The 57671-nt window shown below is 71.7% G+C and carries 50 protein-coding genes (2 of these 50 running past the window's edge); 35 read left to right on the plus strand and 15 right to left on the minus strand.

Translation table 11 applies throughout. The features are described 5' to 3' along the window. Positions 1-379, minus strand: the beginning of a protein-coding gene (gene coaA / locus AAW14_RS24425) for a type I pantothenate kinase (RefSeq protein ID WP_265566074.1). Its footprint begins 590 nt before the window's first position; the window shows 379 of its 969 coding nt (coding positions 1-379); the start codon lies at positions 377-379; the stop codon falls past the left edge of the window. Positions 380-559: 180 nt separating this feature from the next. On the opposite strand from coaA, the gene glmS reads away from it, so the two are divergent. From glmS to AAW14_RS24460, 7 genes are all read left to right on the plus strand, one after another. Further along, positions 560-2407 carry a glutamine--fructose-6-phosphate transaminase (isomerizing) gene (gene glmS / locus AAW14_RS24430; protein WP_265566075.1) on the plus strand — a complete coding sequence of 616 codons (1848 nt, stop codon included), beginning with the start codon at positions 560-562 and terminating at the stop codon, positions 2405-2407. Positions 2408-2546: 139 nt separating this feature from the next. Continuing rightward, positions 2547-2918, plus strand: a complete 372-nt coding sequence (locus AAW14_RS24435; RefSeq protein ID WP_055493195.1) for a holo-ACP synthase — start codon at positions 2547-2549, stop codon at positions 2916-2918. A 40-nt stretch (positions 2919-2958) separates the two neighbouring features. Further along, positions 2959-4389, plus strand: a complete 1431-nt coding sequence (locus AAW14_RS24440) for an NAD(P)H-hydrate dehydratase (protein WP_265566076.1) — start codon at positions 2959-2961, stop codon at positions 4387-4389. Positions 4390-4589: 200 nt separating this feature from the next. Beyond that, positions 4590-5741, plus strand: a complete 1152-nt coding sequence (gene alr / locus AAW14_RS24445) for an alanine racemase (protein ID WP_265566077.1) — start codon at positions 4590-4592, stop codon at positions 5739-5741. Between the two features lie 80 nt (positions 5742-5821). Then, a complete protein-coding gene (locus tag AAW14_RS24450; protein WP_265566078.1) occupies positions 5822-7054 on the plus strand; it encodes an alpha/beta fold hydrolase in 1233 nt (410 codons plus the stop codon). Beyond that, complete coding sequence (tsaE, locus tag AAW14_RS24455; protein WP_265566079.1) at positions 7023-7553, plus strand: tRNA (adenosine(37)-N6)-threonylcarbamoyltransferase complex ATPase subunit type 1 TsaE; 531 nt, start codon at positions 7023-7025, stop codon at positions 7551-7553. The genes AAW14_RS24450 and tsaE overlap by 32 nt, the downstream gene beginning before the upstream one ends. Positions 7554-7779: 226 nt before the next feature. After that, entirely contained in the window at positions 7780-7962 is a 183-nt protein-coding gene (locus tag AAW14_RS24460) for a hypothetical protein (RefSeq protein ID WP_265566080.1), read from the plus strand. Between the two features lie 26 nt (positions 7963-7988). Here the strand turns inward: AAW14_RS24460 and AAW14_RS24465 are convergent, their stop codons facing one another. Next, a complete protein-coding gene (locus tag AAW14_RS24465; RefSeq protein ID WP_265566081.1) occupies positions 7989-8543 on the minus strand; it encodes a hypothetical protein in 555 nt (184 codons plus the stop codon). A gap of 194 nt (positions 8544-8737) precedes the next feature. Between AAW14_RS24465 and tsaB the strand changes: the two genes are divergently transcribed. From tsaB to AAW14_RS24485, 4 genes are read left to right on the plus strand one after another with little or no spacing between them, the layout of a single operon-like run. Further along, positions 8738-9391, plus strand: a complete 654-nt coding sequence (gene tsaB / locus AAW14_RS24470) for a tRNA (adenosine(37)-N6)-threonylcarbamoyltransferase complex dimerization subunit type 1 TsaB (RefSeq protein WP_265566082.1) — start codon at positions 8738-8740, stop codon at positions 9389-9391. 38 nt (positions 9392-9429) lie between these two features. After that, a complete protein-coding gene (gene rimI, locus AAW14_RS24475) occupies positions 9430-9927 on the plus strand; it encodes a ribosomal protein S18-alanine N-acetyltransferase (RefSeq protein ID WP_265566118.1) in 498 nt (165 codons plus the stop codon). Continuing rightward, a complete protein-coding gene (gene tsaD / locus AAW14_RS24480; protein WP_265566083.1) occupies positions 9920-11017 on the plus strand; it encodes a tRNA (adenosine(37)-N6)-threonylcarbamoyltransferase complex transferase subunit TsaD in 1098 nt (365 codons plus the stop codon). Before rimI ends, tsaD begins: the two co-directional genes overlap by 8 nt. Beyond that, on the plus strand, positions 11014-11268 hold the full coding sequence (locus tag AAW14_RS24485) for a hypothetical protein (RefSeq protein ID WP_265566084.1): 255 nt from the start codon (positions 11014-11016) through the stop codon (positions 11266-11268). Before tsaD ends, AAW14_RS24485 begins: the two co-directional genes overlap by 4 nt. A gap of 95 nt (positions 11269-11363) precedes the next feature. Here AAW14_RS24485 and AAW14_RS24490 read toward each other — a convergent pair whose 3' ends face one another. Next, a complete protein-coding gene (locus tag AAW14_RS24490) occupies positions 11364-11711 on the minus strand; it encodes a VOC family protein (RefSeq protein ID WP_265566085.1) in 348 nt (115 codons plus the stop codon). A 116-nt stretch (positions 11712-11827) separates the two neighbouring features. Between AAW14_RS24490 and AAW14_RS24495 the strand changes: the two genes are divergently transcribed. Together AAW14_RS24495 and AAW14_RS24500 are read left to right on the plus strand one after the other, a co-directional pair. Then, a complete protein-coding gene (locus AAW14_RS24495; protein WP_265566086.1) occupies positions 11828-12184 on the plus strand; it encodes a YciI family protein in 357 nt (118 codons plus the stop codon). Between the two features lie 44 nt (positions 12185-12228). Continuing rightward, positions 12229-13563, plus strand: a complete 1335-nt coding sequence (locus AAW14_RS24500) for an RNA polymerase sigma factor (RefSeq protein WP_265566087.1) — start codon at positions 12229-12231, stop codon at positions 13561-13563. On the opposite strand, the gene AAW14_RS24505 is transcribed toward AAW14_RS24500, so the two are convergent. Further along, on the minus strand, positions 13560-14759 hold the full coding sequence (locus AAW14_RS24505) for a class I SAM-dependent methyltransferase (protein WP_265566088.1): 1200 nt from the start codon (positions 14757-14759) through the stop codon (positions 13560-13562). The two genes, AAW14_RS24500 and AAW14_RS24505, sit on opposite strands and share 4 nt — an antisense overlap. A 213-nt stretch (positions 14760-14972) precedes the next feature. Here AAW14_RS24505 and AAW14_RS24510 point away from each other — a divergent pair, with 213 nt between their 5' ends. The 4 genes from AAW14_RS24510 to groL all read left to right on the plus strand — a co-directional run bounded on the left by AAW14_RS24510 (position 14973) and on the right by groL (position 19107). After that, positions 14973-15839, plus strand: coding sequence for a polysaccharide deacetylase family protein (locus tag AAW14_RS24510; protein ID WP_416223361.1), 867 nt, complete (start codon positions 14973-14975; stop codon positions 15837-15839). Continuing rightward, positions 15836-16693, plus strand: coding sequence for a polysaccharide deacetylase family protein (locus AAW14_RS24515; protein WP_265566090.1), 858 nt, complete (start codon positions 15836-15838; stop codon positions 16691-16693). The genes AAW14_RS24510 and AAW14_RS24515 overlap by 4 nt, the downstream gene beginning before the upstream one ends. A gap of 331 nt (positions 16694-17024) precedes the next feature. Next, positions 17025-17333 (plus strand): co-chaperone GroES, encoded by a 309-nt coding sequence (groES, locus tag AAW14_RS24520; protein ID WP_003998759.1) that lies wholly within the window; start codon positions 17025-17027, stop codon positions 17331-17333. Between the two features lie 148 nt (positions 17334-17481). After that, positions 17482-19107, plus strand: a complete 1626-nt coding sequence (gene groL / locus AAW14_RS24525; protein ID WP_265566091.1) for a chaperonin GroEL — start codon at positions 17482-17484, stop codon at positions 19105-19107. A 114-nt stretch (positions 19108-19221) separates the two neighbouring features. Here groL and AAW14_RS24530 read toward each other — a convergent pair whose 3' ends face one another. The 3 genes from AAW14_RS24530 to AAW14_RS24540 all read right to left on the minus strand — a co-directional run bounded on the left by AAW14_RS24530 (position 19222) and on the right by AAW14_RS24540 (position 21582). Beyond that, positions 19222-19929, minus strand: a complete 708-nt coding sequence (locus AAW14_RS24530) for an ester cyclase (RefSeq protein WP_265566092.1) — start codon at positions 19927-19929, stop codon at positions 19222-19224. Between the two features lie 116 nt (positions 19930-20045). Then, a complete protein-coding gene (locus tag AAW14_RS24535; RefSeq protein WP_265566093.1) occupies positions 20046-20819 on the minus strand; it encodes an SDR family NAD(P)-dependent oxidoreductase in 774 nt (257 codons plus the stop codon). 88 nt (positions 20820-20907) lie between these two features. After that, positions 20908-21582, minus strand: coding sequence for an MOSC domain-containing protein (locus tag AAW14_RS24540; RefSeq protein WP_265566094.1), 675 nt, complete (start codon positions 21580-21582; stop codon positions 20908-20910). A gap of 80 nt (positions 21583-21662) precedes the next feature. Here AAW14_RS24540 and AAW14_RS24545 point away from each other — a divergent pair, with 80 nt between their 5' ends. Further along, a complete protein-coding gene (locus tag AAW14_RS24545) occupies positions 21663-22559 on the plus strand; it encodes a LysR family transcriptional regulator (protein ID WP_265566095.1) in 897 nt (298 codons plus the stop codon). A gap of 333 nt (positions 22560-22892) precedes the next feature. Here the strand turns inward: AAW14_RS24545 and AAW14_RS24550 are convergent, their stop codons facing one another. Continuing rightward, on the minus strand, positions 22893-23225 hold the full coding sequence (locus tag AAW14_RS24550; protein ID WP_265566096.1) for a WhiB family transcriptional regulator: 333 nt from the start codon (positions 23223-23225) through the stop codon (positions 22893-22895). Between the two features lie 379 nt (positions 23226-23604). Between AAW14_RS24550 and AAW14_RS24555 the strand changes: the two genes are divergently transcribed. The 4 genes from AAW14_RS24555 to AAW14_RS24570 all read left to right on the plus strand — a co-directional run bounded on the left by AAW14_RS24555 (position 23605) and on the right by AAW14_RS24570 (position 28045). Continuing rightward, entirely contained in the window at positions 23605-24216 is a 612-nt protein-coding gene (locus AAW14_RS24555; RefSeq protein WP_003948568.1) for a response regulator transcription factor, read from the plus strand. 256 nt (positions 24217-24472) lie between these two features. Then, on the plus strand, positions 24473-25048 hold the full coding sequence (locus tag AAW14_RS24560) for a sigma-70 family RNA polymerase sigma factor (protein ID WP_030571403.1): 576 nt from the start codon (positions 24473-24475) through the stop codon (positions 25046-25048). Positions 25049-25237: 189 nt separating this feature from the next. Then, the gene (guaB, locus tag AAW14_RS24565) at positions 25238-26743 is read left to right on the plus strand and encodes an IMP dehydrogenase (protein ID WP_265566097.1); all 1506 of its coding nucleotides are present in this window, start codon (positions 25238-25240) and stop codon (positions 26741-26743) included. A gap of 177 nt (positions 26744-26920) precedes the next feature. Then, on the plus strand, positions 26921-28045 hold the full coding sequence (locus AAW14_RS24570; protein WP_265566098.1) for a GuaB3 family IMP dehydrogenase-related protein: 1125 nt from the start codon (positions 26921-26923) through the stop codon (positions 28043-28045). 596 nt (positions 28046-28641) lie between these two features. Here the strand turns inward: AAW14_RS24570 and AAW14_RS24575 are convergent. Further along, positions 28642-29850: a nucleotide sugar dehydrogenase gene (locus tag AAW14_RS24575; RefSeq protein WP_265566099.1), complete on the minus strand. Its 1209-nt coding sequence runs from the start codon at positions 29848-29850 to the stop codon at positions 28642-28644. A gap of 260 nt (positions 29851-30110) precedes the next feature. On the opposite strand from AAW14_RS24575, the gene AAW14_RS24580 reads away from it, so the two are divergent. After that, positions 30111-31817: a glycerol-3-phosphate dehydrogenase/oxidase gene (locus AAW14_RS24580; protein WP_265566100.1), complete on the plus strand. Its 1707-nt coding sequence runs from the start codon at positions 30111-30113 to the stop codon at positions 31815-31817. A gap of 193 nt (positions 31818-32010) precedes the next feature. Here AAW14_RS24580 and AAW14_RS24585 read toward each other — a convergent pair whose 3' ends face one another. Next, positions 32011-33063 carry a serine hydrolase domain-containing protein gene (locus AAW14_RS24585; protein ID WP_265566101.1) on the minus strand — a complete coding sequence of 351 codons (1053 nt, stop codon included), beginning with the start codon at positions 33061-33063 and terminating at the stop codon, positions 32011-32013. A gap of 156 nt (positions 33064-33219) precedes the next feature. Between AAW14_RS24585 and AAW14_RS24590 the strand changes: the two genes are divergently transcribed. The 7 genes from AAW14_RS24590 (at position 33220) to AAW14_RS24620 (ending at position 47300) form a co-directional block, all read left to right on the plus strand. Beyond that, positions 33220-35352 (plus strand): serine/threonine-protein kinase, encoded by a 2133-nt coding sequence (locus AAW14_RS24590; RefSeq protein ID WP_265566102.1) that lies wholly within the window; start codon positions 33220-33222, stop codon positions 35350-35352. A 170-nt stretch (positions 35353-35522) separates the two neighbouring features. Continuing rightward, complete coding sequence (locus AAW14_RS24595; RefSeq protein WP_265566103.1) at positions 35523-38183, plus strand: protein kinase; 2661 nt, start codon at positions 35523-35525, stop codon at positions 38181-38183. 183 nt (positions 38184-38366) lie between these two features. Continuing rightward, positions 38367-39983 (plus strand): serine/threonine-protein kinase, encoded by a 1617-nt coding sequence (locus AAW14_RS24600; RefSeq protein ID WP_265566119.1) that lies wholly within the window; start codon positions 38367-38369, stop codon positions 39981-39983. A 157-nt stretch (positions 39984-40140) separates the two neighbouring features. After that, positions 40141-41769, plus strand: coding sequence for a serine/threonine-protein kinase (locus AAW14_RS24605; protein ID WP_265566104.1), 1629 nt, complete (start codon positions 40141-40143; stop codon positions 41767-41769). Between the two features lie 92 nt (positions 41770-41861). After that, entirely contained in the window at positions 41862-43580 is a 1719-nt protein-coding gene (locus AAW14_RS24610; protein ID WP_265566105.1) for a serine/threonine-protein kinase, read from the plus strand. A 195-nt stretch (positions 43581-43775) separates the two neighbouring features. Continuing rightward, a complete protein-coding gene (locus tag AAW14_RS24615) occupies positions 43776-45416 on the plus strand; it encodes a succinic semialdehyde dehydrogenase (RefSeq protein ID WP_265566106.1) in 1641 nt (546 codons plus the stop codon). A gap of 105 nt (positions 45417-45521) precedes the next feature. Next, positions 45522-47300, plus strand: coding sequence for a GMC family oxidoreductase N-terminal domain-containing protein (locus tag AAW14_RS24620; protein ID WP_265566107.1), 1779 nt, complete (start codon positions 45522-45524; stop codon positions 47298-47300). A 167-nt stretch (positions 47301-47467) separates the two neighbouring features. Here the strand turns inward: AAW14_RS24620 and AAW14_RS24625 are convergent, their stop codons facing one another. Beyond that, positions 47468-48472 (minus strand): LPXTG cell wall anchor domain-containing protein, encoded by a 1005-nt coding sequence (locus tag AAW14_RS24625; RefSeq protein WP_265566108.1) that lies wholly within the window; start codon positions 48470-48472, stop codon positions 47468-47470. A 213-nt stretch (positions 48473-48685) separates the two neighbouring features. Here AAW14_RS24625 and AAW14_RS24630 point away from each other — a divergent pair, with 213 nt between their 5' ends. Then, entirely contained in the window at positions 48686-49804 is a 1119-nt protein-coding gene (locus tag AAW14_RS24630; RefSeq protein ID WP_265566109.1) for a hypothetical protein, read from the plus strand. Between the two features lie 710 nt (positions 49805-50514). Here the strand turns inward: AAW14_RS24630 and AAW14_RS24635 are convergent. After that, positions 50515-50877, minus strand: a complete 363-nt coding sequence (locus AAW14_RS24635) for a chorismate mutase (protein ID WP_265566110.1) — start codon at positions 50875-50877, stop codon at positions 50515-50517. 403 nt (positions 50878-51280) lie between these two features. On the opposite strand from AAW14_RS24635, the gene guaA reads away from it, so the two are divergent. Further along, positions 51281-52870, plus strand: a complete 1590-nt coding sequence (gene guaA, locus AAW14_RS24640; RefSeq protein ID WP_265566111.1) for a glutamine-hydrolyzing GMP synthase — start codon at positions 51281-51283, stop codon at positions 52868-52870. 223 nt (positions 52871-53093) lie between these two features. Beyond that, on the plus strand, positions 53094-53888 hold the full coding sequence (locus tag AAW14_RS24645) for a class II aldolase/adducin family protein (RefSeq protein WP_265566112.1): 795 nt from the start codon (positions 53094-53096) through the stop codon (positions 53886-53888). 89 nt (positions 53889-53977) lie between these two features. Here AAW14_RS24645 and AAW14_RS24650 read toward each other — a convergent pair whose 3' ends face one another. Further along, a complete protein-coding gene (locus AAW14_RS24650) occupies positions 53978-54859 on the minus strand; it encodes a DUF4429 domain-containing protein (RefSeq protein ID WP_265566113.1) in 882 nt (293 codons plus the stop codon). A gap of 269 nt (positions 54860-55128) precedes the next feature. Here AAW14_RS24650 and AAW14_RS24655 point away from each other — a divergent pair, with 269 nt between their 5' ends. Both AAW14_RS24655 and AAW14_RS24660 read left to right on the plus strand, forming a co-directional pair. After that, entirely contained in the window at positions 55129-56418 is a 1290-nt protein-coding gene (locus AAW14_RS24655; RefSeq protein WP_265566114.1) for a hypothetical protein, read from the plus strand. Positions 56419-56567: 149 nt separating this feature from the next. Beyond that, positions 56568-57086: a DoxX family protein gene (locus AAW14_RS24660; RefSeq protein ID WP_416223360.1), complete on the plus strand. Its 519-nt coding sequence runs from the start codon at positions 56568-56570 to the stop codon at positions 57084-57086. Between the two features lie 15 nt (positions 57087-57101). Here the strand turns inward: AAW14_RS24660 and AAW14_RS24665 are convergent, their stop codons facing one another. Continuing rightward, positions 57102-57344: a hypothetical protein gene (locus AAW14_RS24665; RefSeq protein WP_265566116.1), complete on the minus strand. Its 243-nt coding sequence runs from the start codon at positions 57342-57344 to the stop codon at positions 57102-57104. Next, on the minus strand, positions 57331-57671 hold the final stretch of the coding sequence (locus AAW14_RS24670; RefSeq protein WP_265566120.1) for a PspC domain-containing protein. Its footprint extends 1120 nt past the window's final position; only the last 341 of its 1461 coding nucleotides appear in the window; its start codon lies beyond the right edge, outside the window; its stop codon occupies positions 57331-57333. Before AAW14_RS24670 ends, AAW14_RS24665 begins: the two co-directional genes overlap by 14 nt.

A 57671-nucleotide genomic window follows, 5' to 3' on the forward strand; every position in this document is an offset into this window, starting at 1 on the left:
CCACCCGCGGGTGCTCGGGCCAGCGGGACAGGAGCGCCTGGAGGAGGCGGGCGACCGTGGACTTGCCGACCGCCACGGACCCCGCCACGCCTATGACGAACGGGGTACCGGACTGGGAGCCCTGTTCCCCGAGGAAGGTGTTGAGAGCCCCTCTGAGACCGTCCGTGGCCCCCACGTACAGGTTCAGCAGCCGGGACAGCGGCAGATAGATGTCCCGCACCTCGTCGAGGTCGATGACGTCGCCGAGGCCACGCAGCTTCTCGACCTCCTCGGCGGTCAGCGGCAGCGGCGTCTTGTCGCGCAGCGCGCTCCACTCGGCACGGGTGAGGTCGACGTAGGGAGTCGCCTCCGGCCGGGACCGGTGGGCGCTCCGGGGCATCGAGGAGACCGGAGAGATCACAGTCCATTGTTAACGGAGTTTGAACGGGGGTGGGGGTGGGGTCCGTCACGCCGCGCCCCGAGGACGGGCCGCGTCGGGCCTTCGTACCCCGGTGGGAATTTCCGATTTCGGGCACGCAGGACGGGGTTCGGGTGGTGATCGGCACGTAGGCTGCCCCGCATGTGCGGAATCGTGGGATACGTGGGACCGCAGTCGGCTCTCGACGTGGTCGTGGCGGGACTGAAGCGGCTGGAGTACCGGGGTTACGACTCCGCGGGCGTCGCAGTGCTCGCGGACGGCGGTCTGGCCGCCGCAAAGAAGGCCGGGAAGCTGGTCAATCTGGAGAAGGAGCTGGTCGACCGGCCGCTGCCGACGGGCACGACCGGGATCGGGCACACCCGGTGGGCCACCCACGGAGGCCCGACGGACGCCAACGCGCACCCGCATCTCGACAACGCGGGGCGGGTCGCCGTCGTCCACAACGGGATCATCGAGAACTTCGCAGCGCTGCGGGCCGAATTGGAGGAGCGCGGTCACACCCTCGCCTCCGAGACGGACACCGAGGCGGTGGCGCATCTGCTCGCCGAGGAGTTCTCCGTGACGGCGGACCTCGCGGAGGCGATGCGGCTGGTGTGCCGGCGGCTGGAGGGCGCGTTCACGCTGGTCGCGGTGCACGCCGACGAGCCGGACGTGGTCGTGGGCGCCCGGCGCAACTCGCCGCTCGTGGTGGGTGTCGGCGAGGGCGAGGCCTTCCTCGCCTCGGACGTGGCGGCGTTCATCGCGCACACCCGCTCCGCGATCGAGCTGGGTCAGGACCAGGTGGTGGAGCTGCGCCGGGACGGGGTGACGGTCACCGGCTTCGACGGCCGTCCCGCCGAGGTCCGCTCCTACCACGTCGACTGGGACGCCTCGGCCGCCGAGAAGGGCGGCTACGACTACTTCATGCTCAAGGAGATCGCCGAGCAGCCCAAGGCGGTCGCCGACACGCTCCTCGGCCGGATCGACGCGGCCGGTTCACTGAGGCTGGACGAACTGCGGATCTCGGCCGCCGAACTGCGCGAGGTCGACAAGGTGGTGATCGTGGCGTGCGGGACGGCCTTCCACGCCGGGCTGATCGCCAAGTACGCCATCGAGCACTGGACGCGGATCCCGTGCGAGGTGGAGCTGGCCAGCGAGTTCCGCTACCGGGACCCGATCCTCGACCCTCGCACGCTGGTCATCGCCATCTCGCAGTCCGGCGAGACCATGGACACGCTGATGGCGCTGCGGCACGCCCGTGAGCAGGGCTCCAAGGTGCTGGCGATCTGCAACACCAACGGTTCGACGATCCCGCGCGAGTCGGACGCCGTGCTGTACACGCACGCGGGCCCGGAGGTCGCGGTCGCCTCGACGAAGGCGTTCCTGACGCAGCTCGTCGCCTGCTATCTGGTGGCCCTGTACCTGGGGCAGGTCCGCGGGACCAAGTGGGGCGACGAGATCCACGCCGTCATCCGCGACCTGTCGCAGATCTCTCGCGAGGTCGAGCAGGTGCTGGAGACCATGGAGCCGGTACGGGAGCTGGCGCGCTCGCTCGCCGGGAAGAACACGGTGCTGTTCCTGGGGCGGCACGTGGGCTATCCCGTGGCCCTGGAGGGCGCCCTCAAGCTCAAGGAACTGGCGTACATGCACGCCGAGGGCTTTGCGGCGGGCGAGCTGAAGCACGGGCCGATCGCACTGATCGAGGAGGACCTGCCGGTCGTCGTTGTGGTGCCGTCGCCGCGCGGGCGGTCGGTCCTGCACGACAAGATCGTCTCCAACATCCAGGAGATCCGGGCCCGGGGGGCGCGCACCATCGTGATCTCGGAGGAGGGCGACGACGCCGTGGTGCCGTACGCCGACCACCTGATCCGTATCCCGGCGACGCCGACGTTGTTGCAGCCGCTGGTGGCGACCGTGCCGTTGCAGGTGTTCGCGTGCGAGCTGGCGACGGCGCGCGGGAACGAGGTGGATCAGCCGCGGAACCTGGCGAAGTCCGTGACGGTGGAGTGAGCTTTTGGGCGTCCGCCTGTGCCCCGACGTGGATGTGCTCGCCCGCTTCCCGGATCGTGCCGTCATCGCCACGCACCAGGCCGGTCCGGTCACCGGGGAGCCGAACCCGCGGTCGCCGGACGGATCGTAGAGTGCCCGCATGAGCATCATCGGGGTCGGAATCGACGTGGCCGAGATCGACCGGTTCGCGGCGTCGTTGCGGCGTACGCCCGGACTGGTCGAACGACTGTTCCTGGAGAGTGAGTTGCTGCTGCCCAGCGGCGAGCGGCGCGGTATCGCCTCGCTGGCCGTGCGGTTCGCGGCCAAGGAGGCGGTGGCCAAGGCCCTGGGTGCGCCGGGCGGGCTGCACTGGACCGACGCCGAGGTCTACGTCGAGGACAGCGGGCAGCCGCGGCTGCGCGTCACCGGCACGGTCGCGGCGCGTGCCGCCGAACTCGGCGTACGGTCCTGGCACGTGTCGCTCAGCCATGATGCGGGCGTGGCCTCGGCGGTGGTCGTGGCGGAGGGGTAGGTCCGCCCGCGCGCGGCGCTCGTGGGGGAGACTCGACGGTATGCGTACTGCGTACAGCGTGGAGACGGTGAGGGCGGCCGAGCGTTCGCTCATGGCGCGGCTTCCGGAGGGGGCGCTGATGCAGCGTGCCGCCGCCGGACTGGCCGCGGCCTGCGCCCAGTTGCTGGGGCGGGTGTACGGCAGCCGGGTGGTGCTGCTGGTCGGGAGCGGCGACAACGGCGGGGACGCTCTGTACGCCGGGGCCCGGCTCGCCCGGCGGGGCGCCGGCGTCATCGCCCTGCTGCTCGCTCAGGACCGCACGCACCCGGGCGGGCTCGCCGCGTTGCGCCGGGCGGGCGGGTCCGTGGCACGGCCCGGGGCGGCCGAGGAGTTGATGCGGCGGGCCGATCTCGTCGTCGACGGGATCGTGGGCATCGGCGGCAGGGGAGGCCTGCGGCCGGACGCCGCAGCACTCGCCGAGCTCGCCGAGAGGTCGCGGGCGGCCGTCGTCGCCGTCGACCTGCCGAGCGGCGTCGAGGCCGACAGCGGCGAGGTGCGGGGCCCGGCCGTACGGGCCGACCTGACCGTGACCTTCGGTACGCACAAGCCGGCGCTGCTCATCGATCCGGCGCGCGAGTACGCCGGTTCCGTACGCCTCGTCGACATCGGGCTCGAGCTGCCCGAGGAGCCCGAACTGGAGGCCCTGCAGCACGCGGACGTTGCGGCACGGCTGCCGCTGCCGCAGGCCGAGAGCGACAAGTACCGGCGTGGGGTTGTCGGGATCGCCGCCGGGTCCGTGCGCTACCCGGGGGCCGCGGTACTCGCGGTGGCGGGGGCACTGCGGGGCGGGGCCGGGGCGGTGCGGTACGTGGGGCCCGCCGGGGACGCCGTGATCGCCCGGTTCCCCGAGACGCTGGTCTCCGACCGGGGGCCCGCGAAGGCCGGCCGGGTGCAGGCGTGGGTCGTGGGGCCCGGCGCCGGGGACGACGCGGCGACCGTGGCCGAGGTGCTGGAGGCGGACGTGCCGGTGCTCGTCGACGCGGACGGGCTGCGGCTTGCCGACCGGGACGCCGTACGCGGCCGCACGGCGCCGACACTGATGACGCCGCACGCGGGCGAGGCCGCCGCACTGCTCGGGGTGTCGCGCGAGGAGGTCGAGGGGGCCCGGCTCACGGCGGTGCGGGAGCTGGCGGCGCGGTACGGGGCGACCGTGCTGCTCAAGGGCTCGACCACGCTGGTGGCGGATCCTGGGGGCGGAGCGGTGCGGGTGAACGCCACGGGCACGTCCTGGCTTGCGACCGCCGGCAGCGGGGACGTGCTGTCGGGCCTGTCCGGCTCACTGCTCGCGGCCGGCCTCGACGCACGGGACGCCGGCAGCGTGGCGGCCTACCTGCACGGCCTTGCGGGCCGCTACGCGGCGGACGGCGCCCCGGTAGGCGCCCACGACGTGGCGAACGCGATCCCGGAGGCATGGCGGGACGTGGGGGGTTGAGGGGGCACACGGGTTTCGCGCGGGGGCGTGCGCCCGCGCCAGCCGGTCGAGGGGCGCACTGATGGTGGGCGACCGGGCGCATGCGGAGGGGCGTGTGCACGACGCCCGAACGGCACGAAACGGCACGCGACAGTGCGCAACGGCACTTGCGGCACCGGCGTCGAAGCGCCGTCGGAGGCCTCTGAGAGACTGGGGGCGCGATGACAAGTTCTGAGACAGCCCCGCTTCGCGCCCGTGCCGAGATCGACCTCGAGGCCCTGCGGGCGAACGTACGTGCCCTGCGTGCCCGCGCGCGCGGCGCGGCCTTGATGGCCGTGGTGAAGTCGGACGGATACGGCCACGGGGCGGTGCCGTGCGCCCGCGCCGCCCTCGAAGCCGGCGCCGAATGGCTCGGCACCGCCACCCCCGAGGAGGCCTTCGCCCTGCGCGAAGCCGGCCTGCCGGGGCGCGTCCTGTGCTGGCTCTGGACCCCCGGCGGCCCCTGGCGCAGGGCGATCGAGGCCGATGTCGACGTGTCCGTGAGCGGCATGTGGGCCCTCGCGGAGATCCGCGAGGCGGCGGCCGCCGCAGGTGCCCCCGCCCGCGTCCACCTCAAGGCCGACACCGGCCTCGGGCGCAACGGCTGCCAGCCGGCCGACTGGCCGGAACTCGTCACCGAGGCCCTGCGCGCCCAGGCGGACGGTCTGGTGACCGTCGTCGGCCTGTGGTCGCACTTCGCCTGCGCCGACGAGCCCGGCCACCCCTCCATCCAGGCCCAGATCCGCCGTTTCCGCGAGATGGTGGCGTACGCGGAGGAGCAGGGCGTACGGCCGGAGGTGCGCCACATCGCCAACTCGCCCGCCACGCTGACCCTGCCCGAGGCCCACTTCGACCTCGTCCGGACGGGTATCGCGATCTACGGTGTCTCGCCCAGCCCCGAACTCGGCGCCGCGGCCGACCTCGGACTGCGCCCGGTGATGACGCTGAAGGCCTCGCTCGCCCTGGTGAAGCAGGTTCCCGGCGGCCACGGCGTCAGCTACGGCCACCGGTACACCACCCCCGGCACCACGACCCTCGGCCTCGTCCCGGTCGGCTACGCGGACGGCATCCCGCGCCATGCCTCCGGCGCCGGGCCCGTCCTGGTCGACGGCAAGCTGCGCACGGTCGCGGGGCGGATCGCCATGGACCAGTTCGTGGTGGACCTGGGTGGCGACGAACCCCCGCCGGGCACGGAGGCGATCCTCTTCGGCCCCGGCGATCACGGCGAGCCCACCGCCGAGGACTGGGCGCAGGCGGCCGGAACCATCGCTTACGAAATCGTGACCCGGATCGGAACGCGTGTGCCCCGCGTCTACGTGAAGGTGAATGCCTAACAAGATGGGTAACCCACACGGGTGAGTCCGGGCAGGGGCAGGGCAGAAACGGGCGGAGCCCCCGGGGGGAGGAGCGGGACGTGAGCGAGAGCAGCGCGGAGACGGCCGTGCAGGCCGTCAGGGGCGCGGCTGCCACCGCCGCCGGGAACTGGCGCATAGCCGGTATCGCCGGCGCCGCGATAGGCGTGGTCGCGGCGGGCGCCGCGGCCGGTGTCGCCATCGAGCGGATGACGGTGGGCCGGGGCATGCGCCGCAAGGCCCGGCTCGCCCTCGACTCGGCGGGGCCGTACGGCGCCCTGCGCGGCACCCCCGGCAAGGCGCGCGCGGACGACGGCACCGAGCTGTACTACGAGGTGGACGAGATCGAGCCGGAGGGCGGCTCGGCACCGCGCCGCCGTCGGCTCTTCGGGCGCAAGGCCCCGGCCCCGGTCACCGTGATTTTCAGCCATGGCTACTGCCTCAACCAGGACTCCTGGCACTTCCAGCGGGCCGCGCTGCGGGGCGTCGTCCGCACCGTGCACTGGGACCAGCGCAGCCACGGCCGCTCCGGGCGCGGGACCGCCCAGGCGGACGGCACGCCCGTCTCCATCGACCAGCTCGGTCGCGACCTGAGGGCCGTCATCGACGCGGCCGCTCCCCAGGGCCCGATCGTGCTCGTCGGCCACTCCATGGGCGGTATGACGGTCATGGCCCTCGCCGACCAGTACCCCGAGCTGATCCGTGACCGGGTCGTCGGCGTCGCCCTCGTCGGCACCTCGTCCGGGCGGCTCGGCGAAGTCAACTTCGGACTTCCGGTCGCGGGCGTCAACGCCGTGCGGCGCGTACTCCCCGGCGTACTGAAGGCGCTGGGGCAGCAGGCCGCGCTGGTGGAGAAGGGGCGCAGGGCCACCGCCGACCTGTTCGCGGGGATCATCAAGCGGTACTCGTTCGCCTCCCGGGACGTCGACCCGGCCGTCGCCCGGTTCGCCGAGCGGATGATCGAGGGCACCCCGATCGACGTGGTCGCCGAGTTCTATCCCGCGTTCACCGACCACGACAAGACCGAGGCGCTGGCCCGCTTCGCCGATCTGCCGGTGCTCGTGCTGGCGGGTGTTAAGGACCTGGTCACGCCGAGCGAGCACAGCGAGGCGATCGCCGATCTGCTGCCCGACGCCGAGCTGGTCCTCGTACCGGACGCGGGGCACCTGGTGATGCTGGAGCACCCCGAGGTGGTCGTGGACCGGCTCGCCGACCTCCTCGTGCGCGCGGGAGCGGTCCCCGCAGGGGCTACCGTGGGTGGCTATGGAAGCACCAGCACCGCACAGCCCGGCTGAGGTCCCGATGCCGGGCGTCACCACCGAGGTCACCGTCACCTCCCCCGAACAGATGCAGGAGCTGGGGCGCCGTCTCGCCAAGCTGCTGCGCGCCGGCGACCTCGTGATGCTGAACGGCGAGCTGGGTGCGGGCAAGACCACGCTCACCCGTGGCCTCGGTGAGGGGCTCGGCGTGCGGGGCGCGGTCACCTCGCCCACCTTCGTGATCGCCCGGGTGCACCCCTCCCTCGGAGACGGCCCGCCGCTGGTCCATGCGGACGCCTACCGCCTGGGCGGCGGGCTCGACGAGATGGAGGACCTCGACCTCGACGTCTCGCTGCCGGAGTCCGTGGTCGTCGTGGAGTGGGGCGAGGGCAAGGTCGAGGAGCTGACGGACGACCGGCTCCACGTCGTCATCCACCGCGCCGTCGGAGACACCACGGACGAGGTCCGGCATGTGACCGTCACGGGGCTCGGGGAGCGCTGGGCGACGGTGGACCTGGGCGTGCTGTCGGCCTGAGGACGCGGTCACCGGCTCCGCCCCGAACCCGCCGGGGGGATCACCCGGCTGGATGCTTCGGCCGGTCGCGTCCACGCCCCCGACAGGCGTGCGTATCTTCGGTCGAACGTGCCGACAAGTCGTCGGCAAAGTGTTGCGTCGCAGGTGCCGGGCGTGGTCACATGGATATCAGTCCGTGGTTAGGTCTGCCTAACCATGCCCGCCCCCGCGCCTTCAGGAGGCGTCCATGCCGGCTTCAGAACGCAACGAGGCGCTGCCGCGGGTGGTCGCCGGGACGACCGGGGTGTCGATGCGGGACCTGCTGGCCTCGTGCGCCGCGGCGAAGGTGATCTCGACACCGCCGAGGGACCCCGCACCCCGCACACCCCGCGCGCGGTCCACGGCCGAGGAGCACCGCAGGGCCGCGTAGGCTCCCCGCTGCGCCTACGCTCCCGGCTACTTGATGACGACGACCTTTGTGTTGAAGGTCGCGAACTCCCACATCGCCGTGCCGTCCGCACGCGATTCGCGGATCCCGCCCAGCTTCTTCGAGGCGTCGGGGGCGGCCGTCGAGCCGTTCACCGCCGCGCTGAAACCGAACACGACGCTGTCGCCGTTCGCGAACCGCACGACGTGCTCGACCGGCGTCCCGTCCGAGCCCGTGCCGGCCGCGGACCGGGAGTTCACCGGGTACGTGCCCGGCGCCGGGTCCACCGTCCCCGGCGTGACCCCGAACGTGCGCTGGACCTTGTTGTCCGCGCCGACCAGCCACACGCGCTTGCCGTCGAGCGAGTACACGACCCGTTCGCCGGTGCCGGAACCGCCCGGCAGCGCGGTCGGGTTCGTTCTGTTGCGGGGCGCCTTCGACACGGCGGCGGCCGGGGACTTCTTCACTTGCGGCCTGCCCAGCGTGCTGGGCACGTGCGCCGACGCCTGATAGGCGAGGAAACCGACCGCGGCGATGGCTGCCGTGGTGAGCCCGGCCACGATTCCCGAGCTGCTCCTAGCCACCTGTGCCCACCTCTCGACCCCGCACGCGGAAGTGCGCGCCGCCCGTGTCCCTCGTACGACGTACCGATGCGCTTGCCGCTGTGCTTCCCGATGGGCCGTACGCCTTGTCGTACATCTTTGCTGTGACGGTAGCAGCAGGCGCGGGCTCGACCGGGGCGGCCGTGTGTCGGGCGCGAGCGCCGTAGGCTGTTTGCGTGCTGTTGCTCGCTCTGGATACCGCCACCCCCGCCGTCACCGTCGCCCTGCACGACGGCACGTCCGTCGTCGCCTCGTCGAGCCAGGTGGACGCGCGCCGGCACGGGGAACTCCTGCTGCCCGCCGTCGACCGGGTCCTCGACGAGGCGGGCACGCGGCTCGACGCCGTCACCGGGATCGTCGTGGGCGTGGGCCCCGGCCCCTACACCGGGCTGCGCGTCGGCCTGATGACCGCCGACACGTTCGGGCTCGCGCTCGGCGTGCCCGTGCACGGCCTGTGCACGCTCGACGCCCTCGCCTACGCCTCCGACCTCACCGTGCCCTTCGTGGTGGCCACGGACGCGCGCCGCAAGGAGGTCTACTGGGCGCGGTACGACAACGCCCGGACGCGGGTCACCGCCCCCGCCGTGGACCGGCCCGCGGAGATCACCGAGCAGGTGGCGGGGCTGCCCGCCGTCGGCGCCGGTGCGCTGCTCTACCCCGGCACCTTCCCGCAGGTGCACGAGCCCGAGCACGTCTCGGCGGCCGCGCTTGCCTCCCTGGCCGTGGAGAAGCTCGCGGCGGGCGAGGAACTGCCCGCTCCCCGTCCGCTCTACCTGCGCCGCCCCGATGCGCAGGTGCCCAAGAACTACAAGGTGGTCACCCCCAAGTGACCGCGCCCGTGACGCCTGTGACGCCCGTGCTGCGCGAGATGCGCTGGTGGGACATCGACTCCGTGCTGGGCCTGGAGAAGGACCTCTTCCCCGAGGACGCCTGGTCGCGGGGCATGTTCTGGTCCGAGCTGGCGCACTCCCGCGGCCCGGAGGCGACCCGACGGTACGTCGTGGCCGTCGAGGGGGAGCGGGTCGTCGGGTACGCGGGGCTGGCGGCCCAGGGCGACCTGGGCGACATCCAGACCATCGCCGTCGCCCGCGAGCACTGGAGCACGGGTCTCGGCGGGCGGCTGCTGACCGAGCTGCTGCGCGCCGCGACCGCGTTCGAGTGCGCCGAGGTGATGCTCGAGTGCCGGGTCGACAACGTGCGCGCACAGCGGCTGTACGAGCGTTTCGGCTTCGAGCCCATCGGGTTCAGGCGCGGCTACTACCAGCCGGGGAACGTGGACGCCCTGGTGATGCGTCTGACCACCGCGCCCGGCAGCGGCCCCGCTGCGGGCTCCCCATCAGTACAAGGAACCGAGAGCAATGGCTGACGAACCCCTGGTCCTGGGGATCGAGACCTCCTGCGACGAGACCGGTGTCGGCATCGTCCGCGGCACCACCCTCCTCGCGGACGCGGTCGCGTCCAGCGTCGACGAGCACGCGCGCTTCGGCGGCGTGGTGCCGGAGGTCGCCTCCCGCGCGCATCTCGAGGCGATGGTGCCCACGATCGACCGCGCGCTGAAGGAAGCGGGGGTGAGCGCGAGGGACCTGGACGGCATCGCGGTCACCGCCGGGCCCGGTCTGGCCGGGGCGCTGCTGGTCGGGGTCTCGGCGGCGAAGGCCTACGCGTACGCGCTGGGCAAGCCGCTGTACGGCGTCAATCACCTCGCCTCCCACATCTGCGTGGACCAGCTCGAGCACGGCGCGCTGCCGGAGCCGACGATGGCACTGTTGGTGAGCGGCGGGCACTCCTCGCTGCTGCTGTCCACGGACATCACCTCCGACGTGCGGCCGATGGGCGCGACCATCGACGACGCGGCGGGCGAGGCCTTCGACAAGATCGCGCGAGTGCTGAACCTCGGCTTCCCCGGCGGCCCGGTCATCGACCGGTACGCGAAGGAGGGCGACCCGCAGGCGATCGCGTTCCCGCGCGGTCTGACCGGCCCCCGTGACCCCGTCTACGACTTCTCCTTCTCCGGGCTGAAGACGGCCGTGGCCCGCTGGATCGAGGCGAAGCGTGCGGCGGGGGAGGAGGTGCCGGTGCGCGATGTGGCGGCCTCCTTCCAGGAGGCGGTGGTGGACGTGCTGACCAGGAAGGCCGTACGGGCCTGCAAGGACGAGGGCGTCGACCATCTGATGATCGGCGGCGGCGTGGCCGCGAACTCGCGTCTGCGTGCGCTGGCCGAGGAGCGCTGCACGTCGGCCGGGATCCGGCTGCGGGTACCGCGCCCCAAGCTGTGCACCGACAACGGCGCGATGGTCGCGGCGCTGGGGGCCGAGATGGTCGCCCGAGGGCGGGCCGCGTCGGACTGGGACCTGTCGGCGGACTCGTCGCTGCCGGTCACGGACCCGCACGTGCCGGGCCAGTCCCACTCCCACGACCACGTCCACGAGATCAGCAAGGAGAACCTGTACTCGTGACGGTCGCCCTGATGTGGGAGGCCCGGGCGGCGGCCGGGCGGGGCGAGGATCTGCTGCTGTGGGCGCGGGAGCAGAGGCTGACGCCCCCGCCCCTGCGCCGCGAGACCTTCCGTGCGCCCCAGGACCGGGTCCTGGTCATCACGTGGTGGGAAGCGCCCTTCGACGCCGACCTGCCCGAACTCCCAGAGCCGGACGGGGAGTTGGTGACCCGGGCGGTGCACAGGTGGCGGTTCGAGTCGTTGGGCGGGTGAGTGGCCGGAGTCCTCGGCGCCCGGCGCTCCAGCTGGAGGTCGCGCCCGCCCACGTGACCGACGACGGACCCGGCATTCCGGATGCCGACCGGGCCTCAGCGGTGGCCCAGTACGTTGACCACCCGGCCGGCCGGGTCGCGCACGAAGAACCGGCGCACCCCCCACTCCTCGTCCCGCAAGGGGTACACGATCTCCGCCCCGCTCTCCCGCAGCACGGCGTAGGCCGCGTCCACGTCCTCCACCTCGATGCTCAGGTCGGGTGCGACCGGCGCGGTCCTGTCGTCGGTCATGAGGCTGATCTGGGCCGCCGGGCTGGAGGGTGAGGCGAGCGTCATGATCCAGCCGTGGTTCATGACCTCCTCGAAACCCAGCAGGCCGTAGAACTCCCGGCTCCCGTGCACGTCCTCGGACTGGATGTTGGGCACGACCCGGCGAACGGCCATGGGTGACTCCGCAATTCTTCGAGGAAATCCGGCGAGTGTGTCGATCCGGGTGTCTCCCGTTCGACGCACGGGTGAAAGGCCGGGAAGCGCCCGGCCCACGCACCCGAGGAGTCAGCATGCCGCGTTTCCTGTCGATCGTTCGCGTCGATGAGACAACCGCTCCGCCGGAGGGCCCTAGCCCCGAGCTGATGGAGCGGATGGGAGAGCTGATCGAGGAGATCACCAAGGCGGGGGTGATGCTCGACACCGCCGGGCTGCTGCCATCCGCGCAGGGCAAGCAGGTCCGTTGGGAGGCCGGGAAGGTCACCGTCACCGACGGGCCGTTCACCGAGTCCAAGGAGGTCGTCGGCGGCTACGCCATCACACAGTGCAAGGACTTGGACGAGGCCGTGGAGTGGACCAAGCGGTTCGTGAAGGTGCACGAGGAGTACTGGACGATCACCTGTGAAGTGCGGGAGATCGCCGAGGCGTGAGAGCTCCTTGGCGCTCGTCCGCCGGGGGTGTTGCATGGTGGGTTGTGGAAGAGCAGCCCACCACCTCCCCGGCCCCCGAGGACCCAGCCGGTGCCATCGAGACCGTCTTCCGGATCGAGGCGCCCCGGGTCATCGCCGCTGTCGCGCGGATCGTCCGGGATGTCGGTATCGCCGAGGAGCTGGCGCAGGACGCCCTGGTCGCCGCGCTGGAGCAGTGGCCCGGGGACGGTGTGCCCGACAACCCCGGCGCCTGGCTGACGGCGACCGCCAAGCACCGCGCGATCGACCTCGTACGCCGCCGGGAGCGGTACGCGCGCAAGCTGGCGGAGGTGGGGCGGGATCTGGAGGCGGCGCACTGCCACGTCGACGCGCCGGCCGACCCCGACGACATCGACGACGACCTGCTGCGGCTGGTCTTCACCGCCTGCCACCCCGTTCTGTCCGCCCAGTCCCGTATCGCGCTCACCCTGCGGCTGCTCGGCGGGCTGACCACGGCAGAGATCGCCCGCGCGTTCCTCGTGCCGGAGGCCACCGTCGCCCAGCGCATCGTGCGGGCGAAACGGACGCTGGCGGCGAAGGGCGTCGCCTTCGAGGTGCCGTACGGACCCGAGCGCGAGGCGCGGCTCGGATCCGTCCTCGAGGTCATCTATCTGATCTTCAACGAGGGGTACGCGGCCACCGCCGGCGACGATCTGCTGCGTCCCGTGCTGTGCGAGGACGCGCTCCGGCTGGCCCGGGTGCTGGCCGAGCTGATGCCCAAGGAGCCCGAAGTGCACGCGCTGGCTGCGTTGCTGGAGTTCCAGGCCTCGCGCATGGCCGCCCGCATCGGCCCCAAGGGCGAGCCCGTCCTGCTCCGGGACCAGAACCGGGCCCGCTGGAACCGTATGCTCATCGCCCGCGGTGTCGCCGCCCTCGGCCGCGCCGACGCCGTCTCCCCCAGGCTCCCGGCTTCGCCAGGGCAGGGGGGACCCCCATCCGGAGCCCCGGGTCCGTACGCCCTCCAGGCCGCGATCGCCGCCTGCCACGCGTACGCGTACACCTACGAGGAAACGGACTGGGCGCGTATCGCCACCCTGTACGGCCTGCTGGCCGCGCGGTCGCCGTCGCCCGTCGTCGAGCTGAACCGTGCGGTCGCCGTCTCGATGGCCGAGGGCCCCGGACCGGCCCTGGAGCTCGTCGACCGCCTCGCCGCAGAACCGACCCTGTCCGGCTACCACTTGCTGCCCAGCGTCCGCGGCGACCTGCTGGTGCGCCTGGGGCGTCGCGCCGAGGCACGCGCCGAGTTCGTACGGGCCGCCTCCCTCGCCCGTAACGAACGCGAGCGGCAGATGCTGGCGGCCCGCGCGGAGGAATGCGGCCAGGCGGGGGCCGTTGGTTAGAGGCGCTCCGACTGGAGGGGTCCCGTCCGGACGGGGTGCCCGAGCAGCATCGTCGGCGCGCCCGCCACGCGCGTCAGGAATACGGTCACCGCCCTCGTCCCGTGCGGCTTTGGCAGGACCTTGCGCCGCAGCTCCTCCGGCTCGACGGCCGAGCCGCGCTTCTTCACGGTCAGGATCCCGACCTCCCGCTCCCGCAGCAGCGCCTTCAGCTTCTTCACGTTGAAGGGGAGCCGGTCGGTGATCTCGTACGCGGTGGCGTACGGACAGTCGTGGCGCCCGTCCGCCGTCACATATGCGATCGTCTCGTCGATCAGTCCGCCGTCCAGCTCGTCGGCGACCTCCGCCACCAGGTGCGCTCGGATCACGGCGCCGTCGGGTTCGTAGAGGTAACGGCCGAGCGGCCGCACCGGTGGGTCGGGCAGCCCGCGGCCGCGCAGCACCCGGGGTCCGGGCAGCAGCGTGGCCCGTACGAGCCCCGGCTGCGTGCCGAACCACAGCACCGCCTCCTTCACGTCCCCACCGTCCGAGACCCACTCGGCCTCCGCCCCGGCGGGAACCGCTTCGTGCGGAATGCCCGGCGCGACCTTCAGGGCGGCGTGCGGGGCCTTCAGGGCCGTGGCCACGGCCCAGGACAGCGGGGGCGTGTACGCCTCCGGGTCGAATACCCGGCCCCGGCCGCCCCGGCGTGCCGGATCGACGAAGACGGCGTCGTACGAGGACACGTCCACGTCCATGACGTCCGCCTCGCGCACCTCGATCAGCGCCGACAGGCTCAGCGCGTCGGCGTTCGCCTGCGCCACCGCTGCCGTCAACGGGTCGCGGTCCACGGCCAGGACCCGGATGCCCGCCCGGGCGAGCGCGATCGCGTCGCCTCCGACGCCGCAGCACAGGTCGGCGACCGAGGTCACGCCCAGTGCCCGCAGCCGCTCGGCGCGGTGGGCCGCGACCGTGGCCCTGGTCGACTGCTCGACGCCGTTCGGCGTGAAGAACATCCGCTCCGCGTCCGCGCCGAACTTCGCCGCCGCCCGTTCGCGCAGCCGCGCCTGTGCGAGGGCCGCCGAGACCAGCTCGGCGGGGTGTGCGCGGCGCAGCCGGGTCGCGACGGCCAGCTCCTGCGCCGGAGCGGTGCCGCGTACCTCGTCGAGGAGGGCAAGGCCCTCGGGGGTGAGCAGGGAGGCGAAGGCGAGGTCGTTCACCCGGTCATTGTCGGCCAGTCGGTGGATGAGATGCGTCCGGTCGAGGTGTCGGACGGCCGTGGCCGTCCACGGCTGGAAGGATCCGGCGCCATGCGATTGGTGCGACAAAATGATGAGAAGCATCCGAAGAGCCCCAAAGGGCGCGGGATGCGTTCGTGTGTGCCGCGTCCTCGGTGTCCTTGGCGTTCCCAGGGTGCCGGGGCGACGTCCGTGCTGCGTGGCGCCCTCGCCGTCCTGGCCGTCACCGCCCTCGCATCCGGTTGCACCGGCTCCGCGGGGGTGCACGGCGCGCACGGCCAGCAGCCCCCGAAGGCGCCGCCGGCGCGCGCCCTCGAGGACTACGCCGCCAGGTTGCGCGCCTCCTACGCCCAGCGTGAGGAGGCCGCCAGGCGCTGGGGGCTCGCCAAGGTGCCGCTGACCGCGCCCCCGCCCCCGGCGGAGAAGCCGTTGATCACCTTCCGCAAGGGCTTCGAGATCACGGACGGCGACGACCTGCCCCCGATCTTCACGACCATCCCCACCAGGAACAGGGTCGTCTTCCTGACAATCGACGACGGCGCCGAGAAGGATCCCGCGTTCCTGCGGATGATGAGCGACCTGAAGATCCCTTACACCGCGTTCCTCAGCAACTACCTGGTCGAGGACGACTACGGGTACTTCCGGAAGATGCGCGACCTCGGGGTCACGCTCAACAACCACACCCTGCACCATCCCTACCTGCCCGGACTGTCGTACGAGGAGCAGCGGCAGGAGATCTGCGGCATGCAGGACGTGATGGAGAGGGAGTTCGGCAGGCGCCCGACGGTCTTCCGGCCGCCGTACGGCAACTACGACGGGGACACCCTGCGCGCCGCGAAGTCCTGCGGCATCAAGTACGCGCCTATCTGGGACGAGGAGGTGTACGTCGACCACTGGGAGTACCGCGAGTGGGACCGCAGCCTGCACCCCGGGGACATCGTCCTGACCCACTTCCGCGGCCGGGCGGACTGGAACGGCACGATGCCCGACCTGGTCCGCAGGTTCCTGAAGAAGGTGACGGACGAGGGGTATGCGGTGGCGCGACTCGAGGACTACCTGTGACGGCACGGCCGCGGCTGCGGGCGCTGCTCGTCGGGGCGCTCGTCGTCGCCCTCCTGTCCGGCTGTGCCCAGTCCGTCGATCCGATCGAACGGCTGGGCAGGAAGGCGGCGCAGGAGGTTCACAGGGTGCAGGAGCCGCGCGACCGTTCGTACCGCCGCTGGGGGCTCGCCGCCCCGCTCGCGCCCGCACCCAAGCCGGCCTCACTCCTGTCCCGCGACGCGGACCGGGCCGAAGCGGGTCTGCCGGAGGTCCTCGACCGTGTCCCCACCCGCGACAAGGTCGTCTTCCTCACGTACGACGAGGGCGCCGAGAAGGACCCCCGGTTCGTCGAGATGGTGCGTGAACTGCGGCTGCCCGTCAGCGTCTTCCTCACGGAGAGTGCCGTCGTGCCGGGGTACGCGCCGGTGGCACGGCTGCGGGAGGCCGGTGCGGTCATCCAGAACCACACCCTGGACCGCGCCGCGCTGCGCGGCCGTCCCTACGAGGAGCAGCGCGCCGAGATCTGCGGCCAGCAGGACCGGCTGAGCGCCCGTCTGGGCCTGCGTCCCCGGCTGCTGCGCCCGCCGTACGGCAGGTACGACCGTACGACGCTCCGGGCGGCGGCGGACTGCGGCGTCGCGGCCCTGATCCTGTGGCGCGCGTGCCCGGGCATGGAGCCCGGCCTCTACGGACGGAGTGCGTCCCTGCGCCCGGGCGACATCGTCATGCCCCACGAACCGGGCCGCCCCCTCACCTCTCTGGCCGCGGAGACGACCCGCTTCCTGCGCCGTATCCAGGCGCGGGGGTTCACGGTGGGGCGCCTGGAGGACTACCTGTACGCCGGGCCCGGGCGCCGCTCGAGTGCGGCCCGGTGAGGCTCCTGCCGCGGCTGGGCCCGTCCGGCAGCCGGGGGCAGGGCGGTTCGGCCCGATGAAGGGGGTCCGGGGTTCGTGGCACCCTCCGCGGTGACGCCCGTCCGGGGGTGCGGAATCGACCCCGGGCGGCCCCGCCCCTCACGCCGCGCCACAGGCAACTGGCACTCCGCTTGACCGAGTGCTAATCGCGGTCATAGTCTCGGCTCTGGCACTCGCCACCGGAGAGTGCCAACAAAGCGACGGGCAGGTCCGGCACCCGCGACGACGGATCCACCTGGTCGCCACCTCAGACAGTTAACCCCGTGAGATCTCCGAAGGGGGAGGTCGGATCGTGACGACCACCAGCTCCAAGGTTGCCATCAAGCCGCTCGAGGACCGCATCGTGGTCCAGCCGCTGGACGCCGAGCAGACCACGGCCTCTGGCCTGGTCATCCCGGACACCGCCAAGGAGAAGCCCCAGGAGGGCGTCGTCCTGGCCGTCGGCCCGGGCCGCTTCGAGAACGGCGAGCGCCTCCCGCTCGACGTCAAGACCGGCGACATCGTGCTGTACAGCAAGTACGGCGGCACCGAAGTGAAGTACAACGGCGAGGAGTACCTCGTCCTCTCGGCTCGCGACGTTCTCGCGATCATCGAGAAGTAGTTCACCGAAGCAGACCGCTTCGAACTGCGCCCCTGGCCCCGCGAGTGTTGATCAGCCGGGCGCCGGGGGCGCGGTTCGTTCTTCACCGCGATGACGGCCGTTCGCGGAGGTCGGCCGGACATCGCAATCGAGAGGACTGAAACGCTCCATGGCGAAGATCCTGAAGTTCGACGAGGACGCCCGTCGCGCCCTCGAGCGCGGCGTCAACAAGCTTGCCGACACGGTCAAGGTGACGATCGGCCCCAAGGGCCGCAACGTCGTCATCGACAAGAAGTTCGGCGCCCCCACCATCACCAACGACGGTGTCACCATCGCTCGTGAGGTCGAGATCGAGGACCCGTACGAGAACCTCGGCGCCCAGCTGGTGAAGGAGGTGGCGACCAAGACCAACGACATCGCGGGTGACGGTACGACCACCGCCACCGTGCTCGCCCAGGCTCTCGTCCGCGAGGGCCTGAAGAACGTCGCCGCGGGTGCCTCCCCGGCCGGCCTGAAGAAGGGCATCGACGCCGCGGTCAAGGCCGTCTCCGACGAACTGCTCGCCTCGGCCCGCCCGATCGACGAGAAGTCCGACATCGCCGCCGTCGCCGCGCTGTCCGCCCAGGACCAGCTGGTCGGCGAGCTCATCGCCGAGGCGATGGACAAGGTCGGCAAGGACGGTGTCATCACCGTCGAGGAGTCCAACACCTTCGGTCTGGAGCTGGACTTCACCGAGGGCATGGCCTTCGACAAGGGCTACCTGTCGCCGTACTTCGTGACGGACCAGGAGCGCATGGAGGCCGTCCTCGACGACCCGTACATCCTCATCAACCAGGGCAAGATCTCCGCCATCGCGGACCTGCTGCCGCTGCTGGAGAAGATCATCCAGGCGGGCTCCTCCAAGCCGCTGCTGATCATCGCCGAGGACCTCGAGGGCGAGGCCCTGTCCACCCTCGTCGTGAACAAGATCCGCGGCACCTTCAACGCCGTCGCCGTGAAGGCCCCCGGCTTCGGCGACCGCCGCAAGGCGATGCTGCAGGACATGGCGGTCCTCACCGGCGCGACGGTCGTCTCCGAGGAGGTCGGCCTCAAGCTCGACCAGGTCGGCCTGGACGTGCTGGGCTCCGCTCGCCGCGTCACGGTCACCAAGGACGACACGACCATCGTCGACGGCGGTGGCAGGTCCGAGGACGTCGCGGGCCGCGTCGCCCAGATCAAGGCCGAGATCGAGAACACGGACTCCGACTGGGACCGCGAGAAGCTCCAGGAGCGCCTCGCGAAGCTGGCCGGCGGCGTGTGCGTGATCAAGGTCGGCGCCGCCACCGAGGTGGAGCTGAAGGAGAAGAAGCACCGCCTGGAGGACGCCATCTCCGCGACCCGCGCCGCGGTCGAGGAGGGCATCGTCTCCGGTGGTGGCTCCGCGCTCGTCCACGCCTCCAAGGTGCTGGCCGACGGCCTCGGCAAGCAGGGCGACGAGGCCACCGGCGTCTCCATCGTCCGCCGCGCGGTCGTCGAGCCGCTGCGCTGGATCGCCGAGAACGCGGGCCTGGAGGGCTATGTCATCGCCTCCAAGGTCGCCGAGCTGGACAAGGGCCAGGGCTACAACGCCGCCACCGGTGAGTACGGCGACCTGATCAAGGCCGGCGTCATCGACCCGGTCAAGGTCACGCGCTCGGCCCTGGAGAACGCCGCCTCCATTGCCTCCCTGCTGCTCACGACCGAGACCCTGGTCGTCGAGAAGAAGGAAGAGGAGGAGTCGGCCGCGGCCGGCCACGGCCACGGTCACGCCCACTGACGCGAGCCGGCACTCCGCACCGAGGCCCGGCACTCCGCTCCGGAGTGCCGGGCCTTCGCCTTTCCCCTGCGCCCGTCCCCGGTCGCCTCACCCTCTTCGTCTTCTCCGGCCCGCTCAGGTCTCCAGCTCGTCCAGCGCGCCGATCTGCTCCATCAGCCCGAGCCGGTCGTACTGCCACCAGCCCTCGACGATCTTCCCGTCCTCACCGCACCGGAAGACGGTCGTGCCGGTCATGGTGACGTTCCTGCCCGTGGCCGGAATGCCGAGGAAGTCGCCCGTGTGCCTGGCCTTCCAGGTCCATCGGGTGCACACCCGGTCGCCCTGGGCGATCTGGTCCTCGAGGACGAACGCGAAGTCGAATGCGCTCCGCCAGATACCGATCTCGCGGCGCATCGCGTCCATGCCGATGGTGTCCTGCTCGTTGGCGGGGTCGTGGTCGTGGTAGTTCTCGGCGAGCACACCGTCGAGCGGCGGCAGTTCGCCCCTCATGGCGAGGATCTCGAAGAACCGCCGGACGTTGGCCGCGTACAGCTGCTCGTCCCGCACCACCTCCAGGTCGGTGAAGGTGGGCGTCTCCTCGCAGAGGGCGACCATGTCGCGGAAGACCCTTTCGGTCTCCGGAAGATTCGAGTTCCGCATCGCCTCCTCGTACGACGGGAACTCCACGATCTCGACGATGTGCGAGGCGTCGGACCGGTCCCTGCCGATCACACTGTGTGTCGCGGTCCGTTTGCCTCCGGTCTGTTCGACCCATGTGTCCATCAGCCGGTTCATCTCGTCGAACCGGCTGGTCCTGCAGTCGATGAGCTGGACAAAAGTCATGACGCCGCCTCCGGCCCCCCTGAGTCCGGTCGATACGCCCATTTTCCCACCCGAGGGGCGGCGTCACCTGTCCTGCCGCGGCCCGTACTTGTGCCGTCGAGGGTCGTACACCTGTCCTACTGTGGTCCGTACCTGCGGCCCGTCCGGGAGGTGATCCCGCCCAGCAGCGCGCGCGGCGCCACCTTCACCACGCCCATCAGCGCCTTGTACCGCGGGTCCGGAATGGACAGCGTCTTGCCCCGCGCCAGGTCCGCGAGCGCCGCGGCGACCAGCTTGTCCGCATCCAGCCACATCCAGTTCGGGATGTTGGCCGTGCCCATCCCGGCGCGCTCGTGGAACTCCGTACGCACGAAGCCCGGGCACAGCGCCATCAGCCGGACCCCGGACCCGGCCATGTCCCGCGCCGCGCCCTGCGTGAACTGCACGACCCACGCCTTGGACGCCCCGTACGTCCCGCGCGGGACGAAAGCCGCGACCGAGGCCACGTTGACGATCCCGCCGCGCCCACGCGTGCGCATCGACTCCGCTGCCGCACTCGTCAGCCGCAGCACGGCCTCGCAGTGCACCTTGAGCATGCGCAGCTCGTCGGCCATCGGTACGTCGAGATAATGGCCCTTGTTGCCGAAGCCGGCGTTGTTGACGAGCAGGTCGACCGGGTTCCTGAGGTCCGACAGGCGCGCGGCCACCGCCTCGATGCCGTCATCGGCGGCCAGGTCGGCCGTCAGCACCTCCGCCTCGATGCCGTGCCGGTCGTGCAACTCGGTCGCCTGCTCCCGCAGCCGCTTGGTGTCGCGTGCCACCAGGACGAGGTCATGCCCGTCGGCGGCGAGCCGACGTGCGAACGCGGCGCCGATGCCCGCGGTCGATCCCGTAATCAGAGCCGTTGTCATGGGCCAACGATAGTGACCCGGACCGACAGCGTCCGCCTGCCGGAGGACGCATTCACCGGCTGCGTCGCCAACGTCCGTGCATACCGCGTCAGTTCCCCGCCGGGTACTTCTGCGCGTACTCCCGCGCCGTCGCCGCGATCTCCGTGTGCAGTGCCTCACCCGCCGCCAACAGGCTTGGCAGCAGGTGCCGTTCCGTCGTCGACGCCCGGAACTGGAGGGCGACGGTGATGTCGTGGTCGGGCCGGTGCACGACCTCGATCGGGTCGCCGGCCCGTATCTCCCCCGGCACCACCACCCGGAGATAGGCGCCGGGCGCCCCCTTCTGCGTGAAGCGCTTCACCCAGCCGCGCTCGCCCAGGTGTTCCTGGAAGGTGCGGCACGGAATCCGCCCGGAGGTGACCTCCAGCACCAGCACGGCCCCGATGCGCCAGCGCTCGCCGATCCGGGCCCCGGACACGTCCACCCCTTGCGTGGTGAGGTTTTCGCCGAAGGCTCCGCTGGGCAGCTCCCGGCCCAGCTCGCGCTCCCAGTCGTCCAGGTCCTCGCGGGCGACCGCGTACACCGCCTGGTCGTCGCCCCCGTGGTGCCGAAGATCGCACACGGCGTCGCCCGCCACCCCACTCGCGCCGATCCCCTTGGGGCCGGGCGCCGCCACCCGCACCGGACCGTCCACCGGCCGCTTGTCGATCCCGGTCAGGCCCTGCGGCTGGTCGGTGTGGTCGACGGCCACGGGCCTGCCCAGGTTCAGAGACAGAAGTTCCATGTCCGCACGGTAGGCGATGGCCTGTCAAAGCGTCGATGCGATATTCGCCCTCGTACCCAAGCGTCCCTTATGCTCACGGGGTGATCGAGGCCCGTCATCTCCGTGTGCTGCGCGCCGTGGCCGCCACCGGTTCCTTCTCGGCGGCGGGGCGCGAGCTGGGATGCACCCAGCCCGCCGTCAGCCAGCAGATGAAGGCACTGGAGGCGTCCGTCGGCACTCCGCTGCTGGTCCGCAGCGGGCGTGAGATGCGCCTGACCGAAGCCGGTGACGCTCTGGTGCGGCATGCTGCGGGCATACTCGCGGGGCTGACCGCCGCCGAGGAGGAGGTCGCCGCCATCGCCGGCCTCAGAGCCGGCCGCGTCCGCCTCGTCTCCTTCCCGAGCGGGAGCTCCACGCTCGTCCCCGCCGCGCTGGCCGCCCTGCGCGCCGCACACCCCGGCACCCGGGTCTCCCTGGAGGAGGCCGAGCCGCCCGAGTCCGTCGAGAAGCTGCGCGCCGGCGACTGCGACATCGCGCTCGCCTTCCGCTACGAGGGTGCGGCGGGCGCCGAGGAGTGGGACGACCTGACCGTGCGTACGTTGCTCACCGACCGGCTGGTCGGGCTCGTCCCCGAGGGGCACCCGCTGGCGGGCGCGGAATCGGTCGCCATCGGCGAGCTGTCCGGGGAACCGTGGATCGCGGGCTGCCCGCGCTGCCGGGGCCAGCTGGTGGAGGTGTGCGAGAGCGCCGGCTTCACTCCCCGGATCGACTTCGCGACCGACGACTATCCGGCGGTGGCCGGCCTGGTGGGAGCGGGCCTGGGAGTGGCCGTCCTGCCGCAGCTCGCGATCGAGTCCGTACGTCCGAGGGGCGCGCGTCCGGTCGCGCTGGAGCCCGCGGTGCGGCGGGAGATCGTCGCGCTCACGCTGCCGGACCTCGCCCAGGTGCCGGCGGTGGCGGCGACACTGGGGGAGCTGGCGCGGGCGGCCGTGCGGTAGAGCGACCTACCGCGCTGCCGGGGCGCATCAGCGGGGCGCACTCGACGCCCGATCCGCCTGTCGCCGCGGTCGGGCCGCGCTCCTTCAAGTCTTTGCCTCGCCCCCGCTGCATCCCCCGGCCGGTCCCTCACCCCCGCCGCATCCCCTTCGGGTGCAGCTCGCCCCCTTCAACCCCCTGCCCCTGGCTGCCTCGCCCCGATGCGCCTGGGGTCATCTCCCATCCCGGAACTGCCCTCTGGCCCCTGTCCCCCTGGGCGGTACCTCTCCCCGGCGGTGCCTCTTCCGGAAGGTGTGGGCATGCGTGTGCGTGCCCGCTCAAGCAGAAACGTTCCTTCAGTTGTTCGAGGTGGCGGTGCCCCCGCTGGTGGTCGATGCCGGCACCAGTCGGTTCCGTGCCCGTCCCATGAGCTCTTCGCGCTCGTCCTCGGTCAGTCCGCCCCACACGCCGTACGGCTCGCGCACCGCCAGTGCGTGGGCCGCACACTCCGCGCGTACGGGGCACCTCATGCAGACCTCTTTGGCCGAGTTCTCACGAGCGCTCCGGGCCGCGCCCCGCTCGCCCTCCGGATGGAAGAAGAGAGAGCTGTCGACCCCGCGGCAGGCCGCATGGAGCTGCCAGTCCCACAGATCCGCGTTCGGACCGGGAAGGCGGGAGAAATCTGCCATTGCGTGTCCCCTTGTTTCCGTTCTGGGCGGATATGTTCCCCCGACCGTACAACGACGATCTTACGAGATGAAAATATGACTCATTGCGAATCTAGCCCTAGACACAGGCGAACGGGAAGAAAAGCGGCTAAATGGGGCATAGCTTGTGATGAAAGTTCGAGGGTCCGCCGCGCATGTCTGCACCGTGTCCGCACCCTCACGTACAGTGCCGAAGATGGCTTGCTGCACCGTAACTCTTTCGAGTGACCATCGTTGAGAGTGCGGAGGCGGTTGAAACAACAAGCGCTCGGGCAGGCGTCCGAGGGCGTCGACCGCACAGGTGACGATTCGTACCAGCCTGGAGGCTCAAGGTGACGCGCATCAGCTGCGGAGGGCGGTCATGACATCCGTCCTCGTCTGCGACGACTCCCCGCTTGCCCGAGAGGCGCTCCGCCGCGCGGTGGCGACCGTGCCCGGTGTCGAGCGCGTGACGACGGCGGCCAACGGCGAGGAAGTCCTCCGCCGCTGGGGGGCCGACCGTTCGGACCTGATTCTGATGGACGTACGCATGCCCGGTCTGGGCGGCGTCGAGACGGTGCGGCGACTGCTGTCCGCCGACCCCGGTGCGCGCATCATCATGCTCACCGTCGCCGAGGATCTCGACGGGGTGGCGCTCGCGGTCGCCGCCGGTGCGCGCGGCTATCTGCACAAGGACGCCTCGCGCGCGGAGCTGCGGGCGACCGTCACGCAGGCCCTCGCCGACCCGACCTGGCGGCTCGCGCCGCGGCGGCTGCGCTCGGCCGAGATGGGTGCCGCGCCGACGCTCACCGCGCGTGAGATCCAGGTGCTCGAGGGTATGAGCCACGGCCGCTCCAACGCGGAGATCGGCCGTGAGCTGTTCCTCTCGGAGGACACCGTGAAGACGCACGCCCGCCGGCTGTTCAAGAAGCTCGGCGCCTCGGACCGTGCGCACGCGGTGGCGCTCGGCTTCCGGTGGGGCCTGGTCCGTTAAGTGGATCACCGCGGGGGTGTGCGGATCCCCGCCTACCGCAAGGTGGGCGGGGTTGGCAACGGGGCCCGCCGGGCGCCCGCTGCTCGTTTCGCCGCGGATGCCGCATCCTTGAGGTGTGGAGTTCCTCGGGGACGAGTCGGTCGAGCGGGAGGGGAGGGCGCAGGAGATGAGTTCCGGCGCACCTGCTCATAACGCTTCGGTGCACAACTATGGACGCGGTGCTACGGATCGGACGACGCCGAGGCACCATGGACCGATGCGCGACGACGAGACAACGGTGATCGGTGCGCTCGTTCATCGCGCCGTCGACGGCGACGAGCAGGCCACCCATGACCTGCTCGCCCGCGTCCACCCCTTGGCGCTGCGCTACTGCCGTACGCGTCTGTCCCGACTGCCCGGCGACGCACGCCACTTCGTCGAGGACCTGGCGCAGGAGGTCTGTGTCGCGGTGCTCCTCGCCCTGCCGCGTTACAAGGACACCGGGCGACCCTTCGAGGCGTTCGTCTTCGCGATCGCCGCACACAAGGTTGCGGATCTGCAGCGCGCGGCGATGCGCCACCCGGGTTCGACGGCGGTCCCCTCGGACGAGATGCCGGAACGCCCGGACGATTCGCTGGGCCCCGAGGAGCGTGCGCTGCTGAGCAGCGACGCCGAGTGGGCCAAGAAGCTGCTGGCCAATCTGCCCGAGAACCAGCGCGAGCTGCTCCTGCTGCGGATCGCGGTGGGCTTGACCGCGGAGGAAACGGGTCAGATGTTGGGAATGTCACCGGGAGCGGTGCGGGTGGCGCAGCACAGGGCGCTCAGCCGGCTGCGGGCGCTCGCCGAACAGTAGCGGCCCGTCCGGCGGGACCCTGCTCCCACCTCGCCGCACCCCTGGCTCACGGCCCCGGATGAACGGGCGGCCCGCGGGTTCCGTACGAACACACGAAGCCCCGGGTCACCTCCAACCGTGGAATGAGAGAGCCATGCTTCCCGTTAGCATGGACATCCGCACCGATCAAGGCCATTTGGGGAAGGTGTCATGACTGCCAACGTCGACGGAGTGCCCGAGAAATTCGCGACACTCGGGCTGACCTACGACGACGTGCTGCTGCTGCCGGGCGCGTCGGACATGGCGCCCGACCAGATCGACACCGCCTCGTACGTCTCCAAGAACGTCCGGGTCAATGTCCCGCTTCTGTCCGCCGCCATGGACAAGGTCACCGAGTCACGCATGGCGATCGCGATGGCCCGCCAGGGCGGCGTCGGCGTACTCCACCGCAACCTGTCCATCGAGGACCAGGCCAACCAGGTCGACCTGGTCAAGCGCTCCGAGTCCGGCATGGTGGCGAATCCGATCACCATCCACCCGGACGCCACGCTCGCCGAGGCCGACGCCCTGTGCGGCAAGTTCCGCATCAGCGGCGTCCCGGTCACCGACAACGCAGGCAAGTTGCTGGGCATCGTCACGAACCGCGACATGGCCTTCGAGAACGACCGCTCACTGCACGTGCGCGACGTCATGACCCCGATGCCCCTGGTCACCGGCAAGGTCGGCATCTCCGGCAGCGAGGCCATCGAGCTGCTGCGCCGCCACAAGATCGAGAAGCTTCCGCTGGTCGACGACGCGGGGGTCCTCAAGGGTCTGATCACGGTCAAGGACTTCGTGAAGGCGGAGAAGTACCCGAACGCCGCGAAGGACGCCGAGGGCCGCCTCATCGTCGGCGCCGCGGTGGGCGTGGCGGGTGACGCCTTCGAGCGCGCCCAGGCCCTGATCGAGGCGGGTGTCGACTTCATCGTCGTCGACACCGCGCACGGCCACTCGAGGCTGGTCGGCGACATGGTCGCCAAGATCAAGTCGAACTCGTCGGGCGTCGACGTCATCGGCGGCAACATCGCCACTCGTGAGGGCGCCCAGGCGCTCATCGACTCCGGTGTGGACGGCATCAAGGTCGGCGTCGGCCCCGGTTCCATCTGCACGACCCGGGTGGTCGCAGGCATCGGCGTCCCCCAGGTCACCGCCATCTACGAGGCGTCGCTCGCGGCCAAGGAGGCCGGCGTCCCGGTCATCGGCGACGGCGGTCTGCAGTACTCCGGTGACATCGCGAAGGCCCTGGTCGCGGGCGCCGACACGGTGATGCTGGGCTCGCTGCTGGCCGGCTGCGAGGAGTCGCCGGGCGAGCTGCTGTTCATCAACGGCAAGCAGTTCAAGTCGTACCGCGGCATGGGCTCCCTGGGCGCCATGCAGTCCCGCGGCGACCGCAAGTCCTTCTCCAAGGACCGCTACTTCCAGGAGCGCATCGCCTCCGACGACGAACTGATCCCCGAGGGCATCGAGGGCCAGGTTCCCTACCGCGGCCCGCTCTCCTCGGTCGTCCGGCAGCTGGTCGGCGGTCTGCGCCAGTCGATGTTCTACGTGGGCGGCAGGACGGTCCCGGAGCTCCAGGAGCGGGGCCGGTTCGTCCGGATCACGTCCGCGGGCCTCAAGGAGAGCCACCCGCACGACATCCAGATGACGGTCGAGGCGCCGAACTACAGCAGGAGGTGACGCACCGCGCGCGTGCGTCACGGTTCCGTCCCGCACGCACGCGCGTGGCGTCGGTGGTACGGCCGAGGGCGGCCCCGCAGGCACCTGGGGCCGCCCTCGTCGTATGTGCCGGGGGGCCGCTGTCGTAGCCGTCGGGGATACTGGAGGCGCTGGAACGCAGAGGGAAAGGCCACAGACGTGACTGAGATCGAGATCGGGCGCGGCAAGCGCGGCCGCCGGGCGTACGCCTTCGACGACATCGCCGTCGTCCCCAGCCGCCGTACGCGGGACCCGAAGGAGGTCTCGATCGCCTGGCAGATCGACGCCTACCGCTTCGAGCTGCCCTTCCTGGCAGCCCCGATGGACTCGGTCGTCTCCCCGGCCACCGCGATCCGCATCGGTGAGCTCGGCGGCCTCGGAGTGCTGAACCTCGAGGGCCTGTGGACGCGGTACGAGGACCCGCAGCCGCTGCTGGACGAGATCGCCGAGCTGCCCGCCGACGCCGCGACCCGCCGACTCCAGGAGATCTACGCGGCTCCCATCAAGGAGGAGCTGATCGGGCAGCGCATCAAGGAGGTGCGCGACTCGGGCGTGGTCACCGCCGCCGCGCTCTCCCCGCAGCGCACGGCCCAGTTCTCCAAGGCCGTCGTGGACGCGGGCGTGGACATCTTCGTCATCCGGGGGACGACGGTGTCGGCGGAGCACGTATCCCACTCGCACGAGCCGCTGAACCTGAAGCAGTTCATCTACGAACTCGACGTCCCGGTGATCGTCGGCGGCTGTGCCACGTACACCGCGGCCCTGCACCTGATGCGCACCGGTGCGGCCGGTGTCCTGGTCGGCTTCGGCGGCGGTGCCGCGCACACCACGCGCAACGTCCTGGGCATCCAGGTCCCCATGGCCACCGCCGTCGCGGACGTGGCGGCGGCCCGCCGCGACTACATGGACGAGTCCGGCGGCCGGTACGTGCACGTGATCGCGGACGGCGGCGTCGGCTGGTCCGGCGACCTGCCCAAGGCGATCGCCTGCGGTGCCGACGCCGTCATGATGGGCTCTCCGCTGGCCCGCGCCACTGACGCGCCAGGCAAGGGTCACCACTGGGGCATGGAGGCCGTCAACGAGGAGCTGCCGCGCGGCAAGAAGGTCGACCTCGGCACGGTCGGCACGATCGAGGAGGTCCTCACAGGCCCCTCGCACACCCCGGACGGCTCGATGAACCTCTTCGGCGCCCTGCGCCGCGCCATGGCCACCACCGGATACAGCGAGCTGAAGGAGTTCCAGCGCGTCGAGGTGACCGTGGCCGACTCGCAGCACCGGCGGTGAGGTGACGCTGCGCTCGGCCTGAGCGGACGGTGGGGCCGGGTTCACCCGAGGGGTGAACCCGGCCCCACCGTATGTCCAAGTGCCCAGGTGGGGGCGCTAGTTGGCACACGGGCGCGCACGGTTGCCCTCGGGGCCGATGCGCGCTGGACGGCCGTGCCGAGCCGATAGTGTCCGTGTCCGGCGACCCCGTTCTCCGGGGCGCCCCCTTCCATGGACAAGGTTCCCGGACCCCCACCCGTCGGGGCCCGGCCCGAACTCCAATGGACCGTCCACCGGGCAACTGGGCGGCGTCATGGAAGGGGGCGCGCCCATGGGCCGTTACCGCAAGCCCACCCGCTCGCACCGGATCCGTCTGTGAATGGTGAAAGTGCTGGAGGAGGTGGATCCTGCGGATTTTCGGATGGTGAGCGGCCACCCCCATGAGAACCAGGGGTGGACACTCCGTTCACCATTCTGGAGCCTGCCGCGGTGCCCGCTGCGTCGGGCTCCACCTTCGCGTACGGTATCGGATCCGCCGTCGGGCGACCCGGCATCGAAGGGGTGAAGGGGACTCCGCGTCCCGCCCTCGGAGGCTCGGGTTCCCGGACGCGCCCCCTTCACAACCGATGCGCCGCCCCCGTGGGTGTGGCCCCCCGCGTGTCGAGCAGCAACTGGGCCTTCACCGACAGGCCCTGGAGGTCGTAGGTGCGGTGCTGCTGGAGCAGGACCGTCAGGTCGGCGCAGGCGGCGGCCTCGTAGAGCGAATCCGCGCGCGGGATCGGGCGGTCGAGGACGCTCCATGCCGGGACGTGCGGGTCGTGGTAGCTGATGGACGCGCCCAGCTCCATCAGACGCAGGGCGATCTCGTGCGCGGGGGAGCCCTGCTGATCGGCGAGGTCAGGTTTGTAGGTCACGCCCAGCAGCAGGACGCGGGCGCCACGGGCCGACTTGCCGTGCTCGTTCAGGAGGGTGGCGGCGCGCTGGACGACGTACTGCGGCATGTGGCTGTTGACCTGCTGCGCCAGTTCGACCATGCGCAGGGTGCGCCCGGTCAGCCCCGCCAGGTCCTGGGGGACGGCATGGCCGCCGACGCCGGGGCCGGGGCGGAAGGCCTGGAAGCCGAACGGTTTGCTCTCCGCGCAGCGGACGACGTCCCACAGGTCGATTCCCAGGTCGTGGCAGAGCACCGCCATCTCGTTGACCAGGGCGATATTGACCTGCCGGTAGTTCGTCTCCAGGACCTGCACGGTCTCCGCCTCGCGCGGTCCACGCGCGCGTACCACCTTGTCGGTGAGGCGCCCGTAGAAGGCGGCGGCCGATTCGGTGCAGGCGGGAGTCAGGCCACCGATGACCTTGGGGGTGTTGGCGGCCCCGAAGTCGCGGTTGCCCGGGTCGACGCGGCTCGGCGAGCAGGCGAGGTGGAAGTCGCGTCCCGCCCGCAGTCCGGAGCCCTCTTCGAGGAGAGGGCGCAGGAAGTCCTCCGTGGTGCCGGGAGGCACTGGCGACTCCAGGACCACGGTGGTGTGCGGGCGCAACCGCTCGGCGAGGGTGCGCGCGGCCGACTCCACCTGGGTGAGGTCGAGCGCGCCGTCGGCCCCGCGCGGGGCGGGGGCGCAGATGACGGCGGTGCGGACGCGGCCGAGTTCCGCGGGGTTGGTGGTCGGCCGGAAGCCCTGCGCGAGCATCCGGCGCAGTTCGGCGGCGGTGAGGGAGCCGGCCTCCGGCCCCGTCCGGTACCCGAGGGTGGAGATGCCTGCGGCGACGGCGGCCTGGGCGAGGGGCAGGCCGAGATGACCTAGTCCGATGACGGCGAGATCTGCGGGCATGGAGTGGGCCGTCCTTCCCATTAACCGACGCGGGAGAGGTGCGCAAGCGCTGTGGACAGAATGAGCGAGTGCAATGTCAGACTAAGAGTAAATATGACCGATTTGCGGGATTGATCGGCTCGGTTTCCCTGAGTGTTGTCCACAGGCCGCGGCTGCGTGGTGGCCGAACCCGGGCATCCCGGTCAGACTTTGGGAATGGGGGTTTGTGAATCGGGCTTCGCCTGACGGGTGTGGCCGGCGCGATCGAGCGGGAGGCAGCGGTGAGGACAGCGGCACTGGGGCCGGCGCAGCGCGCCGAGTCACTGGCGGGCATGGCCGAGCGCGAGCTGGACGTGCTCGTCGTGGGCGGAGGAGTGGTCGGCGCGGGCACCGCACTGGACGCCGCCACACGCGGTCTGTCCACGGGCCTGGTCGAGGCACGTGACTGGGCGTCGGGTACGTCGAGCAGGTCCAGCAAGCTGATACACGGCGGCCTGCGCTATCTGGAGATGCTCGACTTCGCACTGGTGCGCGAGGCATTGAAGGAGCGCGGGCTGCTGCTGGAGCGCCTGGCGCCCCATCTCGTGAAGCCGGTTCCGTTCCTGTATCCGCTGCAGCACAAGGGCTGGGAGCGGTTGTACGCAGGCTCGGGCGTCGCGCTCTACGACACCATGTCGATGGCGCGCGGTCACGGCCGGGGTCTGCCGATGCACCGTCACCTGACCCGGCGCCATGCCCTTGACGTCGCCCCCTGCTTGAAGAAGGACGCACTGGTCGGCGCGCTGCAGTACTACGACGCACAGGTGGACGACGCCCGCTATGTGGCGACCCTGGTGCGCACCGCCGCGTGGTACGGCGCGAAGGTCGCCAACCGCGCGCGTGTCACGGGTTTCCTGCGCGAGGGGGAGCGGGTCGTCGGGGCCACGGTCCAGGACGTGGAGACGGGCGGGCAGTACGAGATCCACGCCCAGCAGGTCGTGAACGCGACGGGGGTGTGGACCGACGACACCCAGGCGATGGTGGGCGAGCGGGGCCAGTTCCACGTACGGGCGTCCAAGGGCATCCACCTGGTCGTGCCCAAGGACCGGATCCACTCCACGACGGGCCTGATCCTGCGGACCGAGAAGTCCGTCCTCTTCGTCATACCCTGGGGCCGGCACTGGATCATCGGCACGACCGACACGGACTGGAACCTCGACAAGGCGCACCCCGCCGCCTCCAGCGCGGACATCGACTACCTGCTGGACCATCTGAACTCGGTCCTGGCGGTGCCGCTCACGCGCGACGACGTTGAGGGTGTGTACGCGGGGCTCAGACCCCTGCTCGCCGGGGAGTCGGACGCCACCAGCAAGCTGTCGCGCGAGCACATCGTGGCGCATCCGGTGCCCGGTCTCGTGGTCGTGGCGGGCGGGAAGTACACGACGTACCGGGTGATGGCCAAGGACGCCGTCGACGAGGCCGTGCACGCTCTGGACCGGCGCGTGGCCGACAGCGTCACCGAGGACATCCCGGTCCTGGGCGCCGAGGGCTATCTGGCGATGTGGAACGCGCGGGCGCGCATAGCGGCGCGCACCGGGCTGCACGTGGTGCGGGTGGAACACCTGCTGAACCGTTACGGGGCGCTGGTGGACGAATTGCTCGACCTGATCGCGGCCGATCCCTCGCTGGGGCGGCCCCTCCAGGCGGCCGACGACTATCTGCGGGCCGAGGTGGTGTACGCCGCCTCGCACGAGGGCGCGCGGCACCTCGACGACGTGCTGACCCGTAGGACACGCATCTCCATCGAGACGTTCGACCGCGGTACGCGCAGCGCCCGGGAGGCGGCCGAGCTGATGGCGCCGGTGCTCGGCTGGGACAAGGACCATGTCGAGCGCGAGATCGCACACTACGAGAAGCGGGTGGAGGCGGAGCGGGAGTCGCAGCGCCAGCCCGACGATCTGACGGCGGACGCGGCGCGGTTGGGGGCGCCGGACATCGTGCCGCTGTAGGCGTGCCGGAGTCGGGCGGTTCCACCGCCCGGCCGTCGGCCGGAGGGGGGCGCCGCCCTCCGACGGAGGGGTTCGCCGCCGTCGGCCGGGGCGGTTCCGCCTCCGATCGGTGACCGGGCGCCCGGAGGTCCCTGGGTCGACTTCACCCGAATGAGTGTCGGTTCCCGGGATCTCCGTTCGGAACCGGCTCGTTCTACGAGGTGCGGGGGCAGAACTCGGCAGTGAGCAGGTCCCGTTCGAGACCGTTGTCCGCGAACCCGTCCGTGTTCACCCGGAAGGTGAGGACACGATGGCCGTCGAGGGTGGCTGCGGTGCGCACGTAGCTGCCGGAGATCCGGCCGTTGTGCCCCCACACCGTGGTGCCGCACGGAAGCCTCACCGGAGTCAGGCCCATGCCGTACGCCCCATGTGCGGTACGGGTGTCGAGCATCTCGCGCAGCCAGCGCGGGGGCAGCAGCCTGCCGCCCAGCAGCGCCGCGTAGAAGCGGTCCAGGTCGGCGAGCGTGGTCACCAGCTCACCCGCCGCGCCGGCCACGCGCGGGTCGAGCGAGGTGACGTCGGATCCGTCGGCGGCGTAGGCGCGGCCGTGCGGCGAGGGAAGCGCGGTGCGGGCTCCGGGGAAGGAGGTGCCCGTCAGGCGGAGGGGAGTGATGATGCGGCGCTCGGCCTCGACGGCGTACGAGTGACCGGTGACCTGCTGGATGACCATGCCGAGCAGCACGTAGTTGGTGCTGGAGTACGAGAAGCGGCCACGAGCGGCCGGAGGGAGGGCCAGTGCGATGCGTACGGCCTGAAGCGGGGTCAGGGGTGCGGTGCCCTTGGTGAGCGCGGTGAAGTCGGCCAGACCGCTGGTGTGGGTGAGCAGGGCGCGCAGGGTCAGCGCGCGGCCGTCGTCGTCGGTCCCGCGGACAAGCCCCGGCAGATGGTCCTCCACCGAATCCGACAGGGACAGCCTGTGCTCGGCGGCCAGTTGCAGCACGACCGTCGCGATGAAGGTCTTGGTGATGCTGCCGGCACGGAAGTGGTCGGCGGCCGCGATGCCCCGACCGGCGCGCGCGAAGTATCTGCCCGTGGCCTCCCGGGCCAGAAGCGCCGCGGCAGGAGCCCTTCCCCGGGTGACGAGCAGCGGGAGCACGGTGTCAGCGGCCGGGACCTCGGGGGCCTGGGAGGCGCCCAGAGCGAATCCGAGCAGGGCCAGGCACATCGGTGCGGCCGGCAGGTTCCGGCGTGTCCGGCGCAGCGGCATCGGAGTCCTTCCTTGTCCCGGCTCATCATGGCGGAAGGGGCTCTGAACGGGCCGGGCGGGGCCGAGCGGCCGAATCATGGGGCACCCTGGGCGTTGGGCGGTCCGTGCGTGAGAGACAATGGAGGCTCTGTCAGGGCGGGTTGCATGAGGGGACGCATGTCGGAGGCGGAGCGGGCGGGGACATCCCGTCAGGACAAGAGCGAACGTCTCCTCGCCGGGCGGTACCGGCTGGGAGACGTACTCGGCCGCGGCGGCATGGGCACGGTGTGGCGGGCCGAGGACGAGACCCTCGGCCGTACGGTCGCCGTCAAGGAGCTGCGGTTCCCGTCCAGCATCGACGAGGACGAGAAGCGCCGGCTCATCACGCGCACGCTGCGGGAGGCCAAGGCGATCGCCCGGATCCGCAACAACGGCGCGGTGACGGTCTTCGACGTGGTGCACGAGGACGACCGGCCCTGGATCGTGATGGAGCTGATCGAGGGCAAGTCGCTCGCAGAGGTCATCCGTGAGGACGGCCTGCTCGAGCCGAGGCGTGCCGCCGAGGTCGGGCTCGCGATCCTCGACGTGCTGCGCGCCGCGCACCGCGAGGGCATCCTGCACCGCGACGTGAAGCCGTCGAACGTGCTGATCGCCGAGGACGGCCGGGTCGTGCTCACCGACTTCGGCATCGCGCAGGTCGAGGGCGACCCGTCCATCACGTCCACCGGCATGCTCGTCGGTGCCCCGTCCTACATCTCGCCGGAGCGGGCGCGCGGTCACAAGCCCGGCCGGGCGGCGGACCTCTGGTCGCTCGGCGGTCTGCTCTACGCGGCGGTCGAGGGCGTGCCGCCGTACGACAAGGGCTCGGCGATCGCGACCCTGACCGCGGTGATGACCGAGCCGGTCGAGGAGCCGAAGAACGCGGGCCCGTTGAAGACCGTCATCTACGGGCTGCTCGCCAAGGACCCGCAGCAGCGGCTGGACGACCAGGGCGCGCGGGCGCTGCTCGACGAGGTCATCCACGCACCCGATCCCAAGGAGGAGGTGCCGGCGGACGCGACGCGGGTCGTGGCGTTGCCGCCGGTGCCGCCGGAGGAGTCCTCGGGCAAGGGGACCGCGGGCGCCGGGGCCAAGCGGGGCGAGGAGGCCGCCGAGCGGTTGCGCGGGGCACTGCGGTCCGTGCGCAAGGCCGCGGCGTCGGCGGGTGCGGCCACGGCCGCCGCGGCGACGGCCGCACGGACCAAGCCGTCCGGCTCCGGTACCGCGGAGACCGCCGAGGGCACGGCGTCCGCGAGCGCCGACGCGACCGCGGGCGGAGACTCCGGTGGGTCCGGTGGGTCCGGTGGGTCCGGTGGGTCCGGTGGGTCCGGTGGGTCCGGTGGGTCCGGTGGGTCCGCTGCGTCCGGTGCCGCCGGTACGGACCGCTCGGGAGGCGCGTCGGCGGGTACGCGGGACAACACCGCTGCCGTCGAATCGAACTCCGGTTCCTCGAAGTCGCGTTCGGGATGGCCCGTCGTTCCGGACCCGGACAGGCCGCCGCGGCCGGTGCCGCCGCCCCGGGCGCCGCTCACCGACGTGGTGCCCAAGCGGACCATGGTGATCATCGCCGTCGTGGTGGTGGTGCTCGTGGTGCTCGGCACCGTGCTCGCCCTCATCTTCAACGGTGACGACGGCGGTTCGCAGGGCAGCAACAAGCACGGCACCAAGGCCGCCGCGTCCGGCGGCCCGACCGCCGGGAGTGGCGGCAAGGGCAGCGGCGGCGGTTCGCACACGGACAGCGGCAGCGGGAGCGCGAACGCGACGAACAGGTCGGGCGGGCAGGGCACGGCGGGCAGTTCACCGGCCGCGAGCGCGAGTTCCGGCGCGTCGGGCGGCGCCGGCGCGGTGACGACGTACAAGGGCGGTCAGGGGTACTCGATAGGGCTGCCCGCGGGCTGGAAGTACCAGTCGTCGGACGACGCGGGGGACCGCTTCACCGGCCCCGACGGGCAGCGGCTGCTCGTCGCCTGGACCTCCACGCCCAAGGGCGACCCGGTGGCGGACTGGACGAGCCAGGAGCGCTACATGGGGCGCGCCCAGTACAAGCGGATCCGCATCGAGAAGGTGGACTACCGGGGCTGGAACACGGCCGACTGGGAGTTCAGCTATGCCGACAGCGGCACCGCCTACCGGGTGATCGACCGCGGATTCGTCGTCAACCCGCACCAGGGCTACGGGCTGATGTACTCGGCGAAGGCCGCCGACTGGGACGGCGATCTGCGCACCAACACCTGGAAGACGCTGACCCAGACCTTCCAGCCGAAGTCGTGACGTACCGAGCGCCGAACCGACGTTCCGCGCGCTCGTGTCACGGGGAGATATGACATCCCCGGGTTGCAGGTTGCCTCCGGCACGTATCGTGAGGGACTGCGGACCGTGCGCAGCCGGAACGGGGCGCAATTCGAACGGAGTTGACCAGCCGGGCGACCGGGGGAGGCATCGTGGAGGACTATGCGGGACGGGTACTCGCCGACCGCTACCGCCTGCCGCTGTCGTCCGCCGACGAATACGAACTCGCCGAGACCCGCGCCTTCGACACCTACAGCGGGCAGGAAGTCCTGGTGCGGCAGGTGCCGTTGCCCGAGGTCGTCGAGGCGGAGGTGCTCGACGCGGACGGGCTGCCCGAGGGGTTCGTGGCCCGGGACGGCCGGGCCCGCGGTTCCTCGGCGCGGGCCACGGCCACACGCCGGCCCACCGACCCGGCCGTGCGGCGCGCGATCGAGGCCGCGCAGGCCGCCGCGCAGATACCCGACCACCCCCGGCTGGACCAGGTCTTCGACGTGTTCGCCGAGGGCGGCTCGCTGTGGATCGTGAGCGAACTGGTGGCCGCGCAGCCGCTGGCGGCGCTGCTCGCGGAGAAGCCGCTGACGCCGTACCGCGCGGCCGAGGTCGCCTCCGACGTCCTGATGGCCTTGCGGGTGCTGCACGCCCACGGCTGGGTGCACCGCAACATCACCGCGCGCACGGTGCTCGTCTGCGAAGACGGCCGTGTGGTGCTCACGGGCCTGGCGGCCGGAGCCGCGGAGGAAGCACTGTGCGGCTACGACCCGGTGCCGGTAGGGGAGTTCGAGAACGGTGGCGATACCAGGGATCCGGGCGGGGACACCGCGGGGCTCCGGCCCGACGGGCCCGGGCGCACCGGTGCGGGCGGCAGCGACCGGGGCGGCCTCGCGGGTAAGGGCCCGGGCGGGGCCATGACCGGGACGTTCGAGACCACGGGCGGGGCCTCGCGGGGCACGGATCCCGAGGCCGCGCGGCGCGCCGCGATCCAGGCGCGGGCGAAGGGCACGGTGCCGGCCGGGAGTACACCCGTCGGTGGAGTGCCCGCCCTGGCGTCCCGCGCGCTCGAGTCGGCCGAGGACGTACGGGCGGCACGGGCCGGAGCGATCGCGGCGTACCGGGCCGGGGCGCGGGCCGCGGCGCGGGTGCAGGAGGAACAGCGCGGCGCCCGGTCGGCGTTGCCCGCTCCCCGCCCGTCCGACACCGCCGCCGCACCACCGTCGCAGGCCCCCGGGCAGGAGAGCGAGCGCCACCGCGGCACGCCGCCGCCGGGACAGATCGCCGACCCGTACGGAGCGAGCCGTACGCACTCCTGGCACGGCGCGGTACCACGCCCCGCGGCGCCCGTCGCCGACGGCCACGGCCGTACCACGCTGCCCGACGGCACATCCGCACCCCAGGGCGACGGCAGCCGTCCGTACGGAAACGGGGGGCCCGGGGTGGTCGGCGGTCCGTACGGAAACGGGGCGTCCGGCGCGAGCGGCGGCCCGTACGAGCAAGCGGCACAGGCCACGCCCGGGGCCGAGGGCGCCGCCTCCACCGCCCCGTGGAACCATCGCGGCCCCGCCACCGCCCTCGCCGCCGAGCGGGCGCGGCAGGCGCGGATGACCGTCGTCGGGCCCGTCACCGAGCGGTGGGCGCCCGAGCAGGCCGGGCCCGTGCACGAGAACTGGCGGCTGGCCCCGCCGATCGGTCCCGCCACCGACCTCTGGGCGCTGGGCGCGCTGCTTTTCCGGGCCGTGCAGGGGCACGCGCCGTACCCCGAGGAGAGCACCGCGGAGCTGGTCCAGCTCGTCTGCGCCGAACCGCCCGCGTTCGCGGAGGAGTGCGGGCCGCTGCGCCCGGTCGTGGAGTCGTTGCTGCGTCAGGATCCGACCGAGCGGCTCGACTTCGAGGAGCTGCGCGGCTGGCTGCGTTCCCTCGTCCGGTCCGCGCCCGAGCCGGAGGCGGGCGCGCATGTCGTCGCGGCGCCACCCGTCGACCCGCGCCGGCTGCCGATCGTGCGGCGCCGCGGCGAACTGGTCCGCAGGCGCCGTGCCGGACTGCCCGCGACCACACACGCCCGGCACAGGCGCGCCAAGGAGGACGGCCCGCACAAGCCCCGGAGGCTCGGCCGCACCCTGCTCCTGCTGATCCTGCTCGCGCTGGCCGCGGCGATCGCGTACGCCATGGCGTTCTTGCCGAAGGTCCAGTCGAGCGACGGCAGCGGAAGCGGTACGACGACGGAGCGCACCGGCGCCGCCGGGGACGTCGGCCCCGCCCCGCAGCAGTCCGCCTCGGGCGGCTCACACCAGCCCGGCCAGGGCACCTCCAACGGTCCCCCGCCGTCGGCCGGTTCCCCGCAGACGCAGACGAGCGACTCCCAGGTCGCGCGGGGCTTCACCCTGCGCACGGACCCCGAGGGATTCCGCATCGCGGTCGCCGACGGATGGGACCGCTCATCGAAGAACGGACAGGGTCAGATCGTCTACTCCCAGGGGGACTTCCAGCTCATCGTCGCACCTGGACGTGACAGCGCGGGCACGTACGGCAGCGATCCGCTGACGTACCAGCGGGAGTCGGAGCCCGAACTGCAGCCGTTCCGCGACTCCAGCTGGGCCACCTCCAGCGGAATGCGACGCATCGACGTGGGCGGACGGACCATGGCCGAGGGTCAGTTCACCTGGACGGACAGCAGCGGGCGTGCCCTGTTCGTACGCAACCTCGCCCTTCTCGTCGGCGGCCGCTACCACGTGGTGCAGCTGCGCGGCCCCGACGCCGAACGCGACGAGGTGACCCGGCTGTTCGAGCAGGCGGAGCAGACCTACCGGACGACCGGCTGATCCGCCCGCCCCCGAAGGCCGCTCACGGAGCGTCCGATTGCGCTGTGTGTGCGGTGTTTCCGTCCCGTACGAGGAAGGGAGAACCGTCACAGTGCGGTCTCCGTGCGACCCCGCCGGTTCCCTGTGCGGGAGCCGCTCTTTAATCTGACCTCGTCAAGAACATTGCGGGGAAACGTGAATCAGATGCAGGGCCTGCTCCTCGCGGGCCGCTACCGGCTTGTCGACTCCATCGGCAGCGGCGGCATGGGCCGGGTGTGGCGCGCCCACGACGAGGTGCTGCACCGGGCGGTCGCCATCAAGGAACTGACGGCCGCACTGTACGTCACGGAGAGTGACCGTCCCGTGCTGCTCGCCCGGACCCACGCCGAGGCCAGGGCGGCCGCGCGCATCAACCACTCGGCCGTGGTCACGGTCCACGACGTCCTGGAGCACGACAACCGGCCGTGGATCGTGATGGAGTTGGTGGAGGGCGGTTCGCTGGCCGACGCGGTCAAGGAGCGCGGCCGCATCGAGCCCGCCGAGGCCGCGCGCATCGGGCTGTGGGTGCTGCGCGCCCTGCGTGCCGCGCACTCGGCGGGAGTTCTGCACCGTGATGTGAAGCCCGGTAACGTCCTGCTCGCCGCCGACGGGCGCGTCCTGATCACCGACTTCGGGATCGCGCAGGTCGAGGGCGACACGACCATCACCCGAACCGGGGAGATCGTCGGGTCCGTCGACTACCTGGCGCCCGAACGCGTCCGCGGCCACGACCCGGGCCCGGCCTCCGACGTGTGGGCGCTGGGCGCCACCCTGTACACGGCGGTGGAGGGCAGGTCGCCGTTCCGGCGGACCTCGCCGCTGACCACCATGCAGGCCGTCGTCGACGAGGAGCCCGAGCCGCCGCAGTTCGCGGGCGCCCTGGAGCCGGTGATCGCGGCGCTGCTGCGCAAGGACCCCGCGCAGCGGCCCGGCGCCGCCGAGCTCGAGCAGATGCTGGCCGAGGCCGCGGAGGGGCGGCGGCCCAGGGCGGCACAGGAGTACGTGGCTACGCAGCACGTGGATGTGTCGGCCGAGCGGGACACGACCACGCACGTACCGCGTCCCCGGGAGGCGCGCGAGCCGGAAACGGCCGGCGGCACCCTGTACCAGCCCGCCCCGCCGCCGGCGCCCCGCAAACGCCGCCGGGGCCGCACGGTCGCGCTCGTCCTTGCGGTGGCCGCGGTGGTCGGCGCGGCGGGCGCGGTGGCCATCAACCACTTCGCGGGCCGGGGTACCGGCACCGCGTCCGCGTCCGCCACCACGCCGCCCCCCACGCCCACGCCCACGCCAAGCAGCACCGCGCAGCAGGACGAGAGCATCCCCGACGGCTGGGTGCGCAAAAAGGATCCCGCAGGCTTCAGCCTGGTCCTGCCCGGCGAGCAGTGGAAGCGGAAGGTCTACGACGCCTCCCAGACCGACTACACGCCCGACGGCGGCAAACACTTCATCCGTGTCGCGGTCGACACCTCACCCGACTTCGACGACGCGTACTCGCACCAGCTCGACCTGGAACAGCAGCTCCAGCGGCTGGTCGGCTACAAGCGGGTGACCCTGCAGAAGAACATCTACCGCGACCGCCCCGGCTCCCTGTGGGAGTACACATGGACAGCGCTGGCCAAGGACACACCGTTCCCCGGGCCGCGTCACGCCGTCGAGGAGACGTACTTCGCCCGCGACGGCGTCGAGTACGCCATCTACATGTCGGGCCCCGCCACGGACTGGAAGACCCTGCACGAGCAGTTCGACGTGGTGCTGCGGGGGTGGCGTCAGCAGTCGGGGTGACGGGTCCGCACCTCCGCCCTCCGTGCGCCTCCACGGCTTGCTCGTACGCCCCCGAGCTCCGCTCGCACGCCCCCTGTACGCCCACGTACGTCACTTGTCGGCCACCCTCGGGACGGCGTTCCGGGGGGTTCTCGTCCGGTGCGGCATGATGGGGCGCATGGGGACCGAGGGGGAGAACGTCCGCGTCATCGCCGGGCGTTACCGGCTGGAGGAGCGGATCGGGCGGGGCGGCATGGGCCTCGTCTGGCGGGCTGCCGACCAGTTGCTCGGCCGTCAGGTGGCGGTCAAGGAACTCGTTCTCGACCCCTCGCTCTCCGCCGAGGAGGCCCGGCTGCAGCGCGAGCGCACCCTCCGCGAGGCGCGTGCGGTGGCGCAGTTGCGGCATCCGCACATCATCGTCGTCCACGACGTCGTCGAGGACGACGAACGACCGTACATCGTGATGGAACTGATCGACGGCGGCTCGCTCGCCGAACGCATCGCCGGGCGCGGCCCCGTAGACGCCCGTGAGGCCGCCCGCATCGGCATCGACCTGCTGGGCGCGCTGCGCCGCGCGCACGGTGCGGGCGTGCTGCACCGCGACCTCAAACCCGCGAACGTCCTGATGGAGGCGGGCACCGACCGCGTCGTCCTCACCGACTTCGGCATCGCTCAGGTCGCCGGCGCGACGACACTCACCGAGAGCGGCTCCTTCGTCGGCTCGCCCGAGTACACCGCGCCCGAGCGGATGTCCGGGGAGCGGACCGGCCCCGAGTCCGATCTGTGGTCGCTCGGCGCACTGCTGTGTGCGGTGCTGAGCGGGGAATCGCCCTTCCGGCGCGATTCGCTCGGGGGGATCCTGCACGCCGTGGTCGTCGACGAGATCCGTCCGCCCGTGCAGGCACAGCCGATCCTGCCCGTCGTACGAGGGCTGCTGGAGCGCGATCCCGAGCGGCGGCTGGACGCGGCGGAGGCCGAGCGACTGCTGCGGGAGTTCCTGGACACGGGACGTACGCCGCGGGCGCCTGTGGCGTACACGCCGACGCAACGGGACGTGCCCCGGCGCGCGGTGCCGCCGCCGGAGGTGCCCGAGGCCCCGACCCCGCCCGCGGCCCTCGCGTCGCGGTCCTCCCGCCACTCCGCGCGGGGCGTGCTCATCGCGGCTGCACTCGTCGCGGCCATGGCGGGCGCGGGAGTCTCGGCGGCGGCGCTCCTGATGCGTGAAGGCGGCAACGGGAGCCGGACGCCGGCGAGTTCCGGGCCTTCGAGTCCCTCGGCGAGCCCCTCCCGCCCGTCGGCTCCCGGAGCCACGGTGACGGTGACGCGTCCGCCGACCACGGTGCCGGCGTCGGCCACGTCCCGTACGGTGCCTTCGGGGTACCGGCTGACGCACGACCCGGACCGGTTCTCGCTCGCCGTGCCCGACGGGTTCACCCGCAGTCCGCAGGGCGAGCGGATCTTCTACATGTCGCCGGGGGAAACCTTCCGCATCGGCATCAAGATGTCGGACCCGGAGCCGGGGGGTCCGCTCGCGGTCATGCGGCGCTCGGACGCCGACGGGCCGGCCAACAACCCGGGTTACCACGACGGCCGGGTCACCGAGACCTCCCACAACGGAAACCCGGCCGCGCTCTGGGAGTTCACCTGGAACGGCTTCACCGCCGCCGAGGGCCCCCGGCACACCTACGACCTGTGCTGGGAGGAGGGCGACCGCATGTACGACGTGTGGGTGTCGGCGCCGGTCGGGAAGGAACAGGAGTCGAAGGAGTACTTCGACGTGGCGGTCGGCACGTTCGTACCGGGCTGAAAGGGAGATTCAGGGGCGCGGCGGGTCACGGGTCTGTGACCGGTTCGCGGCGGAGGTGGCTGACGAGCGCCCGGCGCGATAAGCATGAACGCATGAGCAGCCACGGGGGAGGCCCTTCCCGCTCCGACGAGCCGACAAGTTTCGGACTGCAACCGCCGCGACCGGGTGTGCCGTACCCGGGAAACCCGTACGCCCGGCCGCAGTCGGCGCCGACGGATCCCCAGCCGTCGCAGGCGGATCCCGCGTCGGCACAGAAGGACCCCGCGCCCGCGCAGAAGCACCTTCAGTCCCCCGCGGTCCTCACCCAGACCGTGCCCGAGACGCCCGGGGACCCGGGGGCAGGGCGGCTCGTCGCCGGGCGCTACCGGCTGCTCGAGAAGCTCGGCCACGGCGGTATGGGCACGGTGTGGCGGGCCAAGGACGAGACGATGGACCGCGAGGTGGCGGTCAAGGAACCGAGGATCCCCGATCACCTTCCCGAGCGCGAACAGGCCAACGCCTATGAGCGGATGCGCCGCGAGGCCCGGGCCGCGGCCCGCCTCGACCACCCCGCGGTGGTGAACGTGCACGACGTCGCGGTGGTGGACGGCAGACCGTGGATCGTGATGGAGCTGGTGCACGGCCGCTCCCTGGGCGATGTGCTCCAGGAGGGCACGCTCGGCGCGCGCGAGGCGGCGCGCATCGGACTGGAGGTGCTCGGCGCCCTGGAGGCCGCGCACGCGGCGGGCATCCTGCACCGTGATGTGAAGCCCGACAACGTCCTGCTGGGCCGTCATGAGCGCGTCGTCCTCACCGACTTCGGCATCGCACAGATCGAGGGCGAGACCAGCCTTACGGACACGGGCGGCTTCGTCGGCTCGCCCGAGTACATCGCCCCGGAACGCGTGCTGGGCCGGCGCCCCGATCCGGCGTCGGACCTGTGGTCGCTGGGCGTGGTGCTGTACGCGGCGACGGAGGGCGTCTCGCCGTTCCGCCGCACCAACACGCCCGCCACGCTCCAGTCGGTCCTGCACTCCACCCCGGCGGCCCCCGCCTCGGCCGGCGGCCCGCTCGCCGACGCCATCAACGGGCTGCTGAACAAGGACCCGGCGCACCGTCCGACCGCGGCCGAGGTCCGGGAGCTGCTGGAGAAGGCGGCCCGGCCGCCGCAGCCGGCCCGGCCCGTGCCACCGGCCCTCCCCGGTGCGCGGGGCATCCGCCTCGGCCGCGGGGCGCTGATCGGTATCGGTGCGGCGGTCGTCGCGCTGGCGGTGGCGGCGTACCTGGTTGTCGCGGACCCGTTCGCGGGGCCGTTGCCGGGCGGCTGGACCACGCGTCAGGAGAAGGCGCTGGGCGTGACGCTCGCGGTGCCCGCCGACTACCAGGTGGGCCGGCCCAAGCAGGACGCCTCCGACAAGAACTGGGTGACGTACACCGACTGGAGCGGCAGCATCTCGATCGGCCTGCACCTGACGAAGAAGTCCGAGGACTCCGGCCATCAGATCAAGGACTCGTCGGCGGCCGAGATGTACGCGGACAACGGCGAGTTCAAGGACAGCGGAGCCTACGAGTTCAACATGCCCAAGGGGCCGGGGACACACCCGGAGCAGACCACGTACCACGGCAAGGAGGCCGCTCAGAACACCGTCGTCTACACGACCGACGACAGCCAGGCCCCGCGCCCCCGCGAGCTGAGGATCTTCTACTACAAGGACTCCCGGGGCAACATGTACCGGCTGACGGTCGACTACCCCGGCAAGGGTGACTTCACGGATCGCGGCCGCGAGGTGGCGAGGACGGCGATCGCGAACCTGGGCATCGACACGCTCTAGCCGCCGCGGGTGCGGGGTGCGCGCGGACCCGGCACCCGAACCCGGGGCCGTTTCGTCGCCGAGCCGGGACCGGCCCCCGACAACGTCCTGATCAGCCGATTTGCTGCCAGCAGTCACTGGCGCGGTGTGGACACCCGGTGAAGGCGCATTACCGACGGGTACCCAAACGCTCCGCCCCCGCATACTCTGCGCCTCATGACGGACTCGCAGGCCCCGGAGAAGGCCACAGACAGGACCGGTACGGGCACGGTCGGCACCAACCCCCTTGCGCCCGCCCCCGCCGGCGTCCGCACCGCCGTCGACGTGGTCACGCCGGAGCTGGTCGCCCAGCTCGGCAAGGGCGTGGTCGGCTCCGGCCGCACCGCCAACCACACGCCGTTCACCGGCGGAAAGCTGGCCGACCTGCCCGAGTCCACACCCGAGGACGTGGCGGAGGCGTTCAGGCGGGCCCGCGCGGCGCAGTCGGTCTGGGCCGCGACCCCGGTACGCCAACGCGCCGCCGTGCTGCTCCGCTTCCACGACCTGGTGCTCGCCCGCCAGGCCGAGGTGCTCGACCTGATCCAGTTGGAGACCGGCAAGGCGCGCCTCCACGCCCACGAGGAGGTGCAGGCCGTCGCCGTCGCCGCCCGGCACTACGGCCGCAAGGCTCCCTCGTATCTGAGGCCCAAGCGGCACACGGGTGCCGTGCCGACGCTCACCCGGGTCACCGAACTGCGCCACCCGCGCGGTGTCGTCGGCCAGATAGCCCCCTGGAACTACCCGCTCGAACTGTCGGTCGGGGACGCGCTCCCGGCCTTCGTCGCGGGCAACGCCGTCGTGATGAAGCCGGACACGGAGACGTGCCTGACCGCGCTGTGGGCGCGTGACCTGCTGATCGAGGCCGGGCTGCCCGCCGACGTCTTCCAGGTCGTCATCGGCGAGGGCCCGGTCGTCGGCCCTGAGGTCGTCCGGCACGCCGACTATGTCTCCTTCACCGGTTCCACCCGCACCGGCCGTGAGGTCGCCCAGGGTGCGGCCGCCCGTCTCGTCGGCGTCTCGCTCGAACTCGGCGGCAAGAACGCCATGCTCGTCCTGGAGGACGCGGACATCGAGAAGGCGGCGGCCGGTGCCGTCCGCGCCTGCTTCTCGTCCGCGGGCCAGCTGTGCATCTCCATCGAGCGGCTGTATGTGCACGAGTCGATCGCGGACGCCTTCGTGGAGCGGTTCGCGGCCCGGACCAGGGCCATGCGGCTGGGCACCTCCCTCGCGTACGGCGCGGACATGGGGTCCCTGGTCGGCGAGCGGCAGCTGGAGACCGTGACCCGGCACGTCGAGGAGGCTGTGGCCAAGGGCGCAAAGGTCCTGACCGGCGGGGTCGCCCGCCCCGACGTCGGTCCGTACTTCTACGAGCCCACCATCCTCGACGGCGTCGAGGCGCCGATGCCGGTGTGCGCGGAGGAGACCTTCGGCCCGGTCGTGTCGATCTACCGCTTCTCGACAGAGGACGAGGCGATCGAGCGCGCCAACGCCACGCCGTACGGACTGAATTCCTCGGTCTGGACGAAGGACGGCCGACGCGGCCGCCAGGTCGCCGCCCGACTGCGTACCGGCACGGTCAACGTCAACGAGGGCTACGCACCCGCGTACGGCAGCGCCCAGTCCCCGATGGGCGGCATGAAGGACTCCGGCCTCGGCCGCCGACACGGCTCCGAGGGCATCCTCAAGTACACGGAGGCCCAGACCGTCGCCCACCAGCGGCTGCTGCCGATGGCACCGTCGCTGGGCATGGACGACGAGAAGTACGCGGCCTTCATGAGCCGCAGTCTCAGGGCCATGAAGGCATTCCGGCTCCGCTAGAGCGCCCCGGCAGGAGCGCGGGACAGCCGCGTGATGCGGCCCGCGCGGCGAGGGCGCGAGCAACCAGCGACGACCCGCAGGCACACACTCAACGAGGAGACGCACGTGCCACAGGACGGCTACGACTACGACGTCATCGTCGTGGGTTCCGGCTTCGGCGGATCGGTCACCGCCCTGCGGCTGACCGAGAAGGGCTACCGCGTCGGAGTCCTGGAAGCGGGCCGCCGCTTCACCCGCGACTCCCTCCCCAAGAACTCCTGGGACCTGAAGAACTACCTGTGGGCGCCCGCCCTCGGCATGTACGGCATCCAGCGCATCCATCTGCTGGGCAATGTGATGGTGCTCGCGGGCGCCGGGGTCGGCGGCGGCTCCCTCAACTACGCCAACACCCTCTACGTTCCGCCGAAGGCGTTCTTCGACGACCCGCAGTGGAAGGAGATCACCGACTGGCAGGAGGAACTGAACCCGTACTACGACCAGGCGCGGCGCATGCTGGGCGTGCGGCTCAACCCGACCATGACGCCCTCGGACGTCCACCTCAAGGCGGCCGCCGAGCGCATGGGCGTGGGCGACACCTTCCACATGGCGCCGGTCGGCGTCTTCTTCGGGGACGGCGTCGATGCCGACGGTGCGGCAAGGGGCCGGCCCGGCGAGGAGGTTCAGGACCCTTACTTCGGCGGTGCCGGGCCGGCCCGCCGGGCGTGTACCGAGTGCGGCGAGTGCATGACGGGATGCCGTCACGGGGCGAAGAACACCCTCAACGAGAACTATCTCCACCTCGCGGAGAAGGCGGGCGCGGTGGTCCACCCCATGACGACGGTCGTGGCGGTCACGGACGACTCGCAGGGCGGGTACGCCGTCTCGACCCTGCCGACCGACAGGAAGCGCAAGGGCGAGGGGCGGGTCTTCAAGGCGAGGCGGGTCGTCCTCGCGGCGGGCACGTACGGCACGCAGACGCTGCTGCACCGCATGAAGACGAACGGCCAGCTTCCGTACATCTCGGACCGGCTGGGTGAACTGACCCGTACCAACTCCGAGGCGGTGGTGGGCGCGCAGACGGACAACCGCCGCTACCGCAGGGCGCACGGCACGGAGAAGGCCGACTTCACGCAGGGCGTCGCGATCACGTCCTCGATCCACCCGGACGAGAACACGCACATCGAGCCGGTGCGCTACGGCAAGGGATCGAACGCGATGGGAGGCTTGTCGATCCTCCAGGTCCCGTACGCGGAGGGCTCCTCCCGGGTCCTGGCCTGGCTGGCGAACGCGGCGAGGCACCCGTTGCTCCTGGTCCGTTCCCTCTCCAACCGCCGCTGGTCGGAGCGGACCATCATCGGTCTGGTCATGCAGTCGCTGGACAACTCCCTGACGACGTACCTGAAGCCGACGGGTCCCGGCAAGGGGCTGCTGACGGCGCGCCAGGGTCATGGCGCCCCCAACCCGAAGCAGATCAGGGCCGCTTCTCAGGCGGCGTCCGCGATCGCCGCCGAGATCAATGGCTTCGCGGGGAGCAACGTGGGCGAACTGATGGGCACTCCGCTGACCGCGCACTTCCTCGGCGGCTGCCCGATCGGCGCCTCGCGCGAGACAGGAGTGATCGACCCGTACCACCGGCTCTACGGCCACCCCGGCATCTCGGTGGTCGACGGCGCGGCGGTGTCGGCGAACCTGGGCGTCAACCCTTCGCTGACGATCACCGCCCAGGCCGAACGGGCGATGTCGTACTGGCCCAACAAGGGGGAGGCGGACTCGCGTCCGGCGCAGGGGACGGCGTACGAACGCCTCAAGCCGGTGGAGCCGAGGAACCCGGCGGTCCCGGCGGAGGCGTTCGGGGCACTGCGGCTGCCGTTCCTGGGGATGCCTGCGGTGCCGCCGAAGAAGTGACGCGCACCCGGGTGCCGTATGAGCGCTCCTGGGTGCCGTACGCGCGCACCAGGTGCCGTGTGCGCGCCCCCATGGAAGAAGGACCTGTGCCCCCCTCCGAGCTCAGGTCCTTCTTCCTGGTGCGAGGCGCGCGGGGCGCCTGACGCAGTCCGTGCGGTGGCAGAGCCTTACGCGGCCTGACCACCCGTCTTCCGGCGCCGCACCGCGAACACGACACCGCCGCCGGCGACGACGGCGACACCGCCGACCAGGGCGATGGTCGGGAGCGCGGAGGAGGAACCGGTGGAGGCGAGGCTGCCGGTGGCCGGGATCTCGCCGGCGCCGCCCTGCGGCTTCTTGCCGCCGGCCGGCTCCGGGCCCTTGCCGGGCTTGGCCTGGCCCGGGTTGTCGTTGGCGGTGCCCGGCTTGAGGACGGTGAACGTGTAGTAGTCGAACGCGTTGTGCACGCAGTTCTTCGCCTGGTCCACGTATCCGCCCAGGCCCACGTTGTAGCCCTGGCCGGCGGGGGCCTTCGCGGTGATGTCGACCCGCAGCTTGATGGCGACCGTCTGCTTGGGGCCCAGCTCCGTCTCACCGAAGTAGAAGCCGTTGCCGACCTCGTCCGCGATGGACTCCCAGGCCTTGGTCTTGGGGTTGAAGTACTCGAGCACGGCGTAGGTGCTCAGCCAGTCCTTCTCGTTCTCGCTCGCCGTGTCGTTGTCGACGATCGCGAGCCAGTTCACCTCGCCGAGGGACTGGTTGCTGTGGTTGGCCGCGGTCAGCGTGAAGGGGTGCCAGCCGCTTCCCGCCACGATCTTGCCCGGCAGACCGGAGACGGAGATGGTGAGCTGGGAGTCCGGGTCGACCTCGTCCATGGTGCAGGGCGTCGGCTCGGCGGTGGGCGTCGAGCCGGCGGACGGGGTGGCCGACGTGCTCGCCGAGCCGGACGGCTTGCCCGTCGGCGTCGAGGGCGTCGTCGCCGACGAGGACGCCGACGTGGACGCGCCACCGGCGGGAGTCGTCGAGGCGGCGGCCCCGGGAGTGAGGTCGGTCGGTGAGCCGGTGCCCGCGGTCTCGCTCGCGGAGGCGGAGGACGACGGGTCCGCGGCGAACGCAGCCGGTGCCGACAGCAGCGCAAGCGGGGCTATGGCGGCCGTCGCCGCCGCGGCGGCCAGGGCACGACGAAGCTTCATGAAGACCTCGAAAAATCCGGTGCGCCGCGGAGCGCGGCGCATGCAAGGGGGGAGGCCTCCGCGTGTGGGGCGCGGGTGTGGCCCATGATTCGGTAGGTGTGACCTGCGGAACCTGTGAAGGGTTGTAAGACATTCACAGGTTCTTTATGTGGCCTGAGTCACATGTGAGTGCGACTTGTGAACGGCCTTCCGGTGCCCGTAGAACTGACAGTCGTGTCTGATCAGCACCCGGAGGAGCCCGCGCTTCCCGACGACGTCTGGGAGCGGTTCGCCCGCGACACCGAGCACGACATCCGAGCCTCCGCGCCGAAGGAACCGTCCGCGCGGGCGCGCATGGTGACCCAGCGGCTGCGGCAACAGGACGCACAGGGCGTACGCCCCGTCGGCTGGCGCGCGCCCCCGGCCGCTGCCCGCCGTCCGCGCGGTCGCGCATGGACGGTGCTCGGCCTGCTCCTGGCGCTCGCCGTCGCCGTCGTGGCCATGAAGCCGTCGCTGATACCCGGCGATCCCTTCGGCGACCGCTCCACCGCGGACTCGCCCGCCGAACTGCCCGCCGAGACCGCCCGTCCCAGCGCCCCGCCCTCCAGCGCGGCCCCGGACACCCCGACGCTCGACCATCCTTTCGCCGGCTCCCCGGCCCTGCGCTGGGCGGACGGCGAGTCCGGGATCGTGCTGCCCCCGGCCGAGGCGGTCGGTTCGCTGACGAAGGCCCAGGTCGCCACAGCCCTGCAGGAGACGAAGACCCTGCTGGTCGACGCGAACCTCAGCCCGAAGACCCTGCTCGGCGGGCGCCCCACGGCGGCGCTGGGCGTGCTGGACCCCAAGCAGTCGCACGTCCTCGCCGACCTGGACCGGTCCCTCGCCGCCCCCGGCGAGAAGTACGACCCGCTGCTGCTCTTCAGCCGCTTCGATCCCGGGGAGGTGCGGCTCGTGGGCAAGGTCGTGAAGGTCCGCGGCCGTATCACCTTCGCCCGCGGCGAGAACGCCTCGGCCGCCTCGGTCCGCGTCCACGCCGACTACACCTTCGTCTACCCGCTGTCCCGGGCCGACTCGACCGAGGTGGCCCGCACGATCGTGCGCCGCGTCGTCGACACCGAACTGGCCGACCCCGCGCAGTACACGGTCACACCCGGCAGGCTCCAGCTCGTGCGCTACGACGAATCCGCGGGCAACTCGGCCTGCGGCATCCACGACGGCTTCCTGCATCCGCAGTTCTCCTCGGCGACTGCGACGGGGGCCCCTGCGCCGGGCCCGACGACAGACCCGTACGACCGCAGCCGGGACCTGGTCCAGGGAGACAGCCGACTGTGCGGCACGGTCTCGCGCACCTGACGAACGCCTGCGAAAGACATGCCAGGGGTCTTTCGCCAAAGGCACGCGAAGGGCATGCGAAGGGCCCCGCGGCGGGGGTCCCGCTCGGCCTGGCCGAGGTGCGGGGTTCCGCGGGGCCCTTCTCCGTCAGCACCGACGTCAGGGCAGCGTCGGTGCCCGGGGAGCGGCGCCGGGGGGGTGCGCCGCTTGTCCCGTGTGACCACCGGTGGTGCGCCCGGCGTGCTCGGGAACGCGCGTGGTGTCGACCACTGGCAATCGGGTGCGGGAGCGATGCGGTTGTGCCGGGGGCGAGAGGGTGTCCGGATCTGTACTGCTGATGTCGACGGACTGTCCTCGCATCGTGCTGGACGGGTCACGGCCTCCGCAACCGTTTCGACCACCCTTGGAACAGTTCCGCCGGTCGGCCCCGGGCGTCCCCGGGGCCGACCGCTTTCTGGGTGACCGGGCTGCTGTCCCCTGCCGTCCGGTCACAACCCTGGAGCGAGGTCCCACGACGCACAGCACGACCCGTACGCCTCATCGCCCCAGCGGAGCCACGCGTGGTTCTTTCGGGCCCGCCCCTGGATGGCACGGACACCGATACCAACGAACCCCGGCGGGCCCCGGTCACGCGCCGTACGGGTGAGGCGCAGGCGAACGTGAGTGCGCCGGACGCCCGTCGCATGCGGCAAGGACCCGATCGGGCGCGGGCCGCACCGTCCTTGTCGTCGTCAGATACGGCCCCGGCACAGCTCGAGCAGGGTCATCGCCAGGGCGGTGCCGGGCTTGCCCAGCGCCTCCCTGTAGTGGCCGAGGACCTCCATCTCGCGGGAGAGGTTCACCCGGCGGCCGCCGGAGGCGATGCGCGCCTCCTGGATCACGGCCGAGACCGCCATGCGTTCCTGGATGAGGCCGATGATGCGGTCGTCGAGGGCGTCGATGCGTTCACGGGCGCCGGAGATCACCCCGGCGGCCTCGGGGGTGCGGGCTCCGGTCTTCTCGGCTGCCGTCTTCTCCGTTGCTGTCGTTTCGGTAGCCGTCGCTTCGGTTGCCGTCGTTGCGGGGGCCGTCTTCTCGGTGGTGGTGGCGGTCATGGCCGGGTCTCCTCGGTGTCGGGATGAGGTGCCCCGGATCGGCACGGTCCGCGAACGCAAGGCGCCCCGGACCGTATCGGCCCGGGGCGCCTGGGAAGTCGCTTGTCAGTAGCTCAAGCAGCACGACCATGGCAGCCGGCGGGCCGGTTGCCATAGGTAAAGACGAAGGTCGAGTGCGCGAGCATGCGGTCAGTATGCCCGGAGCCGCGGCAGGCTCCAAGCAGGTTCGGCCGGTGAGACGGATGCAACGCGACTCGGCCCGTCACCTGCGTGCGAAGGCGAGGCGGTCCGGGTCGCAGCGGGGGCGCGGGGACGGCAGCCGTCGGCAGCGACGGGGGGTCACCGCGGCCACCCCGTTAGAATCGATGGCACAGCCCCCTGTCAAGCCGCCGGAAGGCAACCCGTGTCATCAGCGACTCCCGCTGCCGCCGCCCCCGACACCGTCCTGGTCGTCGACTTCGGCGCGCAGTACGCCCAGCTCATCGCCCGTCGCGTCCGCGAGGCCCGGGTCTACAGCGAGATCGTGCCGAGCACCATGCCGGTCGCGGAGATGCTCGCCAAGAACCCGGCGGCCATCATCCTCTCCGGTGGTCCCTCGTCGGTCTACGAGGAGGGCGCCCCGACCGTCGACCGCTCCCTCTTCGAGGCCGGTGTCCCCGTCTTCGGCATGTGCTACGGCTTCCAGCTGATGGCCCAGGCCCTCGGCGGCAGGGTGGACAACACCGGTGCCCGTGAGTACGGCCGTACGGCGCTGGCCGTCTCCAAGCCGTCCTCCACCCTCTTCGAGGGCACCCCCGCCGACCAGTCCGTCTGGATGTCCCACGGCGACGCCTGCTCCGCCGCGCCCGAGGGATTCGCCGTCACGGCGTCCACGGACGTCGTCCCGGTCGCCGCCTTCGAGAACGACGAGCAGAGGCTCTACGGCGTCCAGTACCACCCCGAGGTCATGCACTCCACGCACGGCCAGCAGGTGCTCGAGCACTTCCTCTACCGCGGCGCGGGCCTGAGCCCCACCTGGACCACCGGCAGCGTGATCGAGGAGCAGGTCGAGGCGATCCGCGAGCAGGTCGGCACCAAGCGTGCCATCTGCGGGCTCTCCGGCGGCGTGGATTCCGCCGTCGCCGCCGCCCTCGTCCAGAAGGCCATCGGCTCCCAGCTGACCTGCGTGTACGTCGACCACGGCCTGATGCGCAAGGGCGAGACCGAGCAGGTCGAGAAGGACTTCGTCGCGGCCACCGGCGTCCAGCTGAAGGTCGTCGACGCGGAGGAGCGGTTCCTGACCGCGCTCCAGGGCGTCTCCGACCCCGAGGAGAAGCGGAAGATCATCGGCCGAGAGTTCATCCGTGTCTTCGAGCAGGCCCAGGTGGAGATCATCGCCGAGGCCGGCGAGAGCGGCGAGCCGGTCGAGTTCCTCGTCCAGGGCACCCTCTACCCGGACGTCGTCGAGTCCGGTGGCGGCACCGGCACGGCCAACATCAAGTCGCACCACAATGTGGGCGGCCTGCCGGAGGATCTCGAGTTCCAGCTGATCGAACCGCTCCGCAAGCTCTTCAAGGACGAGGTGCGGATGGTCGGCCAAGAGCTCGGCCTCCCCGAGGAGATCGTCCAGCGCCAGCCCTTCCCGGGCCCCGGCCTCGGCATCCGCATCGTCGGCGAGGTCACCAAGGAGCGGCTCGACCTGCTCCGTGAGGCCGACGCCATCGCCCGCGAGGAGCTGACCGCGGCCGGCCTCGACCGTGAGATCTGGCAGTGCCCGGTGGTCCTGCTCGCCGATGTCCGCAGCGTCGGCGTGCAGGGCGACGGCCGGACGTACGGCCACCCGATCGTCCTGCGGCCGGTCTCGTCCGAGGACGCCATGACCGCCGACTGGTCCCGGCTCCCGTACGACGTGCTCGGCAAGATCTCGACCCGGATCACGAACGAGGTCCGCGACGTCAACCGCGTGGTCCTCGATGTGACCTCGAAGCCGCCGGGGACCATCGAGTGGGAGTGACCCCGGAGACGTTCCGGGTCGCCTCCGCCTGAGGGGGCGTAGGTCCGTTCGACATCCGTCAGCTCGGTGCGGAAGAGGTGGAACGGCTGCGGCGGTTCCACCTCTTTTCTACTTTCTGATTTCTTCCACGGTTGCGCATTCTCTTCACCGGACGACTCTGTTCTCCTGCGGAGGCCGAAGGTAACTTCCCCTCGGTAAGGAACCCAGTGCTGGAGGACACCACATGCACGGGCCCACCCCGCCGCCGCCCCTGCCCACCGATCAGCTGCAGTTCGCCATGCCGCCGATGCACGAATCGCCTGACGACGAGCGGCAGCACCGCAAGGAACGGCTGGCCGGAGCGCTGCGGGTCTTCGGACGGCTCGGCTTCGAGGACGGGGTCTCCGGCCACATCACGGCACGCGACCCCGAATTCACCGACTGCTTCTGGGTCAACCCGTTCGGGATGCCGTTCCGGCATGTCACCGTGAGCGACCTCGTGCTGGCCAACCAGGACGGTCAGGTGATCGAAGGCCGCTACCACGTCAACCAGGCGGCGTTCACCGTGCACGCCCAGGTCCACGCCGCCCGCCCGGACGTCGTCGCCGTCGCCCACTGCCACTCGCTGCACGGGCGCGCCCTCGCGGCACTGGGCGATCTGCTGGAACCCATCACCCAGGAATCCTGCGCCTTCTACGAGGATCACGCCGTCTACGACGCCTACACCGGCGTCGCCGTGGACGCCGAGGAGGGCCGCCGGATCGCCACCGCGCTCGACACGCGCAAGGCGCTCGTCCTGCGCAACCACGGGCTGCTGACCGTCGGCGACTCGGTGGACGCGGCCGCCTGGTGGTTCCTGTCGATGGAACGCTCCTGCCAGGTGCAGCTGACCGCGAAGGCGGCGGGACGGCCCGTCCTGGTCGACCACAAGCAGGCAGTGGCGACGCGGGAGCAGCTGGGCGGGGACCTGGTTGCCTGGATCAACTACCAGCCGCTGTGGCAGGACATCAGCCGCAGGGAGCCGGATCTGCTGAGCTGACGGATCCGCTGAGCCGGCGGATCCGCAGAGTTGGCGGTCCGCAGAGCCGGCGGATCCGCAGAGCCGGCGGCTCGGCGAGGGTGGGGCGGTCAGAAGCCCCGCAGTACGGCCGCCTTCGTGGCTGCGAACTCCTCGTCCGTGAGGACGCCGGCGCGGTGCAGTTCGCCCAACTCCCGCAGCCGGCGCAGCAGTATGTCGTGGTGGTCGGCCGACGGCTGTGCTTCGGCGGCGAGCCGGGGGCGCCCCTCGTCGTCCGCCACACGGACGGACGGATGCGGCAGCCGGGCGGTGACCGCGGTGGCGACGAGGGCCGTGAGCAGGTCGCGGCGGCTGCTGCCCCACAGGTCGAGGGCGTAAGGATCCTTCTCGGGCGGCAGCTTCGAGAACATCGTCTCGTGGGTGACGAAGCGCAGGAACCCGTCTTCATAACCGGAGTTGGGCAGCCACTCGACCTGAACGAGATCCCCTATGTTGATGATCCGTGGGCCGGTCGCGCGCTTGACGCGGTCGGAGGAGTCGCTCCAGTCGATCCGCACCCGGGCACCGTCGAAGGAGACGGTTCCGTCGCTGGAACGCACCGAGACGGGAACCGGCGGGCCGGGCAGGAGGTAGGCCGTGGCCGGCTCCTTGGGAATCTGCTCGAGCAGCAAGCAGTGGCGGATCTCCTCGGCGACGTACTCGGCGACCCCGGAGCGGTCGAGGGCCACGGTCAGCCGGTAGGGGTCCGCCGTGTCCGGCAGGCGTCCGCCCGTTGCCTGGAGCAGCGGGTCGGCGCCCTCGCGCAGTCGGAGCCGGAGGCGGCCGCGCTTGCCCTCGGGCTCGTAGACGATTCCGGCGATCGCCTCCAGGGGCACCGCGATCTCCCCGTACGTCTGCCGGAACAGCGGCACCGAGCGGTGGAGCCCCGGCGTGATCCGGACCGTGTTGCCGTCGAAGGCCCAGGTCCCGTCGCGCTGGATGATCTCGGCCATACGGAAATTCTCGCAGCCGGGTCAACAGGGGGTTTTCGACGCCGGTCAACCGGACCGGCGCTCTTTCACCCCTCCAGACCGGACCTGGACGACGCGGAGCGTGTTCCGTACGGCACAATTCGCTGTCGTCGCACGCCAGTTGTGCGGCGTGGCCGTCCGGCGGTCGTGCGTACGGCGTGCTTCGGCCGCGCGGTGGCCGGGCGGAGGCGTCCGGTCGCGCGGCGGCCGGGTGCGGCGTGGTGATCCGGCGCGGGAAGGCGGCAGCGGGCGTGGCGGTGCAGGAGGCGAGGCAGGGCACGGGGCGCGGAAGTGGTCCGGCTGTCCACGAGGGCGGCTGCACCTGCGGGGACTGCCCGCACGGGGCGCGTGAGGGACACCGGCGGGCGGTCGCGGAATTCCTGGCCAAACGGGAGGAGTTTGCGTCCGGGCGGGGGCTGCCCACGGCGGTCGCGCACTCCGCGTCCGCGTCCCGCCAGTGGGTGTCCGACGAGCTCACGCAGTCCGCCGACCTCGTCGCCGAGCGGAGCCGGGCCGACGGCGAGGCCTGGCTCGGTCGGCTGTGGCGTCGTACGGCGGTCGCGGTGTGGGCCGCGGTGGGCGTGCTGCTGCTGGTGCAGGCCCTGACCGCTATCGGCGCGGGCTGGACCATGGCACGCACGGCCGGGCTGCTCGCTGCCGCACTGGTGGGCGCCGCGCTGACCGCCGCCGGGTGCCTGCATCGGGCGCGCGGCGGGGTCCTCGCGCCCGTCATCGGGGAGGACAACCGGTTGTCGACGTCGCGCGCCGTGGCGGCCAGTTGGGTGTTGTTCATGGTGTACGCGCTGCTCGTGCTGGTCGGCGAGCTGGCCGCGGCCTCGGCGCACGGCACGCGCGACGCGCTGATCGCCGGGCTCGACCTGGCGCGCGGGGTGGGTGTGGTGACCGTGGTCGCGATGGTGTGCGGGATCGCGGTCCTGGTGCGGCGGGTGGTCGGCGTGCGTGTCCTCGGCCAGCGGCTGCAGAAGGTACGGGCCGGACGGCCGCGGGCGGCGGACCTGCTGACGGACGACTCGGGGCGCGGCAGCTTCCCGGACACCCAGTACGTCGTGATCAGTGCGGTCGCCCTGGTCTTCGCGGTGGTACGGCTGGCCCGCCGCCCCGACCAGCTGCCCGATCTGCCGTGGGGGCTCGCGCTGCTGGTACTGGTGTCGGCGGCCACGTATCTCGCCGGGAAGTACGCGGAGGGCGGCCGTCCGGTGGTGCTCTCGGTGGTCCGGGCGCGGGAGGCGGGCGACCTGGACGCCCCGATCCGCACGGGCGACGACATCGAGATCCGCGGCGCGTGCTTCGTACCGCCCGGCGCCCAGGGCGCCGACCGGCTGTCCCGGATGGTGGTCCGGATCGGCACGGTCCATGTCCATGTCCCCCTGGTCCCGGTCCCCGGCGGCTTCAGCAATCCGACGGACACGCTCCTCACGGTCCCGGTACCGGCGGATGTGGAGCCCGGGAGGGTGGACGTCCAGGTGGTGACGGCCGCAGGGGTGGAGACGAATCGGGTGACGATCGACGTAATGGAGTAACGGCGACGGAGCTCGACTCGGCCAGGTGCAGGCATACCCGGGGAAAGTCGGCGCACAGCGCTTGAGCGGTCACCCCCTTTGGCACGTATGGTCTGCTGAGGGGCCAACGGCATGGCGGGCGAGAGGCGGCGACCACGATGACTTATGGCATGCGCATGGACTCCCACACGTCCTTCCTGGAGGAGGGCCACACCTGGCGGGACACCGCGACCCGCTACGCCCTGCTCCCCCTTCGCATCTTCCTGGGCGTCACGTTCATCTACGCAGGCGTCGACAAGCTCACCAACAGCGCCTTCCTGCATGACTCCGGCTCCGGCTCGATCGGCGACCTGATGCGCAGTGTGCGCGACACGTCGGCGATCCCGGCCCTGATCGACCTGTCGCTGAAGAACCCCGTCGCTTTCGGCGGCGCCATCGCCATCGGTGAACTCGCCGTGGGCATCGGCACGCTCCTCGGGCTGCTGAGCCGCCTCGCCGCACTCGGCGGCGCGCTCATCTCGCTGAGCCTCTGGTTGACCGTGAGTTGGGCCTCCAGCCCCTACTACTACGGCAACGACCTCGCCTACCTGATGGCCTGGCTCCCCCTGGTCCTGGCCGGTGCCCCGGTCCTCTCGGTGGACGCCGCCATCCGTGCGCGACGACGGCAACGCGCGGACGGGTACCGGTAGTCGCTGCCTCCCGGGCTACGGAGCCGTCGCCCCGTTCCGTTCGCCGTGCGGTTCGCTTCGGGCCGTGCGGCCCCTGCGTATCGCGCGGGTCAGCAGGCCCGTCACGGCCGCGAGACACAGGCCGCCGTTGACGATCGGGATGAGCGCGAACCACGGTGTGCCCCAGGCGCCGCTCGCGTCACCCATGTAGACGACCCCCACGCCGGTCAGGACGACGCCGGCTATCAGTCGGCCGGGCTGGAACTCATGACGCAGCACGGGCCACCTCCACCTGGCCCACGCCGACCTCGAGGCTGAGGCTGAACGTGGCCGCGTTCTTCGTCGCGGACGCGGGAGAGAGCGTCACCTGCTTGTGTCTGCCCGGCTGCACGTCCACGTCCTTGGCGGGGTCACCCGGCAACCGGATGTCGCCGACACCCGTGTCGATCGACACCTTCACCGTCGCATTCCGAGGGACCACCACCTTGAGCCTGCCCACACCCACCTGCGCCCGGGTCGTCACCGTCTGGTCCTTTGCGAGTCCCAGATGGCTGAGGTCCAGGGTGCCGACGCCGGTGCCCAGGTCGTAGGTCCCCCGGACGGCCG

The sequence above is a fragment of the Streptomyces hygroscopicus genome, assembly GCF_026168105.1.
Taxonomy (GTDB): Bacteria; Actinomycetota; Actinomycetes; order Streptomycetales; family Streptomycetaceae; genus Streptomyces; species Streptomyces hygroscopicus_D.

Coding starts and splice junctions, on each gene's coding strand:
- glmS (WP_265566075.1), top strand. CDS start 560: ATGTGCGGAATCGTGGGATACGTGGGACCGCAGTCGGCTCTCGACGTG.
- AAW14_RS24435 (WP_055493195.1), top strand. CDS start 2,547: ATGAGCATCATCGGGGTCGGAATCGACGTGGCCGAGATCGACCGGTTC.
- AAW14_RS24440 (WP_265566076.1), top strand. CDS start 2,959: ATGCGTACTGCGTACAGCGTGGAGACGGTGAGGGCGGCCGAGCGTTCG.
- alr (WP_265566077.1), top strand. CDS start 4,590: ATGACAAGTTCTGAGACAGCCCCGCTTCGCGCCCGTGCCGAGATCGAC.
- tsaE (WP_265566079.1), top strand. CDS start 7,023: ATGGAAGCACCAGCACCGCACAGCCCGGCTGAGGTCCCGATGCCGGGC.
- AAW14_RS24460 (WP_265566080.1), top strand. CDS start 7,780: ATGCCGGCTTCAGAACGCAACGAGGCGCTGCCGCGGGTGGTCGCCGGG.
- rimI (WP_265566118.1), top strand. CDS start 9,430: ATGCGCTGGTGGGACATCGACTCCGTGCTGGGCCTGGAGAAGGACCTC.
- tsaD (WP_265566083.1), top strand. CDS start 9,920: ATGGCTGACGAACCCCTGGTCCTGGGGATCGAGACCTCCTGCGACGAG.
- AAW14_RS24490 (WP_265566085.1), bottom strand. CDS start 11,711: ATGGCCGTTCGCCGGGTCGTGCCCAACATCCAGTCCGAGGACGTGCAC.
- AAW14_RS24495 (WP_265566086.1), top strand. CDS start 11,828: ATGCCGCGTTTCCTGTCGATCGTTCGCGTCGATGAGACAACCGCTCCG.
- groL (WP_265566091.1), top strand. CDS start 17,482: ATGGCGAAGATCCTGAAGTTCGACGAGGACGCCCGTCGCGCCCTCGAG.
- AAW14_RS24530 (WP_265566092.1), bottom strand. CDS start 19,929: ATGACTTTTGTCCAGCTCATCGACTGCAGGACCAGCCGGTTCGACGAG.
- AAW14_RS24535 (WP_265566093.1), bottom strand. CDS start 20,819: ATGACAACGGCTCTGATTACGGGATCGACCGCGGGCATCGGCGCCGCG.
- AAW14_RS24540 (WP_265566094.1), bottom strand. CDS start 21,582: ATGGAACTTCTGTCTCTGAACCTGGGCAGGCCCGTGGCCGTCGACCAC.
- AAW14_RS24550 (WP_265566096.1), bottom strand. CDS start 23,225: ATGGCAGATTTCTCCCGCCTTCCCGGTCCGAACGCGGATCTGTGGGAC.
- AAW14_RS24555 (WP_003948568.1), top strand. CDS start 23,605: ATGACATCCGTCCTCGTCTGCGACGACTCCCCGCTTGCCCGAGAGGCG.
- AAW14_RS24560 (WP_030571403.1), top strand. CDS start 24,473: ATGCGCGACGACGAGACAACGGTGATCGGTGCGCTCGTTCATCGCGCC.
- guaB (WP_265566097.1), top strand. CDS start 25,238: ATGACTGCCAACGTCGACGGAGTGCCCGAGAAATTCGCGACACTCGGG.
- AAW14_RS24575 (WP_265566099.1), bottom strand. CDS start 29,850: ATGCCCGCAGATCTCGCCGTCATCGGACTAGGTCATCTCGGCCTGCCC.
- AAW14_RS24585 (WP_265566101.1), bottom strand. CDS start 33,063: ATGCCGCTGCGCCGGACACGCCGGAACCTGCCGGCCGCACCGATGTGC.
- AAW14_RS24590 (WP_265566102.1), top strand. CDS start 33,220: ATGTCGGAGGCGGAGCGGGCGGGGACATCCCGTCAGGACAAGAGCGAA.
- AAW14_RS24600 (WP_265566119.1), top strand. CDS start 38,367: ATGCAGGGCCTGCTCCTCGCGGGCCGCTACCGGCTTGTCGACTCCATC.
- AAW14_RS24605 (WP_265566104.1), top strand. CDS start 40,141: ATGGGGACCGAGGGGGAGAACGTCCGCGTCATCGCCGGGCGTTACCGG.
- AAW14_RS24610 (WP_265566105.1), top strand. CDS start 41,862: ATGAGCAGCCACGGGGGAGGCCCTTCCCGCTCCGACGAGCCGACAAGT.
- AAW14_RS24615 (WP_265566106.1), top strand. CDS start 43,776: ATGACGGACTCGCAGGCCCCGGAGAAGGCCACAGACAGGACCGGTACG.
- AAW14_RS24625 (WP_265566108.1), bottom strand. CDS start 48,472: ATGAAGCTTCGTCGTGCCCTGGCCGCCGCGGCGGCGACGGCCGCCATA.
- AAW14_RS24635 (WP_265566110.1), bottom strand. CDS start 50,877: ATGACCGCCACCACCACCGAGAAGACGGCCCCCGCAACGACGGCAACC.
- AAW14_RS24645 (WP_265566112.1), top strand. CDS start 53,094: ATGCACGGGCCCACCCCGCCGCCGCCCCTGCCCACCGATCAGCTGCAG.
- AAW14_RS24650 (WP_265566113.1), bottom strand. CDS start 54,859: ATGGCCGAGATCATCCAGCGCGACGGGACCTGGGCCTTCGACGGCAAC.
- AAW14_RS24660 (WP_416223360.1), top strand. CDS start 56,568: ATGCGCATGGACTCCCACACGTCCTTCCTGGAGGAGGGCCACACCTGG.